Here is a 51,523-nt window from a genome sequence, read left to right on the forward strand (position 1 = left end):
CGTCGAACGCGACGACGATCCCGCGGCGCGGCGCGCCGTCGCGACGGCGGCCGCGCCACGCGAAGCGGGTTTCGCGCGGCGGCGTGCGCATGCTCATGCCGCAGGTGTCGCGGCGAGGGCTTCCGCGATGCTTGTCGTGCCGTCGTGGACGCGAGCGAGCGCGGCGTCGCGCAGACTGCGCACGCCTTCGGCTGCCGCGCATTGCGCGAGTTCGCCGACGCTCGCCCGTGCGACGATGCGTTCCGCCAGCCCGGGCGATACCGGCATCGTCTGATGCAGGCCGACACGGCCGCGATAGCCGATGCCGTGGCAGGCCGAACAGCCGCGCGCGACGAACGGCCGCCATCCGGCTGCCAGGGCAGCCGGGTCGCAGCCGGCTTCACGCAGGACGGGTACCGGTGCGCCAGAGTGCACGCGGCAGGCGGTGCACAGCCGCCGGACGAGACGCTGCGCGGTGACGAGGTGCAGCGCGGCCGCGAGGTTGTACGGTGCGACACCGATGTCGAGCAGCCGCGCGACGGCGGCCGGCGCGTCGTTCGTGTGCAGCGTCGACAGCACGAGATGGCCGGTCTGCGCGGCCTTGATCGCGACGTCGGCCGTCTCCGCATCGCGAATCTCGCCGACCATGATGATGTCCGGATCCTGCCGCAGCAGCGCGCGCAGTGCGGTCGCGAACGTGAGCCCCGCCTTTTCGGCGACACCGACCTGGCTGATGCCGTCGAGCTGGATCTCGGCGGGATCCTCGACCGTGCAGACGTTGTGGGCGTCGCGATCGAGCATCTGCAGCGCGCAGTAGAGCGACAGCGTCTTGCCGCTGCCGGTCGGGCCCGTGACGAGCACGAGGCCGTGCGGTGCGCGGATCGCAGCCTCCATCGCGGCCGCCTGCTGCGTGTCGAAGCCGAGGCGGGCGAGCGTGAGGTCGGGCGGCAGCGTTTCGAGGCGCCGCAGCACGAGCTTTTCACCGAACAACGTGGGCAGCGAGCTGACCCGGAAGTCGCCGCGCGTACCGCCGTCGATCGCGATGCGCAGCCTGCCGTCCTGCGGGAGCCGCCGCTCGGCGATGTCCATGCGCGCGAGCACCTTGATCCGCGTGACGAGCGCGTCGCGCAGGTGAAGGGGCGGCCGCGCATGTTCGTGCAGCACGCCGTCGATGCGCAGGCGGATGCGCCAGCCGGCTTCGAATGGCTCGACGTGGATGTCGGATGCGTCGCGCACGCGTGCCGTGTGAAGCGTGTCCGTCAGCAGCCGCACGGCCGGCGCATCGTCGAGCTGGGCTGCGTCGAGCGCGCGCGGTGCGGTGGCGGGCGACGCATCGGAGTGGGCGGGCGGCGGCTGCGTGCGCAGCGGCGCCCCGGGAGGAGGGAAATGCATGTGAGCCGGCTCGCTGGCCGCCTGTTGACCGTGACCAGCAGATGGTCGCGCGTCGCAGGCGGCGCCGGCAGTCAGCCGTTCGGCTAGCGCGCGGTGGCGCGTGCGGTGCGCGAGCCGCGCGGCTTGAAGAGCTTGACGGTGCGCACGGCCTGATCGTCGCTGCGCATTACCTCGAGCATCACGTCGCCGATTTTCAGGCACACGTCGTCTTCCGGAATTTCCTCGAGGATTTCGAGCACCAGTCCGTTCAGCGTCTTCGGCCCGTCGGTCGGCAGCTTCAGGTGCAGCCAGCGATTCAGTTCGCGCAGCGGCATGCTCGCCGAGACGATGCATTCGCCGTTCTCGTCCCAGCCGCCCGCGCGTTCGCTGCGCGGCATCGACGTCGTGAATTCGCCGATCAACTCCTCGATGATGTCTTCGGGCGTGACGAGCCCTTCGAGCTCGCCGTACTCGTTGACGACGAGCGCGGTCCGCTGCCGCGTTTCCTGGAAGAACTGGAGCTGCTGGACCACCGGCGTGCCGGACGGCACGTAGTACGGCTCGGCGAGCAGCGTGCGCAGCGTCTCGCGGTCGAACTCCTGGTTGTGCAGCGCGGTCAGCGTCTTGCGGACGTGCAGCACGCCGAGCACCTTGTCGATGTCGCCTTCGTAGACGACGAGCCGGTTGTGATAGCAGGTTTCGATCTGGTGCAGGACGTCGTCGAGCGGTGCGTAGAAGTTGAGCGATTCGATCTGGCGGCGCGGCACCATCACGTCGTCGACCGTGATGTTCTCGAGGTCGAACAGATTGAGCAGGATGCTGCGGTGCTTGGTCGGCATGAAACTGCTCGATTCGAGCACGATGGCCCGCAGCTCGTCGGCGGACATTCGCTGGTCGCGACCCTTCTTCGTATTGATGCGCAGCACCCACAGCACGCCGTTCGCGAGCGCGTTGACGAACCAGACGACCGGCTTGAACACGCGCATCAGCGGCGCGATCACGAGGCTCGCGGGCAGCGCGATGCGTTCGGGGAAGGTCGCGCCGACGATCTTCGGCGCGATTTCCGCGAACACGATGATCAGGAACGCGACGATGCCGGTCGCGATCGACAGCGCAAGGTTGTTGCGGCCGAACGTATGCAGCGCGAGCGACGTCGTCAGAACCGGGATGATCGTGTTGAACAGGTTGTTGCCGATCAGGATCACGCTGAGCAGCAGGTCAGTGCGCGCAAGCAGGCCCTGCGTGGTTTTCGCGCCGAGTGCGCCCTGGCTCGCGAGATGCTTCAGCCGATGGCGGTTGAGCGCCATCATCGCGGTCTCGGAAATGGAAAAGAAGCTGGAACAGAGGAGAAGCAGGAAGACGGCGCCGATTTGCGCCCATAAGGGAATTTGGTCCACGCGTTGGAAAGGGCAGTGAAGGACAGGGATGGAGGGAATATAGCAGAGGCCGGCGACCGCGACGTGTCGTGCGCGACACGAGGGGCCTGCGGCGGCCGGGCAAAAAAAACCGTGCACGGAGTGCACGGTTTTTTACAAATCTGGTCGGGGTGAGAGGATTCGAACCTCCGGCCTCTACGTCCCGAACGTAGCGCTCTACCAGGCTAAGCTACACCCCGATTTGGACTCTTCCGATTTCGCAGTCTTCTTCAAGACCGCTGCGTCGTCGAGCAAGAACATAACTATAACGACGTTTCTTCAAAAAGGGAAGGCCTTGGAGAAGAAATTTTTCGAGACAGGTAATTTGCCCGTGTCGAACGTGCGTCGTCGCAGCGTTGGCGGCGACGCACGGCATGCACTTACGACTGCCGCGACGTCGAGTACGAGCACAGCGCGAGCAGGCTCTCCTTGTAGATCGAATCGGGGAACGCTGCGATCGCCGCCGCTGCCGCCTGTGCTTCCTGCCGTGCGCATTCAAGCGTGTGATCCAGTGCGCCCGAGCGCGTGATCGCTTCGAAGATCGTGTCGAAGCGATCCGTGCCGCCCTGTTCGATCGCCTCGCGTGCCAGCGCCGACTGTTCGGGCGTGCCGCGTTCGATCAGATAGATGAGCGGCAGCGTCGGCTTGCCTTCGCGGAGGTCGTCGCCGGCATTCTTGCCCATTGCCTCGACGGTGCCCGCGTAGTCGAGCCAGTCGTCCATGATCTGGAACGCGGTACCGATCCGGCGGCCGTATTCGGCAGCGGCGGCTTCGGTCGGCGCATCGGCGCCCGCGAGCACGGCGCCCAGACGTGCCGATGCCTCGAACAGCTTGGCCGTCTTGTAGCGGATCACCTGCATGTAGCGCGTTTCGTCGACGTCCGCGTCGTGCATGTTGAGGAGCTGCAGCACCTCGCCTTCGGAAATGATCGTCGTCGCTTCGGACAGGATCTCCATCACGCGCATCTTGCCGACGCCGACCATCATCTCGAACGAGCGCGAATAGAGGTAGTCGCCTACCAGCACGCTCGCCGCGTTGCCGAACAGCGCATTGGCGGTCTGGCGGCCGCGGCGCAATTCGGATTCGTCGACGACGTCGTCATGCAGCAGCGTGGCCGTATGGATGAACTCGACGACGGCGGCCAGCACGTGCCGCTGATGCGACGTCTCGCCGAGTGCGCCGGCGACGAGCAGCAGCAATGCCGGGCGCAGCCGCTTGCCGCCCGCGCCGATGATGTACTCGGCGATCTGGTTGATCAGCAGCACGTCGGACGCGAGGCTTTGCCGGATAACGCGATTCACCTGCTCCATGTCACTGCTGATCGGAGCGAGCAGATGGGCGGCGCTGAGGGTGGGGGAGGCGGTGGACGACGACATGATGATGGAATTGGGTGATGCGGCGGATTATAAGTCGAATCCGAGATATCCCGGTCTGTCACACGTGCCGCAGCCATGAATTTGACCGTTCGGCCGAGGCCTGCGCGCGGCAATCGTCGATCGGTTTTGACTTCGGTGCTAAGCCCATGTATAATCACGTGTTTTCCGCGCGTGGTGTGCGGAAAAATTGGATCCAGAGTGAGGTTCTCAATGTACGCGGTCATAAAAACCGGCGGCAAGCAGTACAAGGTTGCCGTTGGCGAAAAACTCAAAGTAGAACAGATACCGGCTGACATTGACGCTGAAATCACGCTCGACCAGGTTCTCGCAGTGGGCGAAGGCGAATCGATTAAGTTCGGTACGCCGCTGGTCAGTGGGGCTTCCGTCAAGGCCACCGTTGTGTCGCACGGTCGTCATGCCAAGGTCACCATCTTCAAGATGCGTCGCCGGAAGCACTACCAAAAGCACGGCGGCCACCGCCAGAACTACACTGAGCTGCGCATCGACGCGATCAACGCGTAAGCGCCTCGGTAAAGGAGCAATCAGATGGCACACAAAAAGGCAGGCGGCTCTTCCCGGAACGGCCGCGACTCCGAGTCGAAACGTCTCGGCGTGAAAGTGTACGGCGGCCAGGCAATCAATGCCGGCGGCATCATCGTGCGTCAGCGCGGTACGCGCATGCACGCAGGCGAGAACGTCGGCATGGGCAAGGATCACACCCTGTTCGCGCTGGTCGACGGTCACGTCAAGTTCGCGACGAAGGGCGCGGACAAGAAGCATCTGGTCATCGTTGTCCCGGCGGCTGCCTAAGTTCAGGCACCCACGGGCTTCGTAGCCGAAAGGCCCCGCAGTCTTCGCGGGGCCTTTTTTTATTTGGCCGCCGGGCGCATGTGCGTTCCGGTGGCCCTCGCGCAACCGGCGTACGATCGGCCGAACGGCAGATTGTTCAAGCGCGCCGGCGCGCGGCACAATAGCGGAAATACTGGGCGGAGTGACGAATGAAGTTCATTGACGAAGCACGAATCGAAGTCATCGCCGGAGACGGAGGCGATGGCAGTGCGTCGATGCGCCGCGAGAAATTCGTCCCGTTCGGCGGGCCGGACGGCGGCGACGGCGGCCGGGGCGGTAGCGTCTACGCGATCGCCGACCGCAACATCAACACGCTGATCGACTACCGTTACGCGAAGAAGCACCTGGCGCGCAACGGCGAAAACGGGCGCGGCTCGGATTGCTACGGCAAAGGCGGTGACGACGTCACGCTGCGCATGCCGGTCGGCACGATCATCAGCGACATGGATACCGGCGAGCTGATCGCCGACCTGACCGAGCACGACCAGCAGGTGATGCTTGCGCAGGGCGGCGCTGGCGGGCTCGGCAACCTGCATTTCAAGTCGAGCACGAACCGTGCGCCGCGCCAGAAGACGGACGGCAAGCCCGGCGAGCGTCGCATGCTGAAGCTCGAACTGAAGGTGCTTGCCGACGTCGGCCTGCTCGGCATGCCGAACGCTGGCAAGTCGACGTTCATCTCGTCGGTGTCGAACGCAAGGCCGAAGATTGCCGACTACCCGTTCACGACGCTTGCGCCGAATCTCGGCGTGGTGCGCGTGGGCCCGAGCAAGAGCTTCGTGATCGCCGACATCCCGGGGCTGATCGAGGGCGCCGCCGAAGGCGCGGGCCTCGGCCATCAGTTCCTGCGCCACCTGCAGCGCACCGGCGTGCTGCTGCATCTCGTCGATCTCGCGCCGTTCGACGAAAGCGTCGATCCGGTTGCGGAAGCGATGGCGATCGTCGGCGAGCTGCGCAAATACGACGAGGCGCTCTACGAGAAGCCGCGCTGGCTCGTGCTCAACAAACTTGACATGGTGCCGGAAGACGAGCGCAAGGCGCGCGTCGCGGATTTCCTCGAGCGCTTCGAGTGGGATGGCCCCGTGTTCGAGATCTCGGCATTGACCGGCCAGGGTTGTGAAGCGCTGTGCTACGCGATCTACGACTACCTCTCCGAGCATTCGGACGCGCATCGCGCGGCGGAGGCCGAAGATCTCGCGGCGGACGTGCGCTTCCGCGATGCGCCGCCCGGGAAGAGCGATGCAGTGCCGGGCGACGACGCCTGAGTGATTCCGGAACGCGCCGGGCGGGCTGCCCGGCGTCGGCGTTCAATCGCGCCCGGCCGGGCAGGCATCAGATACAGGAGACAGTGCAGGATGCGTTCGATCATCGCGGATTCGAAGCGATTGGTGGTGAAGGTGGGCTCCAGCCTCGTGACCAACGACGGCAAGGGGCTCGATCATGCGGCAATCGGCCGGTGGGCGGCCCAGATCGCCGCGCTGCGCGCCCAGGGAAAGGAAGTCGTGCTCGTCAGTTCGGGCGCGATTGCCGAAGGGATGCAGCGACTCGGCTGGAGCAAGCGGCCGCGGGAAATCGACGAGTTGCAGGCCGCTGCCGCGGTCGGCCAGATGGGGCTCGCGCAGGTCTATGAGAGCCGCTTCACCGAGCACGACATTCGCACCGCACAGATCCTGCTGACACATGCCGACCTGGCGGACCGCGAGCGTTACCTGAATGCACGTTCGACGCTGCTGACGCTGTTGCGGCTGGGCGTCGTGCCGATCATCAACGAGAACGACACGGTCGTCACCGACGAAATCAAGTTCGGCGACAACGACACGCTCGGCGCGCTCGTCGCCAACCTGATCGAAGGCGATGCGCTGATTATCCTCACCGACCAACTGGGGCTGTTCACGGCCGATCCGCGTAAGGATCCGAACGCGACGCTCGTGGCGGAAGCCAGCGCGGGCGCGCCGGAACTCGAGGCGATGGCGGGCGGTGCGGGCTCGAGCCTCGGCCGCGGAGGGATGCTGACGAAGATCCTGGCGGCGAAGCGTGCGGCGCACAGCGGCGCGAATACCGTGATCGCGAGCGGCCGGGAGACCGACGTGCTCGTGCGTCTGGCGGCCGGCGAGGCGATCGGCACGCAACTGGTCGCGCGTACCGCGCGGATGGCGGCGCGCAAGCAGTGGATGGCCGACCATCTTCAGGTGCGTGGCCATGTCGTGATCGACGCGGGCGCGGTCGAGAAGCTGACGGCCGGCGGCAAGAGCCTGCTGCCGATCGGCGTGATCGACGTGCAGGGCGCGTTCGCACGCGGCGAAGTCATCGCGTGTGTCGGCCCAGACGGGCGCGAAGTGGCGCGCGGGCTCACGAACTACAGCAGTGCGGAAACGAAACTGATTCACCGCAAGCCGAGCGGCGAGATCGAATCCGTGCTCGGCTACATGCTGGAGCCCGAACTGATCCATCGCGACAACCTGGTGCTGGTGTGACCATGCGTGCCGGTTCCGGCCGTCAAAAGAAAAAGCCCGCGTGATGCGGGCTTTTTCATGCTGCGGACAGGGGGGCGCGGCGGGCGCCGCGCGCGGTCAGCGCAACTGGCTCATCGCGGTGCGGTGAAACCGGATGTTCTCCAGGATCTGCTGGGTCGAGCCCTGCGGCATCTTGTTCGCGCAGAAGTAGTCCTGATAGAGCGCCGAGTGGTAGGCATTCAGCTCGCCGTTCTCGATGCGCCGCCAGTCGTTCTCGACCGTGCGATCCCAGCCGTCGTGTTCCGAATTCAGGCCGGCATACTGGCGCCATTCGTAGGTGTCGCAGCGGATGCCTTCGTAGTTCACGTTGCGCGCACCGGCCGGGCTCGTGATGACGACTGCGTAGCGCACGACACCGTCGGTGCCGACCGCGAGCGACTTCGCATCGACGAAGAACTTGAGCGGCGTGTTCTGCGATACGTTGAACGGCAGCAGGTCGCCCGTTTGCGGCAGCGGCGGCAGCGAGTCGACCGCGTTTTCCTTCCACGTGCCCTGGCGATCCAGCAGATACACGAACTCGCTGTCATCCTTGTTGGTCGGTGTCTTCGAATTCGCGCAACCTGCCAGCGTGGCCACCGCGGCAATCGATGCGAGCGCGAGAGCAATCGCTTTCAATATGCATTCCTCGTAAAAAAAGGGCGCGACACCAAGGTCGCGCCCGGTCATGCAGTTCGATTCGTCATTTGCCGACGATCACGGGGGGCGGCATCTCGTCGAGCGTGCCCGCTTCCACTTCGATCTCCGAACAGACTACCGATGTGTCGACAATCGTCAGCGTCTGGACCTGCGCACCAATGACGCGCGGATAGCGCGACAAACGCGGCCCGCGCGGCTTTTCGGCTCGCTGCGCCGGGCGGCGCAGGAAGCGCGACAGTTCCGTCAGCGCCAACTGATAGACATCCCGCTTGAACTCGATCACAGCATCGAGCGGCACCCAGTACTCGTTCCAGCGCCACGCATCGAACTCCGGGTGGTCGGTCGCGCGCAAGCAAATGTCGCAATCGCGTCCAACCATCCGCAGCAGGAACCAGATCTGCTTCTGGCCGCGGTAATGACCGCGTACTTCGCGTTTGATGAACTTGTCAGGCACCTCATAACGCAACCAGTCGCGAGTGCGGCCGATTATCTTGACGTGCTCTGGATGCAGGCCCGTTTCCTCGTGCAGTTCCCGGTACATTGCCTGCATGGGGGTCTCGCCGTACTTGATCCCACCTTGAGGAAACTGCCAGGAATGCTCGCGGAGCCGCTTGCCCCAAAACACCTCGTTGCGCGCGTTCAAGAGGATGATGCCGACGTTCGGGCGAAAGCCTTCACGATCCAGCATACAACCACCTTCGAATCCTTTAAAATTGCTTTGATTATAAACAGATAACGGGCGCTGCGCACCGTGACGGAGCGAATCCGCGCGGGGCACACCGGCTGAATTGTCCCTGATTAGTCTGCTAAGTCATCTGCGCCATCGTCGTCCTTCGTTGTTCGCCGCGCGCAGCTTTTTCACCTTGAAACTTTTTCGGGCGCCCCGCCTGGGGGCGCCGTTTTTGGAACCGTCCGCATGAAAGCTTCCCGTTTCTTTATCGGCACCCTGAAAGAAGCACCCGCCGACGCAGAGATCGTCAGCCACAAGCTGATGGTGCGCGCCGGCATGATCCGTCGCGTCGCCGGCGGCATCTATAACTACCTGCCGGTCGGCCTGCGTTCGATTCGCAAGGTCGAGGCGATCGTGCGCGAGGAAATGAACCGGGCGGGCGCCATCGAGCTGCTGATGCCGGCCGTGCAACCAGCCGAGCTGTGGCAGGAATCGGGCCGCTGGGAGCAGTACGGCCCCGAGCTGCTGCGCTTCAAGGACCGCAAGGACAACGACTTCGTGATCGGGCCGACGCACGAGGAAGTCATCACCGACATCGCGCGCAACCAGATCAAGAGCTACCGGCAGATGCCGGTGAACTTCTACCAGATCCAGACGAAGTTCCGCGACGAGATCCGCCCGCGCTTCGGTGTGATGCGCGGCCGCGAATTCATCATGAAGGACGCATATTCGTTCGACAAGGACGCGGCCAGCCTGAACGAGTCGTATCGCAAGATGTACGACGCGTACGTGCGCATCTTCACGCGCCTCGGCCTCGAGTTCCGTGCGGTCGCGGCCGACAGCGGCTCGATCGGCGGCAACTTCTCGCACGAGTTCCACGTGATCGCCGACACCGGTGAAGACGCGATCGCGTACTGCCCGACGTCCGAGTTCGCGGCGAACATCGAGGCGGCCGAAGCGCTGCCGCTGACTGCCGAGCGCGCGGCGCCGGCCGAAGCGATGGAGAAGGTCGCGACGCCCGGCAAGGCGAAGTGCGAAGCCGTCGCCGAACTGCTGGCCATCCCGCTCGAGCGCACGATCAAGTCGATCGTGCTCGCGACCGACAACGAAGGCGCCGAGCCGACCATCTGGCTTGTGATGCTGCGCGGCGATCACGACCTGAACGAGATCAAGGTGTCGAAGCTGCCTGGCCTGAAGAACCACCGCTTCGCGACCGAGCAGGAAATCGTCGAGTGGTTCGGCACGCCGCCGGGCTATCTCGGCCCGGTCGGCACGAAGAAGCCCGTGAAGGTGATCGCGGACCGCACGGTCGCGAACATGAGCGATTTCGTCGTCGGCGCGAACGAGGTCGACTATCACATCGCTGGCGTGAACTGGGGCCGCGACCTGCCCGAGCCGGACGTCGCCGACGTGCGCAACGTGAAGAAGGGCGACCCGTCGCCGGACGGCAAGGGCGAGATCGACATCTGCCGCGGTATCGAGGTCGGCCACGTGTTCCAGCTCGGCACCAAGTATTCGGAAGCGATGGGCGCGACGTTCCTCGACGAGTCGGGCAAGCCGCAGCCGATGCTGATGGGCTGCTACGGCGTCGGCGTCACGCGCATTCTCGGCGCGGCGATCGAGCAGAACTTCGACGACAAGGGCATCATCTGGCCCGAGTCGATCGCGCCGTTCGAGGTCGTGCTGTGCCCGATGGGCTATGACCGCAGCGACATGGTGCGCGAGGCCGCCGACAAGCTGTACGCGGAACTCGTCGCAGCCGGCATCGACGTGATTCTCGATGACCGCGGCGAGCGCCCGGGCGTGATGTTCGCCGACTGGGAGCTGATCGGCGTGCCGCATCGCCTCGTGATCGGCGAGCGCGGCCTGAAGGAAGGCAAGATCGAGTATCAGGGCCGCCGCGACGCCGAAGCGACGCTGCTGCCGGCCGACGCGGCTGCGGCGACGGTCGCGGAGAAGATCCGCGCCGCGCTCGCGCGCTAAGCGCACCGACCGGGGAACGGGGTGGAATACACCTTCCTGTCGGCCACCGTGCTCCTGGTGCTGATCACCGATCCGCTCGGCAACATCCCGCTGTTCATTTCGGCGATGCGGGATGTGCCGCGCGAGCGGCGCGTGAAGCTGATCCTGCGGGAAGTGGGGATCGCGTTCGTGATCCTGCTGTTCTTCATGCTGGTCGGCGACCGTTTCCTGCGGATGATGAGCCTCACCGACCTGTCGCTGCGGCTCGGTGGCGGGATCGTGCTGTTCCTGATCGCGCTGCGGATGATTTTCCCGCATCCGGACGGCGCGCTCGGCAACGATCCGCGTGCGGGCGGCGAGCCGTTCATCGTGCCGCTCGCGATTCCGGCGCTTGCCGGGCCGTCCGCGCTCGCGACGGTGATGCTGCTGACGTCGCAGGGGCCGGGCAAGATGCTCGAGTGGGTCGGCGCGCTGACGGTCACGATGATCGTCTGCGCGGTGACGCTGGTGCTGGCCGAGCGGATCCAGCAATGGATCGGCGAGCGGACCGTCGCGGCGTTCGAGCGGCTGATGGGCCTCGTGCTCGTCGCGATTTCGGTCGAGATGATACTGGGCGGCGTCCGCGCGTTCGTGCACCAGCTGTAGGGTGGGGCGGCACGCACCCAAGGCGCCTGTAAAAAAAGCGGCGCTCCGGGAAACCGGAGCGCCGCTTTCTATTTATATAGTGCGGAGCGGGGCGCTCAGACGTTCGCGGTCAGCGCGCGGATCGTCGGCAGGTTGCGCCAGTAGCCCTTCGCATCCATCCCGCAGCCGAACACGTAGCGGTCCGGCACCGCGAAGCCGCAGAAGTCGGGGTGCAGCGGCTTCGCCTTCGCGAGCGTCTTCTCGCACAGCACGGCGGACATGAAGCGCTTCGCACCCATGTCGAGGATGCGGTCGCGGATCGCGGCCATCGTCTCGCCTTCGTCGAGGATGTCGTCGAGCACGAGCACGATCCGGTCCTTCACCGATTCGCGCGGCGCGACGCGCCAGTGCATCTCCGGGCTGCCCTGCGTCGTGTTGCGGTAGCGGGTCAGGTGGATGTAGTCGAATTCGAGCGGGAAATCGAGGTGCGGCAGCAGCATCCCGGTAAACACCGCGGCGCCGCCCATCACCGAGAGAACGAGCGGGAACGCGTCGCCGATCTCGGCGCGGATCGCGTCGGCCATCCGGGAGATCGACGCATTGACGGCGTCGGCCGAGACGATCTCTTCGGAGTGGTTGAAAATGTGGAGGGCTTCTTCGCGGTTCATGTGTTCTGGCGGGCAGTCGGTATACAAATAAGAATGAAGCAGAACGGCCGGCGCGCGCTACAGCAAAAACCCGCGCGCCGGCCGATGGGCGGAATCAGCGCATGCCGGGCATCATGCCCTTCAGGCCGCGCATCATTTTCTGCATGTTGCCGCCCTTCAGCTTCTTCATCATCGTACGCATCTGGTCGTACTGGTTCAGCATCCGGTTGACTTCCTGCACCGGCACGCCTGCGCCGGCTGCAATGCGGCGCTTGCGCGTCGCCTTGATGATCTCGGGTTTCGCACGCTCGGCGGGCGTCATCGAGCTGATGATGCCTTCCATCCGGCGGATCGACTTCTCGGCCTGGCCCATGTCGGCGCCGGCCGCCGCCTGCTGGAACTGCGCAGGCAGCTTGTCCATCAGCGACGACAGGCCGCCCATGTTCTTCATCTGCGAGATCTGCGCGCGGAAATCGTTCAGGTCGAAGTCGCCGCCTTTCTTGACCTTGTCGGCGAGCTTCTGCGCGGCCTGCACGTCGACGCCGCGCTGCGCCTCCTCGACGAGCGCGAGGATGTCGCCCATGCCGAGGATCCGGTTCGCCATCCGGTCGGGGTGGAACACCTCGAGACCATCGAGCTTCTCGGCCACGCCGACGAACTTGATCGGCTTGCCCGTGACGTGACGCACCGACAGCGCGGCGCCGCCGCGCGAATCGCCGTCGAGCTTGGTCAGCACGACGCCGGTGAGCGGCAGCGTGTCGTTGAACGCCTTCGCGGTGTTGACCGCGTCCTGGCCGAGCATCGCGTCGACGACGAACAGCGTTTCGGCCGGCTTCAGCGTGCCATGCAGCGCGGCGATTTCCTGCATCATCGCCTCGTCGATGCCGAGGCGGCCGGCCGTATCGACAATCAGCACGTCATGGTAGTGGCGCTTCGCCCAGTCGACGGCCGCGACCGCGATGTCGACGGGTTTCTGGTCCGGCGTGGACGGGAAGAAGTCGGCGCCGACCTGTTCGCTCACCGTTTTCAGCTGCATGATTGCGGCCGGGCGATACACGTCGCACGACACGGTCAGCACCTTCTTCTTGTACTTCTCGCGCAGCAGCTTCGCGAGCTTGCCGGCGGTCGTGGTCTTGCCCGCACCCTGCAGGCCGGCCATCAGGATCACCGCGGGCGGCGTGACCGCGAGGTTGAGTTCGGCGGCCTTGCCTTCGTAGTCGCCGCCGATCACGGCGGTCAGTTCCTTCTGGACCACGCCGACCAGCGCCTGACCCGGCGACAGGCTGCTGAGCACTTCTTCGCCGAGCGCCTTTTCCTTGACCTTGGCGATGAATTCGCGGACGACCGGCAGCGAGACGTCGGCCTCCAGCAGCGCGAGACGCACCTCGCGGAGCATCTCCTGCGTGTTCGCCTCAGTGAGCCGGGCCTCGCCGCGCAGCGTCTTGACGACGCGCGCCATCCGTTGAGTGAGATTGTCGAGCATGGGGAGCGATGGACAGTGGGGCCCGAAGGCGCGGCGGAACCGAACAAAGGGAGCCGTCGCGGGAAGGGGGCCTAGTGTAAACTTCGAACATGGATATTGTACTGTATGCCCTCACCGCATTCCTGTACGGCGGCCTCGCCGTCGCAGGCTGGCGCACGCATCGCCAGGGCGCGACGCCGCTCGTCGCGAGCGTGCCGGCCGTGCCGGTTCCCGCGTCCGCCGCGTCCGGGATGAGCGGGGCCGGCCGCGCGCTGCTGTTCGCCGCGCTCGTCGCGCACGGCGTGCTGCTCCACATGACGATTTTTCCGAACGACGCGATGGTGTTCGGCTTCGCGTTCGCGCTGTCCGCGATGTTCTGGCTCGGCGCCGGCATCTACTGGATCGAGAGCTTCTTCTTCCCGCTCGACAGCCTGCGCCTGCTGGTGCTGCCGCTCGCGTGCGGCGCGTCGCTGCTGCCGCTCGTGTTTGGCGGCGTGCGGGTGCTTCCTTATGCCGCAGCACCGCTGTTCAAGCTGCACTTCCTCATCGCGAACATCGCATACGGCCTGTTCGCGATCGCGGCGCTGCACGCGATCCTGATGTTGATGGTCGAGCGGCGCCTGCAGTCGCTGAGGAGCGGCGGGCGCGACGGCTCGACCGGCTGGATCGCGAGCTGGCTCGAGACGCTGCCGCCGCTGCTCACGCTCGAGAAGCTGCTGTTCCGCCTGATCGGTGCCGGCTTCGTGTTGCTCACGCTGACGCTCGCGTCGGGCATCCTGTTCAGCGAGCAGGTCGACGCGCGCGCGCTGCGGCTCGACCACAAGACCGTATTCGCGATCCTGTCGTGGCTGATGTTCGGCGGCCTGCTGGTCGCCCGCAAGACCTCGGGCTGGCGTGGTCGTGGCGCCGCGCGCTGGGTGCTCGTGTCGTTCGCCGCGCTGCTGCTCGCGTATGTCGGCAGCCGGTTCGTTTTCGAGGTGCTGCTGCACCGTTCCGTGGTTTGACCGCAGGTTTCCGATGCGACAGATTCTTCTTCTGATTCTTCTCTTCTTCGCGGGTTCGTGGATCGCGCGCAAGCTGCGCCAGGCCCAGGAGCACGCGCAGGCGCGCACCGGTCGCGGCGGCGGTTACGACGGTACCCCCGGCGCCGGCGGCGCTGGCGCGGCGCGCCCGAACGGCGACGCGCGGTCGCTGCCCGAGCCGATGGTGCGCTGCGCCGAATGCGGCGTGCATGCGCCGAAGGGCGACGCCGTCGCCGCGGGTGGCGAATACTTCTGCAGTGCCGACCACGCGAAGCGCCACGCCGCGCGTACGAGCGGTCACGACGCACGATGAGCGACGCGCCGCTGCTGTCGGTCGACGCGAACGGCTGGGTGCGCGAAGCGCGCCACGCGCCGTCGCCGAACTTCGAGGGGCGGCCCGCGGGTGCGGTGCCGACGCTCGTGGTCGTCCACAACATCAGCCTGCCACCCGGCGAATTCGGCGGTGACGCGATCGAGGCGCTGTTCCTGAATCGTCTCGACTGCGATGCGCACCCCTATTACCAGAGCCACCTGCGCGACGTGCGCGTGTCCGCGCACTTCCTGATCCGCCGCAGCGGCGAACTCGTGCAGTTCGTGTCGTGCGACGAGCGTGCATGGCACGCGGGCTCCTCCGAATTCTTCGGCCGGCCGCGCTGCAACGACTTCTCCATCGGCATCGAGCTCGAAGGCGCGGACGACGTGCCGTTCGACGACGCGCAGTATGCGATGCTCGCCGCGCTTACCCGCACGCTCGCGGCGCGCTACCCGGTCGACGCGTTCGCGGGGCACTCGGACGTCGCGCCGGGCCGCAAGACCGACCCGGGCCCGCATTTCGATTGGCAACGCTTCGCGAGCGATGCCGGTTTTTCCGCCGGATACTTTCCTTTCCGTCAGCACTGATCGCGGGGTTTTTTGACCGGAGAAAGTTTTTTCTCCGACCAATGCCTTGTCGTGTCTGCGCGTGAGCGATGTCAAGACCTCCATCGCAAATTATCCGTTTTGACGTCCTCCGAATGTCCACTATACTTGGTGCCAGTTGAGCAGTTCTGCACTAGATATAGTGTGTGTCGCAGGGGAAACCCGAGCGGCACCGGCCGGCGGGCAACGCCGGCGGACAGGGTTCTCAGGGCGGCGCGTCAGGCCGGGCGGTCCGGGCGTCGCGATCAGCGCAGCGAACTTCGACGGGGCAGGGTACACATGACGAAGCACACGACCGGATCGGTTGTCGCGCATCGACCGAACCGGCTTCCCCGGCGCATCGCTCGCCTCTTACCGCTCGCGCACCGCGTTGCGCAGCGTTCGTTTTAATCCGCGGTTCTCTCCGCACCATCCAACACCAGGAGCTTTGCACATGCAAACCACCGACAACGCGACGTCCCAGTACGAGAGCGCCTCGAGCCGTCCGCTCGGCGGGACCGAACAGGGCGCGAAGGCGCTCGCGCCGCAGGCCACGTTCGCCGACTACAAGGTGATCCGCCGCAACGGCAGCGTCGTGTCGTTTGAACCTTCGAAGATCGCGATCGCGGTGACCAAGGCTTTCCTGGCCGTCAATGGCGGGCAGGGCGCGGCATCGGCGCGCGTGCGCGAGCAGGTCGAGCAACTGACGCACAACGTCGTGCGCGCGCTCGTGCGCAGCCGCCCGAACGGCGGTACGTTCCATATCGAAGACATCCAGGACCAGGTCGAACTCGCGCTGATGCGCGGCGGCGAGCACAACGTCGCGCGTGCGTACGTGCTGTATCGCGAGAAGCGTCACCTCGAGCGCCAGCATGCGGGCGAGGAAGCAGCGGCAGCAGGCGGCGACGCGAGCACCGGCATCAACGTCGTCGACAACGGCGTCACGCGCCCGCTCGATCTGAACGCGCTGCGCGCGCTGATCGTGTCGGCATGCGACGGCCTCGGCGCTGCGGTTAACCCTGACCCGATCGTCGCCGAAACGGTGAAGAACCTGTACGACGGCGTGCCGATGAGCCAGGTCTACGACTCGGCGATCCTGGCTGCACGCACGATGATCGAGAAGGATCCGGCATACAGTCAGGTCACGGCTCGCATCCTGCTGCACACGATCCGCCGCGAGATCCTCGGCGAGGAAGTCGTCCAGGCCGAGATGTCGGCCCGTTACGCGGAATACTTCCCGCAGTTCCTGAAGCGCGGCGTCGACGCCGGCCTGCTCGACGACAAGCTGCTGCAGTTCGACCTGAAGCGCCTCGGCGAAGCGCTCGACGCGAACCGCGACCTGCAGTTCGGCTACCTCGGCCTGCAGACGCTGTACGACCGCTACTTCCTGCACGTCGAAGGCACCCGCATCGAAATGCCGCAGGCATTCTTCATGCGCGTCGCGATGGGCCTGTCGTTGAACGAGATCGACCGCGAAACGCGCGCGATCGAGTTCTACAACGTGCTGTCCAGCTTCGACTTCATGAGCTCGACACCGACGCTGTTCAACTCGGGCACGCACCGCTCGCAGCTGTCGTCGTGCTACCTGACGACGGTCGCGGACGATCTCGACGGCATCTATGAAGCGCTAAAGGAAAACGCGCTGCTGTCGAAGTTCGCCGGCGGCCTGGGCAACGACTGGACGCGCGTACGTGCACTCGGCTCGCATATCAAGGGCACGAACGGCAAGTCGCAAGGCGTGGTCCCGTTCCTGAAGGTCGTCAACGACACGGCCGTCGCGGTCAACCAGGGCGGCAAGCGCAAGGGCGCGGTCTGCGCGTACCTCGAATCGTGGCACCTCGACATCGAGGAGTTCCTGGAGCTGCGCAAGAACACGGGCGACGACCGCCGCCGTACGCACGACATGAACACGGCGAACTGGATTCCCGACCTGTTCATGAAGCGCGTGATGGAAGGCGGCGACTGGACGCTGTTCTCGCCGTCGACCTGCCCGGACCTGCACGACAAGTTCGGCGCGGAATTCGAGGCGGCTTACACGGCTTACGAAGACAAGGTCGCGCGCGGCGAGATCAAGCTGTTCAAGAAGATCCCGGCGGCGCAGCTGTGGCGCAAGATGCTCGGCATGCTGTTCGAGACGGGCCACCCGTGGATCACGTTCAAGGATCCGTGCAACATCCGCTCGCCGCAGCAGCACGTTGGCGTCGTCCACTCGTCGAACCTGTGCACGGAAATCACGCTGAACACGAGCGACACCGAAATCGCGGTGTGCAACCTCGGCTCGGTGAACCTCGTCGCCCACCTGGTGAAGCAGGCCGACGGCAGCTACGCGCTCGACCACGACAAGCTGAAGCGCACGATCAGCGTCGCGATGCGGATGCTCGACAACGTGATCGACATCAACTACTACGCGGTGGCGAAGGCGCGTAACTCGAACCTGAAGCACCGCCCGGTCGGCATGGGCATCATGGGTTTCCAGGACTGCCTGCACCTGCTGCGCACGCCGTACGCGTCGGAAGCGGCCGTCGAGTTCGCCGACCGTTCGATGGAAGCGGTCTGCTACTACGCGTACCACGCGTCGACCGAGCTGGCCGAGGAACGCGGCCGCTACTCGAGCTACCGCGGTTCGCTGTGGGATCGCGGCATCCTCCCGCAGGACACGCTGAAGCTGCTCGCCGAAGCGCGCGGGGGCTACGTCGAGGTCGACACATCCGAATCGCTCGACTGGACGTCGCTGCGTTCGCGGATCGCCACGCACGGCATGCGCAACTCGAACTGCGTCGCGATCGCGCCGACGGCGACGATCTCGAACATCATCGGCGTGTCGGCATGTATCGAGCCGACTTTCCAGAACCTGTACGTGAAGTCGAACCTGTCGGGCGAATTCACGGTGGTGAACGAGTTCCTCGTCCGCGACCTGAAGGAACGCGGCCTGTGGGACGAGGTGATGGTCTCCGACCTGAAGTACTTCGACGGCATGCTGTCGCGCATCGACCGCATCCCGGCCGACCTGCGCGCGATCTACGCGACCGCGTTCGAAGTCGACCCGACGTGGCTGGTCGAAGCGGCATCGCGTCGCCAGAAGTGGATCGACCAGGCGCAGTCGCTGAACATCTACATGGGCGGCGCGTCGGGCAAGAAGCTCGACGAGGTCTACAAGCTCGCATGGCTGCGCGGCCTGAAGACGACCTACTACCTCCGCACGATGGCGGCGACGCACGTCGAGAAGTCGACGGTCGCACACGGCGCGCTGAACGCAGTGCCGACGAGCGGCGGTTCGAGCAGCGGCGGCGCGCAAGGCGCAGCCGGCGGCTTCGGCGCGGCAGGCGGCGCAGCATCGTCGTCGGGCGCAGTCGACGCCGCACCGGCACTCGCGCCGGTCGAGGCAGATGGTCCGGTGTGCACGATGCGTCCGGGCGATCCCGGCTTCGACGAATGCGAAGCGTGCCAGTAACGCTGTGCGCCTGACCTGAGAAGAAGGTCAGCGCGGCGCACACGACGACCGATCGAGGTTGAAGTGTGCGCCGCTCTCAACTAAAAAAATGATAAGGAATCTGTAACGCGGCACCTGCGTTGCAGGCAGTGACAAGCGATCGAAACATCCCCGGCGACGTCGCGTTTCGATCAGCGTTCGATGCGTCGAGCGCACCTCGCGATACACGCGCGACACACGTCGCGCGCTGCATGAACGACGATGCGTTGCTCAAAGTGTTGTATCGAGGTCGCAACGCGAATCGAAAAAAGGATTTTTCGTGAGCGAACCCTTTTATCGCTCAGGAAAAGATGGTACAAACCGTTCTAAATTGATGGTGAGAATTTATGCTCAACTGGGATGACGAGAAGACTGCCGTAACTCCCGCGAGCGGAGCGCAGCAAAACGCGATGCGCACCTCCGCAGGAATGGCTGTCGGACTGCAGGCTGCAACGCCTGCCGCCCATCAGGTTCGTGACATTTTCGAAGGCGATCTTGCGGTGCCGCCGCAAGCATCGGCCGTTCCCGCCGGCGGTTCGGAAGCGCGGGTCAATGTCGCCGACAAGCGCATCATCAACGGCCAGACTGACGTCAATCAGCTGGTGCCGTTCAAGTACAAGTGGGCGTGGGAAAAGTATCTGGCCGGTTGCGCGAACCACTGGATGCCGCAGGAAATCAATATGTCCCGCGACATCGCTCTGTGGAAGGACCCGAACGGTCTGACCGAGGACGAGCGCCGCATCGTGAAGCGCAACCTCGGCTTCTTCGTGACGGCCGATTCGCTCGCGGCGAACAACATCGTGCTCGGCACGTACCGCCACATCACGGCGCCCGAGTGCCGGCAGTTCCTGCTGCGCCAGGCGTTCGAAGAGGCGATCCACACGCACGCGTACCAATACATTGTCGAATCGCTCGGTCTCGACGAAGGCGAGATCTTCAACGCGTACCACGAGGTCACGTCGATCCGGGCGAAGGACGAATTCCTGATCCCGTTCATCCACACGCTGACGGATCCGGCCTTCAAGACCGGCACGCTCGAAGCGGATCAGAAGCTGCTGAAGTCGCTGATCGTGTTCGCCTGCATCATGGAAGGCCTGTTCTTCTATGTCGGGTTCACGCAGATCCTCGCGCTCGGCCGCCAGAACAAGATGACGGGTGCTGCAGAGCAATATCAGTACATCCTGCGCGACGAGTCGATGCACTGCAACTTCGGCATCGACCTGATCAACCAGATCAAGCTCGAGAATCCGCATCTCTGGACCGCCGAATTCCGCGCCGAGATCCGCGAGCTGTTCAAGCAGGCTGTCGAACTCGAATACCGCTACGCCGAGGACACGATGCCGCGCGGCGTGCTGGGTTTGAACGCGTCGATGTTCAAGAGCTATCTGCGCTTCATCAGCAACCGCCGTTGCCAGCAGATCGGCCTCGATCCGCTGTACCCGAACGAGGAAAACCCGTTCCCGTGGATGAGCGAGATGATCGACCTGAAGAAGGAACGCAACTTCTTCGAGACGCGTGTGATCGAGTATCAGACGGGCGGCGCGCTGTCCTGGGAATAACCCGCAGCAGCGAACCCGTCACATGATGGAGCAGCCGGCGGCCTCTCGGCCCCGGCCCAAGGTTTAGGAGCAAGAACGCCTGATGCAAAGCATGCCCGGTGCCTTAACGGCCCAACGACACGACAGGCACTTTGCGAACCCTTCAGTGGGATGGGCAAACTTCCCTCCGGAAAAAGCGGACGGCCGTGTGGCGGTCCGCTTGATCAAGCGATTAGGGGTAGCGGCGCGAGGTGCGCCGGCTACCGACTTGATTTGGCGCGCGAGGCCGGGTGGTCACGCGCGCCATACCGTATTCATTAGCGTAAGCGCGTGGTATCCGCGTACGCCGATGAATAGCCCGCTTCGAAGCGCACGTCCTGAACAGCGTCCGCGGGAAGCGGGTTTTGACGAAGGGTGTAGTTTGAACTGACTCTCATCTGAACCTGAAGGAGAACAACATGGCTACCGCCAAGAAAAAACCGGCTGCTAAGAAGGTCGCTGCCAAGAAGACCGTTGCGAAGAAGGCTGCTGCTCCGGCGAAGAAGGCCGCTGCAGTGAAGAAGGTTGCTGCGAAGAAGGTCGCGGTGAAGAAGGTTGCCGCGAAGAAGGCAGCACCGGCTAAGAAGGCCGCAGCGAAGAAGGTTGCTGCAAAGAAGGTCGCAACGAAAAAGGTTGCAGCCAAGAAGGTCGCAGTGAAGAAGGTTGCTGCGAAGAAGGCCGCACCGGCGAAGAAGGCCGCAGCGAAGAAGGTTGCAGCCAAGAAAGTCGCAGTGAAGAAGGTTGCTGCGAAGAAGGCCGCACCGGCGAAGAAGGCTGCTGCGAAGAAGGCCGCGCCGGCTAAGAAGGCTGCTGCCAAGAAGGCTGCGCCTGCGAAGAAGGCTGCCGCGAAGAAGGCTGCGCCTGCTGCGAAGAAGGCTGCCCCTGCGAAGAAGGCCGCTGCGCCTGCTGCGAAGAAGGCTGCTGCTCCGGCCGCCAAGAAGGCTGCGGCTCCGAAGAAGGTTGCTGCTCCGAAGAAGGCCGTCGTGAAGAAGGCTGCACCGGCAACGACCGCGTCGACCGCATCGGTTGCGCCGGCATCGGGCGTGAAGACCGCGCTCAACCCGGCAGCGGCATGGCCGTTCCCGACCGGCAGCCGTCCGTAATCGAGGCTGACCTGCACTACCCGGACACTCACGTGGTGTCCGTGGGTTGAGTAGCGCTACTCAATCAGTCCCGCCATCTGGCTCAGGTGGTGGGATTTTTTTCGTCCGTCATTGCCGATGTGCCGGATGCCCGAGCGCCGGCCCCTGCGAGTACGGACGAAAAAAAACGCATGTGCAGCTTCGCACATGCGTTCGACTGCGGCTTGCGCCGCATGCTGAGGTACCTTGTTAGTGCGTGACGCGCGTGACGCCGCCGCTCGACAGCAGTCGTACCCGCTCGCCGGCGCGGAATGCTTCGCCGCTTGCTGCCTGCGTGATCGAGCGCAGATCGCCGTTGTCGAGGCGAACGGTGATTTCGACACCGTTCGCCGTGCTGAGGTTTTCGCCGACCGCGTTGCCCGCGACCGCGCCGACGAGACCGCCGGCGATCGCGGTCAGGATCGATCCCTTGCCGCCGCCGATCGCGCTGCCTGCCACCGCACCGAGTGCGCCGCCGCCGAGCGTGCCGATCGCGCTGCCGCCGCCGTCGGACTGGATGCGCACCGCACGGACGCTTTCGACCGTACCCATGCGGACCGTCTGTTCGCGCTGCGCCTGGCCGACGCTATAGACATCCGCCGAGCCAGGCGCGGTGAAGCAGCCGGTGAGCGTCAGCGAGGCCGTCAGCATGGCCGCGAGCGTGAGGGTCTTTTTCGTCAACATCTTTGCTCTCCCACAATATTCATTTGAGACTGTAACCGAATGCAGTCTCGAAGCGCGCGTCGATCTCGGCGCGCGTCAGTACGTAAGTCTGGGGCCCCTGATGGGCGATCTTGATCGAGCCCATCAGGCTCGCGAGGCGCCCCGTGGTTGCCCAGTCGAGGCCATGCTCGATGCCGTACAGCAGGCCGCCCCGGAAGGCATCGCCGCAGCCGGTCGGATCGGCGATATGCTCGGCCGGCACGACAGGAATCTGCTCCGTGCCCTGCTTGTGGCGGATGGTCGCGCCGTGCTCGCCACGCGTAATGACGAGCGCGTCGACCCGGCTGGCGATTTCATCTTCGGACCATCCCGTCTTGTCGCTCACCAGCTTGGCCTCGTAGTCGTTGACCGCTACATAGGTCGCAAGTTCAATGCTGCGGCGCAGCGTCGCACCGTCGAACAGCGGCAGGCCCTGGCCCGGATCGAACACGAACGGCACACCGGCCTTGGCGAGCTCTTCCACGTGCTGCACCATCCCGTCGAAGCCGTCCGGGCCGACGATCGCGAGCTTGATGCCCGGCGCGTCGCCCGCGTGGTTCAGGTGCGACTGCATCATCGCGCCCGGGTGGAACGCCGTGATCTGGTTGTTGTCGAGATCGGTCGTGATCATCGCCTGCGCCGTATACGTATCGGCCAGCACGCGAACGTGGTCACGGCGCAGGCCGAGCTGGTCGAGCCGGTCGAGATACGGCTGTGCGTCGAGCGCGCCCATCGTCCCCATGATGCGCGCATCGCCACCGAGCAGGTTCAGCGCGTACGCGATGTTGCCCGCGCAGCCGCCGAATTCGCGGCGCATCGTCGGCACGAGGAAGCTCAGGTTGATGAGGTGCACCTGGTCGGGCAGGATGTGCTCGCGGAACCGCCCTTCGAAGGTCATGATGGAATCGTAGGCGATCGAGCCGCAAATCAACGTAGCCAAGGTGTGCGTTCCTGTAGAAATGAGGGACCCTGCGCGACAACGCCGCGCGAAAGGCGCGGCGCGGCAGGGGAAAGCGAAAGAGAGCTTACTTCAGTGCGGCGAGCGCAGCATCGTAGTTCGGCTCGTCCTTGATTTCGCCGACGAGTTCCGCGTGGATCACCTTGTCCTGCGCGTCGAGCACGACGACCGCACGTGCGGTCAGGCCGTTCAGCGGGCCGCTCGTCACGTCGACGCCGTACGCGTTCGCGAACGCGCGGCCGGTGCGGAACGTCGAAGCCGTCACGACGTTCTCGAGGCCTTCGGTCGTGCAGAAGCGCGTCGCGGCGAACGGCAGGTCGGCGGACACGACGACGACGACCGTGTTGTCGAGCGACGATGCGGCTTGGTTGAACTTGCGGGTCGACGTCGCGCAGGTCGGCGTGTCGAGGCTCGGGACGATGTTCAGCACCTTGCGCTTGCCGGCGAAGCTGGCGAGCGAGAGGTCGGCGAGGTCCTTGCCGACCAGCTTGAAATCGGCACCCTGTGCGCCGACGGCCGGGAACGTGCCGGCGAGATCGATCGGGTTGCCACCCAGCGTAACTTTGCTCATGTTCGTGCTCCGAAATAGCGCGCCGCTCGGGCGCGCGGGTTGAGACGGGCGCGCACGTGCGCGCCGCGGCGCGTCACGGATAGAAGATCTGGACGCGGAAATTCGAGGCGGGCGTGCCGTTCGTTTCGAGGCGGACGACCATCGTCTGCGTCGTGCCGGGCGGCAGCCCGGCGTCGATCGGCGTGCCCGGGCGCACGTAATCGCGCGGCGCGAGTACGCGGCGCACGATGACGTGGTTGGTGTCGTCGAGCAGCGTCAGCTCGAGCGACGGGTACGCGAGTGCGACGCGGTAGCGGTTCGTCAGCGGCACCTTCAACTCGAGCTCGCGCGGGCCGTCGAGCTGGCGCAGGTCGGTCGCGTCGAGCCGCAGGCCGTCGATCGCGCGCGGCGGCGCGACCTTGCAGCCGAGCGGCGCGCAGGCCTGCCGGAACCAGCCCTGCGTGACGGGCCAGTAGATCATCAGCGATTCACGTTGCCACCACGCGAGTTGCGCGACGAGCAGTGCGACCAGCACGGCAGCGACGAGGCCGCCGAAAAAACCGCCGAGCATCCCGCGCGGCTGCTGTGCGCGCGTCTCGCGCGTGACGGCGAAGTGTGGACGATCGTCGTCGGTCGGCGCGGCGGGGAACGGTGCGGCCGGTGCGTTGGTGGTTGCGGCTGGTGTCTCGTCGTGTCGTGCGGTGCCGGTGTCGGGCTCGGAACCGGCTTCGGTGACGGCCGGCGCCGGTGCGAACGCAAAACGCGGTTCGCGCAGCGCGCGTTCGTCGTCCGGCACGGCGAAGTGCGCGGTGCTGACGGGTTCGGCGGCATCGCGCGCGGCATCGGCGTCCGACGGAAGGTGGGCGACGAAGCGGGGCTCACGCGGGTCGCGTTCGACGGGCGCGGCCAATGGTTCGGTATCCTGCGGCGTCTGCGCCTGCAGCGATTCGGCCGGTTGCGCGACGGCAGCGGCGGTGTCCAGCTCGGTCGGGGAGGGTGCGAACGGTGCGGGCGTACCCGACAGGTGGACGACGCCGGCTTCGGTGGACGGAAGGGCAAGCGGGATCAGCGGCTCGGTGCGCACGGTCTGCACGCTGTGCTGCAGCGATGGGTCGACGCCGGCATCGAGCCACGGCGCCCACATGTCCCAGCCTTCCGGCTTGTAATCGGTGTCTGAAGGCGACCCGGCCGGCGCTTCGGCGGTGAACAGCCGAGGCGGGGCCTGATGGTGTGCGTCGCCGTCGTCCGGCGCGGCAGCCGGTTCGGTCAGGGCCGGCTCGGGCTGCTGCGCGTGCTCGGGAACGAGCGACTCGGATGCGTTGAAGACTTCGTGGCAGTGCCCGCAGCGCACGAGCCCTTGATGCAGCGAGAGCTGTTCCTGCTGCAGCCGGAAGACGGTTTCGCAATGAGGGCAGCGCGTCGCAAGAAGCATGTCGAGCCGGGCGGCCTGCTGGCCAGAGTGAAGGACAGCGCTATTCTAATGGCTTTCGCGCCGGGTTCCGGCGAGGCATACCCAACCTTCGTGTTCGCGCCAGACCGAGATGTCGACATAGCGTGCGTAGACGGCCGCGACTTCGTCCGCCTGGCGCGCGAGCACGCCCGACAGCGCGATGCGTCCGCCCGGCTTGACCTTCGACGCGAGCATCGACGCCATCAGCTTCAGCGGATTCGACAGGATGTTCGCGACGACGATGTCGAATTCGCCGTCCGGGCATGCATCGGGCAGCCCGTACGTGACTTCCGCACGGTTGCGTTCGCTGTTCTGCCGCGCCGATTCGACTGCCTGCGGATCGATGTCGATGCCGATGACGGGGTTCGCCCCGCATTTCTTCGCGAGGATCGCGAGAATGCCCGAGCCGCAGCCGTAGTCGAGTACCGACTGGCCGGGCTTCACCGACTGCTCGAGCCATTCCATGCAGAGGCGCGTGGTCGGGTGGCTGCCGGTGCCGAATGCGAGGCCCGGATCGAGTTCGAGGATGAGCGCGTCGGGATCGGGCGCATCGTGCCACGACGGCACGACCCAGATCCGCTCGCCGATCGGGATCGGCTCGAACTGCGATTGCGTGAGCCGCACCCAGTCCTGTTCCTCGACTTCGCGGACGGTGAACGTCGGCATTTCGGCGATGCCGATCTCGTTCGCGGCCGCCGCGAGCAGCACGGCCGGCTCATGGTCGGCCGCGAGCAGCGCGACCACGCGCGAGTGCTGCCACGCGGTGCGGTCGGGCACGAGGCCCGGCTCGCCGAAGAGTGGCTGTTCGTCGGGCGTGTCGGCGTCGGCGTCTTCCACGGATACCGACAGCGCACCGAGGTCGAGCAACGCGTCGGACAGTGCCTCCGCATGCTCGCGGGCCAGTTCGACGACGAGTTCGCGATAACTCATGCTTACGCTTCTTCCGGTGCGACCTGCTGCTTCTGGGCGAGCCGGTTTTCGAGGTAGTGAATGCTGGTGCCGCCTTCGACGAACTTCGAATCGATCATCAGCTCGCGGTGCAGCGGGATGTTGGTCTGAATGCCTTCGACGACCATTTCCGACAGCGCGATGCGCATCCGGCTGATCGCCTGCTCGCGCGTCGCGCCGTAGGTGATCAGCTTGCCGATCATCGAATCATAGTTCGGCGGCACGAAATAGCCATTGTAGGCGTGCGAATCGACGCGCACGCCGGGGCCGCCCGGCGTATGCCACGACGTGATCCGGCCCGGCGACGGCGTGAACTTGAACGGATCTTCGGCGTTGATCCGGCATTCGATCGCATGTCCGCGGAACTGGATGTCGCGCTGGCGCAGCGTGAGCTTCTCGCCGGCCGCGATGCGGATCTGTTCCTGCACGATGTCGACGCCCGTGATCAGTTCCGATACCGGGTGCTCGACCTGCACGCGCGTGTTCATCTCGATGAAGTAGAACTCGCCGTTTTCGTACAGGAATTCGAACGTGCCCGCACCGAGGTAGCCCATCTTCTTGCAGGCGTCCGCGCAGCGGTCGCCGATGCGGTCGATCAGGCGGCGCGGAATGCCGGGCGCCGGCGCTTCCTCGATCACCTTCTGGTGGCGGCGCTGCATCGAGCAATCGCGCTCGCCGAGCCAGATCGCGTTCTTGTGCGCGTCGGACAGCACCTGGATTTCGATGTGGCGCGGGTTCTCGAGGAACTTCTCCATGTACACCTGCGGGTTGCCGAACGCACGGCCGGCTTCCTCGCGGGTCATGTTGACCGCGTTGACGAGCGCGGCCTCGGTGTGCACGACGCGCATCCCGCGCCCGCCACCGCCGCCAGCCGCCTTGATGATGACCGGATAGCCGATCGTGCGCGCAATCTTGACGATCTCCTTCGGATCGTCCGGCAACGCGCCTTCCGAACCCGGCACGCACGGCACGCCGGTCTTGATCATCGTCTGCTTCGCGGTGACCTTGTCACCCATCATGCGGATCGTTTCCGGGCGCGGGCCGATGAACGTGAAGCCCGACTGCTCGACGCGTTCCGCGAAATCGGCGTTCTCCGACAGGAAGCCGTAGCCGGGGTGGATCGCCTCGGCATCGGTGACTTCCGCGGCGCTGATCAGCGCCGGCATGTTCAGGTAGCTCAGGTTCGACGGGGCCGGGCCGATACAGACGGCTTCGTCCGCGAGGCGCACGTACTTGGCTTCCTTGTCGGCTTCCGAGTAGACGACCACCGTCTTGACGCCGAGCTCGCGGCACGCACGCTGGATGCGCAGCGCGATTTCACCGCGGTTGGCAATGAGGATTTTTTCAAACATAGCGAGTATTCGTCTCTTCGAGGGGCGCGCGAACGGCGCCTGGCGAGCATCGGCGGTGCGCGGCCCGCAGGCCGCGCGGCGGACTTAGCCGATCACGAAAAGCGGCTGGCCGTATTCGACGGCCTGGCCGTTCTCGACGAGGATTTCCTTGATCACGCCGGCCTTGTCCGACTCGATCTCGTTGAGCAGCTTCATCGCTTCGATGATGCAGATCGTCTGGCCTTCCTTGACCGTGTCGCCGACCTGGACGAACGGGTCCGCGCCCGGCGACGGCGCGCGATAGAACGTGCCGACCATCGGCGACGTCACGACGTGGCCCTGCGGGACAGCCGGTGCGGCTGCACCGCCTGCGGCCGGCGCAGCAGCGCCGTCGGTCGGCAGCGCGACCGCCGGAGCGGGCGCGCTGACTTGCGGGGCATACCCAGCCGTCGGCTGCACGTAGACCGGCGGCGCGTTCTTGACGATGCGCACCTTGCCTTCGCCTTCCGTCACTTCCAGCTCGGAGATGCCGGATTCGGAAACGAGGTCGATCAGAGTTTTCAGCTTACGAAGATCCATCGGGAATTCCCCTTTCAATACGTGAAAGCGCCGGTTAGGGGCCGGCGCTGAATCTAGATCGCGAAATCAGCCGCGCGACGTGCCTTGCAGCTTGTCCAGCGCGTACTCGAGCGCGTACAGATAACCTTTCCAGCCAAGCCCGCAGATCACGCCTTCGGCCTGGTCGGAAAAGTAGGAGTGGTGCCTGAACGCTTCGCGGCGATGCACGTTCGACAGGTGAACCTCGACGAACGGGATGCCAACGCCGGCGATCGCGTCCCGGATCGCGACGCTCGTGTGCGTATACGCGGCCGGATTGATCAGGATGAAATCGGTCTGTTCCTCCCGCGCGGCCTGGATACGGTCGACCAGCGCGCCTTCATGGTTGCTCTGGAACGACGACAGTTCGGCGCCGGCTTCCCGGGCGCGCGCGGCAAGCGCCTGATCGATCTGTGCAAGCGTGACGCGGCCGTACACCTCCGGTTCCCGGGTGCCGAGAAGGTTCAGGTTGGGGCCGTGCAGCACCAGCAATCGTGTCATGGTCGCTTCTATTTCTGCGGAATTGCGCGAACTTTAGCGCTATTTAGAGAAATTTGTCTAGTTTTGCCGAACGGTCGAGCGCGCGGGACCCGCAAGAATTACCGGTGCGCATGCAAAGTATCGGCGAATTCACGCGAAATTGCGGCGATCGACAGACAAATCGCCGCCAACGTGCGGGCTGCCGTTCGGGCAGGTTACAGCGCGTCGAGCGTCTTTTTCAGCGCGGCCGGTTGGATTTGTCCCAATTTTGTCTCGCGAATCTTGCCGGTTTCGTCGATGACGACCGTAAATGGCAACGCGCCGGCGGTATTTCCGAAATTACGGGCCAGATCGGCGCCCGCATATCCGCTGACGAAGACCGGATAATCGACCTTCACCTTCTGCAGAAAGTTCTTCACGTTCTGTTCGGAATCGACGCCGATCCCGATGAAACGGATGCCTTTCTGCTTGTACTGGTGCGACAGCGCGACCAGCTCCGGCATCTCCTCGACGCACGGGCCGCACCATGACGCCCAGAAATTGACGACGACCTTCTGGCCCTTGAAGGCGGACAGCGTGGCCGGCTTGCCGTCGGTGCCCGTCAGCGATGCCGCCCACAATTGTTCGACCGGGCTGCCCTGGGCGGTGGTCGCGGCGACGGCGACACCGTCGTCGGACGGGCCGCGGAACCAATGGCCGGCGGCGAGCCCGCCGGCCACGGCGGCGGCCGCGACGACCGCGAGCGCCAACATGCGTTTCATCATCATCGTTGAATCATTCCGGTTCGGAAGGGGCCTTGCCTGCTTCGACGAGCGCGCGCAGCGCGGCGGCATCCGCACGGGCGACCCGGCCGCGCGCGTCGGCCTTGACCGCGCCGCGCAGGTCGTCGCTCGCATAGAGCGCGAGGTGGATGCCGATCGCGTCCACGTCGCGCTGCGGGCGCCACAGGAAACTGAGCGTCTCGACGTCGGCGCGGCCCGCGAAGTGCCGTGTCTCGGAGACGTCGTACTGGACGTTCTGGTTCAGCAGGTAGATCGCGACGTCCTTCGGGTTGTCGGTGAATGCCTGCAGATGGATATCCGAATGCGCGTTCGCGGTGCCGTTCAGCACGGCACCCGTCACATAAGGATGGAACTCGGCGAGCCGGCGCATCCAGTCGAGCGCGACTTCGCGCAGGCGGCGCAGTTCGTCCGGCTGCGTGTCGCTCTGGAACAGGGCGAGGTACTCGCGCAGTTCTTCCTCGATCTGGTCGTTATCCGGCAGCCATTCGCCGGCAACGCGCGAATCGCCCAGCAACTGGCGCGCGGCCTTGCGTTTCGCGCCGGCGTAGTCCAGGCCGTCTTCCGCGATCAGGCGGGCGGCGGACTGGGCGATTTCCTCGCGGACGCGCCGCGGGTCGAGAAGGGTTTTGCGAGACATGATCCGGCAATCATACTCGATCGCCGCGGCGCCCGAGCGCGGGTGCGACGGCCTGCCGTCCGGCGTGCCGGCACCGTTCGCGCGCAGCGTTCGGGCCGCCGGGCACGGCAGGCCGTCAGTTACAATAGTGCTCTTTGTGTCGCGGCAAAAGCCGTTGGCCGGGCGCCGGCCGCACGGCCCATCCGGCGCGCCGCACACGCACCCTTTCCGAATCGACGGCGCCCGGCGGCGCGAAAGCATTCATCTATGCACATCCACATTCTTGGCATCTGCGGCACCTTCATGGGCGGTCTCGCCGTACTCGCGCGCGAGGCGGGCCACACGGTGACGGGTTGCGACGCGGGCGTCTATCCGCCGATGAGCACGCAGCTCGAGGCGCAGGGCATCACGCTGATCGAGGGCTACGGCGCAGAGCAGATCGACCTGAAACCGGACCTGTTCGTGATCGGCAACGTCGTCACGCGCGGCAATCCGCTGATGGAGGCGATCCTGGATCGCGGCCTGCCGTACGTGTCGGGCCCGCAATGGCTCGGCGAGCACGTGCTCGCCGGCAAGTGGGTGCTCGCGGTCGCGGGCACGCACGGCAAGACGACCACGTCGTCGATGCTCGCGTGGCTGCTGGAGGACTCGGGCCTGAATCCGGGCTTCCTGATCGGCGGCGTGCCGCTGAACTTCGGCGTGTCGGCGCGGCTCACCGATTCGAGCTTCTTCGTGATCGAGGCCGACGAATACGATACGGCGTTCTTCGACAAGCGCTCGAAGTTCGTCCACTACCGGCCGCGCACCGCGGTGCTGAACAATCTTGAATTCGATCATGCCGACATCTTCCCGGATCTCGCTGCGATCGAAACGCAATTCCACCATCTCGTGCGTACCGTGCCCGGTGTCGGCCGGATCGTCACGAACGGCCGCTCGGACGCGCTCGAGCGCGTGCTGGCGCGCGGCTGCTGGAGCGAGGTCGAGCGCTTCGGCGTCGACGGTGGCTGGCAGGTGCTGCCGGCCGAGGACGGCGAGCCGGTCGACGAGCGCTTCGCGGTGTATTCGCATGCGGAACGCGTCGGCGAAGTCGCGTGGCAGGTGCAGGGCGATCACAACCGCATGAATGCGCTCGCGGCGATCGCGGCTGCGCGCCACGTCGGCGTGCCGCCCGCGCAGGCCGCCGCGTCGCTTGCGTCGTTCCGCAACGTGAAGCGCCGCATGGAAGTGCGCGGCAGCGTGGACGGCGTGACCGTCTACGACGACTTCGCGCACCATCCGACCGCGATCGAAACCACGATCGCCGGCCTTCGTGCGCGCATCGGCAGCCAGAATGCCCGCATCCTCGCCGTGCTCGAGCCGCGCTCGAACACGATGAAGCTCGGCGTGATGAAGGCGCAATTGCCGGCGAGCCTCGCCGACGCCGATCTCGTGTTCGGTTACGGCGCGCCGACCGGGCGCGACGCGCTCGGCTGGAATCTGGCCGAGGCGCTGACGCCGCTCGGCGCGAAGGCGCACGCATTCGACGACCTTCACCTGCTGGTGAAGTCCGTCGTCGCAGCCGCCCGCCCGGGCGACCACGTGCTCGTGATGAGCAACGGCGGCTTCGGCGGTGTGCATCAGAAGCTGCTCGATGCGCTCGGGAGCCGCACGTGATCCTGTATCTGCACGGCTTCCGGTCGTCGCCGGAATCGCAGAAGTCGCGCCAGCTCGCCGCGCGCATGGCCGAGCTCGGCCGCACCGACGAGTGGCGGTGCCCGTCGCTGTCGGTGTCGCCGCTCGAAGCGATCGCGGTCGCGGAAGCCGAGGTGGCCGGCGCGCGCGACGTGACCGTCGTCGGCAGCTCGCTCGGCGGCTATTACGCGACGTGGCTGGCCGAAAAGCACGGCTGGAAGGCCGTGCTGCTGAATCCGGCCATCGTGCCGCAGCGCGATCTCGAACAGCATCTGGGCGAACAGCCGCTTTATCACGGCGGCGGTACGATCGTCGTCGAGCGCCGTCACCTGCATGAACTCGATGCGCTGCGCGTGCCGGCGATCACGCGTGCCGAACGCTACTATCTGTTCGCGGCGACCGGTGACGAAGTGCTCGATTACCGCGAGATGCTTGCGCATTACCCCGGCGCGAAGACGCGGGTGATCGAAGGCAGCGATCACGGGATCAGCGAATTTGCCGACTATGTCGACGACGTTCTCGCCTTTTGCGACGGAAAGACGTCTTAAAGCGGCCCTGTGCCGATCGAATTCCCATCATCATGCGGCGCCGCCGACGCGGCGCCCGGCAGTCTGAACGAGAGTACTGAGTGAACGTTTTCTTCGAGGAATCGGGCAGTTTCAAGGCGGGCAGCGTGCTGTCGCGCCAGGGCGACGCATTTCAGGTCGAGTTGCCCGGCGGGCGGCGTGCGAAGGTGCGCGCGAAAGACGTGCTGATCGAATTCGACAAGCCGGCCGCTGGCGAACTGATGCAGGAGGCCGACACGGCCGCGCAGCAGATCGATCTGGATTTCCTGTGGGAATGCGCGCCGACCGACGAATTCGCGTATACGGCGCTCGCCGCGGAATACTTCGGTGCGACGTACGGCCCGGTCGAGCGCGCAGCGCTGGTGTTGCGACTGCACGGCTCGCCCGTCTACTTCCGCCGCAAGGGGCGCGGCCAGTACCAGCGTGCGCCGGAAGAGCAGCTCAAGATGGCGCTCGCGTCGCTCGAGCGCAAGCGCCAGCAGGCGCTCGTCCAGGCGCAGTATGAAGAGGAACTGAAGGCCGGCAAGCTGCCGGACGCGTTCGCGGGCAAGGTGCTCGGGCTGCTGACACGGCCGGACAAGAACGCGATCGAATACAAGGCGATGGAAGCGGCGGCCGGTGCGCGCGGCGTGTCGCCGGCGCGGCTGATGCTCGACTGCGGCGGCATTGCGTCGCCGCGTGCGCTGCACGAAGCGCGTTTCCTCGCGGAGTTCTTCCCGCATGGCACGGGCTTTCCGGCCGTCGCGGTCGGCGCGCTGCCGGACGACCTGCCGCGCGCGGACGTCGAGGCGTTCTCGATCGACGACATCACGACGACCGAAATCGACGATGCGTTCTCGGTCGAGCACCTGTCCGACGGCCGGGTGCGGATCGGCGTGCACATCGCGGCGCCGGCGCTCGGCATCGTGCGCGGCGACGCGGTCGATGCGATCGCGCGCACGCGCCTGTCGACCGTCTACATGCCGGGCGACAAGATCACGATGCTGCCGGACGACGTCGTCGACGTGTTCACGCTGAAGGAAGGCGATTACCGCCCGGCGCTGTCGCTGTACATCATCGTCAACCGCGAAACGCAGGAGATCGTCGCGAACGAAACGCGCGCCGAGCTCGTGTTCGTGAAGAACAACCTGCGCCACAACCACCTCGACGAACTGGTCAACGAAGAGACGCTCGCGGCCGGCACCGGCGACTATCCGCACAAGGACGACATCGCCGTGCTGTGGCCGCTCGCGCAGGCGCTGTTCGAGAAGCGCCAGGTCGCGCGCGCGGGCTACGGCCTGAAGCGCGAGGTGCAGCGCAACACCGACTACAACTTCTACGTCGAAGGCGAGCACGTGACGATCACGCCGCGCCGCCGCGGGTCGCCGCTCGACCTGATCGTGTCGGAGCTCGCGATCCTTGCGAACTCGACCTGGGGCGCATTCCTGCACGACCACACGGTGCCGGGCATCTACCGCTCGCAGCGCGGCTTCGGCGCGCCGGGCCCGAAGCGCACGCGGATGCAGACGACGGCCGCGCCGCACGAAGGCCTCGGCGTGGCGCAATACGCGTGGAGCACGTCGCCGCTGCGACGCTACGTCGACCTCGTGAACCAGTGGCAACTGCTCGCGTGCGTGCAGCATGGCGTCACCGCGAAGCTCGCCGCACCGTTCAAGCCGAAGGACGCCGACCTGTACGCGGTCGTGCAGGGCTTCGACGACACCTACACGGCCTACGCCGACTACCAGCGCCGGATGGAGTATTTCTGGTGCCTGCGCTGGCTCGCGCAGGAGCAGAAGAAGCAGGTCGTCGCGAGTGTCGTGAAGGGCGATCTCGTGCGCCTCGAGGAAATTCCGCTGCTGCTGCACGTGCCGGGGCTTGGCGTGCATGCGCGCGGCACGCGCGTGCTGCTCGACGTGATGTCGCTCGACGAACTGACGATCGAGGCGTCGGTGCGGTTGCTGAACGTGCTCGACGCGCCGACCGTGACGAGCGGCGATGCGGCCGAGGAAGAGGATGACGCCGAAGGCGGCGACGACACGCTGATCGACGCCGAAGACGCAACGGCCGAAACCGAAGCCGAAGCGCTGGCGGAAGCGGACGGCGCAGTGGACGGTGAAGGCGGCGAAGCCGCGAGCGGCAACGCCGGCGAAGAGGGGCGCGCATCATGACCGCGGTTGCGTCGACGAGCGGCGCCGACCGCTATGTCGTGTTCGGCAACCCGGTGGCGCACAGCAAGTCGCCGTTCATCCACGCGCAGTTCGCCGCGCAGACCGGCGAGCCGGTCGAATACACGCACCGGCTCGCACCGGTCGACGGTTTCGAGGCGGCCGTGCGGGCATTCGTCGCGGAAGGCGGTCGCGGCGCGAACGTGACGGTGCCGTTCAAGCTCGAAGCGCATGCGCTTGCCGACACGCTGTCGCCGCGCGCGGCGGCGGCGGGCGCGGTGAATACGCTGCGCATCGACGCCGATGGCCGCATCCATGGCGACAACACCGACGGCGTCGGCCTCGTGCGCGACATCGAGGCGAATCTCGGCGTGTCGCTGGCGGGTGCGCGCATCCTGCTGCTCGGCGCGGGCGGCGCGGCGCGCGGTGTCGTGCTGCCGCTGCTCGACCGCGCGCCGCTGTCGATCACGATCGTGAACCGTACCGCGAGCAAGGCCGAGGCGCTCGTCGGCCAGTTCATGCAGGCCGCGCACGATGCGGGCTGTACGCTCGCGGGCGGCGGCCCCGACGTGGTGCGCGCGGAGCCGTACGACGTGGTGATCAACGCGACGGCCGGCAGCCTCGATGCCGCGCTGCCGGAGTGCGATGCGGCTGCATTCGGCGCGGGCACGCTCGCGTACGACATGATGTACGGCGCGCAGCCGACGGTGTTCATGCAGCATGCGGCGTCGCTCGGCGCGCGCACGGCCGACGGGCTCGGGATGCTCGTCGAGCAGGCGGCCGAATCGTTTTTCATCTGGCGCGGCGTGCGGCCGGACGGCGCGCCGGTGCTGGCCGCGCTGCGCCAGGCGCTCGCGGCAAGCTGAACGGAGCGCGGCACGTGGTGGCGGTGAGCGGCACGCAGCGCACGCGGACGGTGAGCCCGGCCCGCTGGATCGTCTATGCGGGATCGGTGTTCGCGGGCGCGTGGGTCGCGACGCAGCTGTTCTATCTCGCGCAGATCGCGTTGTGGTCGTTCATCAATCCCGGCTCGACGGCGTTCATGCGCACCGACGCGTGGTGGCTGTCGCGCGACAAGCCGCCCGCGCAGATCCAGCACCAGTGGGTGCCGTACGACCAGATCTCGCGCAACCTGAAGCGCGCAATGATCGCGTCGGAAGACTCGACCTTCGCGACCAACAGCGGCTACGACGTCGATGCGATCCTGCAGGCGTGGGAGAAGAACAAGGCGCGCGGCCGGATCGTCGCGGGCGGCTCGACGATCACGCAGCAGCTCGCGCGCAACCTGTTCCTGTCGCGCGAGAAGAGCTACATCCGCAAGGGGCAGGAGCTCATCATCACGTGGATGCTCGAAACGGTGCTCGACAAGGAGCGGATCTTCGAGATCTACCTGAATTCCGTCGAATGGGGACGCGGCGTGTACGGTGCCGAAGCGGCCGCACGCTATTACTACAGGATTCCCGCAAGCCGGCTCGGCGCGTGGCAGTCGGCGCGTCTCGCGGTGATGCTGCCGAAGCCGCGCTGGTTCGACGCGCATCGCGGCTCGGCCTACCAGGCGCAGCGCGCAGCAGTCATTGCCCGCCGGATGGGTGCGGCCGAGCTGCCGCAATCGGAGTGAACGGCGCGCTCGCGCCGTCGCATTGTCCGTTTCACCGCCCATGCGTCGTTTGTGCGCTGCAGCGCATTCGTGTCGAGCGCATTTCGGGCCACATCCTTTAGACGAATTCGTCTATTTCGTTTTACTGAGCAATACCGGGCGCCATGCGATTTTGTTAGTCGATATGGCGCGAAATTCATGGATTTTTAGTTTCCTCGGGTAAACGCGAAAGTCCGTGAAAGGCACGTGAAATGCAACGTTTCGCGAATCGAAGCATTCCTGAAAGGTGTGCGCTGCACCGGTCGCCGGCCAAATATTTCAAAATTTTTCAAAGCTGAAGGGCTCGCGTATATTGGCCAGCGCCTCGGCTTATCGGCCGCAATCGAGGCGGGGGGGCGGCTTATCCGGCTGCTCGACACAAAAAACATCCGAGAGAAGGAACGCAACGATGCCAGCGAGCAAAGCGAAGCTGTTGTTGGGAGTGGTGTTTTCTTCGCTGATTCTGACGGCCTGCAACGACGACGTGACATCGTCCACTACTGCCAGCGCCAACAGCTCAGCCGATCCCGCCAGCCAGGTGGACAGGGCGTACAACGATCCGAACAGTTACTCGTCGAGCGCGAACGCGTCGCTCGACGCCTCCGCCGCGGTCGAGAAGGCCGCTGTCACGCATCACCAGATCACCCTCAACGGCAAGACGATCCGCTACACGGCCACGGCCGGCCACCTCGTCGCGCGCAATCCGCAGACCGGCGCGCCCGAAGCATCGTTCTTCTATATCGCCTATACGGCTGACAACCAGCCCGCGGCGAAGCGGCCCGTCACGTTCCTGTACAACGGCGGCCCCGGCTCGGCATCGGTGTGGCTGCACCTCGGCTCGTTCGGCCCGCGACGGATCCAGACGGGCGACCCGAACGCGAACACGTCGACGTTCCCGTTCGTCGACAACCAGGAAAGCCTGCTCGACACGACCGACCTCGTGTTCGTCGATGCGATCGGCACCGGCTTCTCCGAAGCGGTCGCGCCGAACACGAACCAGACGTTCTGGGGCGTCGACCAGGACGGCGCCGCGTTCCGCGATTTCGTGACGCGCTACCTGACCGTGAACCAGCGCAACGATTCGCCGAAATACCTGTTCGGCGAATCGTACGGCACGCCGCGTACCGACGTGCTCGCGAACCTGCTCGAGACGGCCGGCGTGAAACTCGCCGGCATCGTGCTGCAGTCGTCGATCCTGAACTACAACACGAACTGCGACATGGCGAGCGACTACATCGGCAACTCGAACAACGGGGCGAGCCCGGTGAGTTGCGCGGGCTTCGTGCCGTCCTATGGCACCGTCGGCGCGTACTACCAGCTCGATAATCCGAACCCGTCGAGCCTGCCGCAGTATGCGGACCAGATGCGCCTGCTGACGGCCGGCAGCTACGCGCCTGCCGTGAACGCGTACCTGGCGAGCCATACGCCGCCGCCGCCGACCCTCGTCACGACGATGGTGAATTCGACCGGCGTCAAGCAGTCGCTGTGGAATGCGGACTTCAACGTGGTCCCGACCTTCTTCGACAACAGCTTCCAGCTGTCGCTGATTCCGGGCACGCTGATCGGCCGCTACGACGCGCGCGTGAACGTGCCGCTGTCGAGCCCGCTCGCGGCGGACGGCGATCCGTCGAGCTCGTTCATCACGAAGCCGTTCACCGACACGATCGGCAGCTATTTGCCGAACGAGCTGAAGTACACCGCGCAGTCGGCGTATTCGTTGAGCAGCAATGCGATCAACACGTGGGACTGGACGCACGACGGTCTCGCGATGCCTGACACGATCCCCGATCTGGCCGCGGCGCTGTCGCTGAATCCGCAGCTGAAGGTGCTGTCGCTGAACGGGTATCACGACATCGCGACGCCGTTCTACCAGACCGAGCTCGACCTCGCGCGGCTCGGGACGCAACCGAACCTGACGATCAAGGACTATCAGGGTGGACACATGGTCTACCTCGACGATACGTCGCGTCCGCAGGAGAAAGCCGACCTCGTGACCTTCTACAACGCGGCCGCGCACTGATGCTGCGCCAGGCCGGCGACGCGCGCCCGCGGTGGCGCCTCGCCGGCCGTCGACGACCTCATTCCAGACTGGAGCCTGATATGAAGAATCGTTTCATCGTCGTTGCCGCGGCGCTCGCCTGTGTCGGCGCCGCCGCATCCGTATCCGCGTTCGCGCAGGCGAGCGACGCCGCCGCACCGGCGCGTGCGCGCCAGGCGCAGCTCGGAGATCCGTACGTGCCGCCGGCCGCGCGCAAGCCGACCGCCGGCACGCAGACGACCGGCGCCGCGCTGCATGCGCAGGTGGTGCGCAAGCTCGCGCAGCAGTTCAGCGCGGCCGATACGCAGAACACGGGGGCGATCACCGAGTCGCAGGCACGCGCGGCCGGCCTCGGCTATGTCGCGAACCACTTCCGGCAGATCGATTCGGGCGGCAACGGCCGTGTGTCGTTCGCGGACGTACAGCGCTACATGCAGGCACGCAGCACGAGCCAGCAGTAAGCGCGGCGCGCGGTGAGCAAACGGGGGGCGGAACCTGCGAGACGGCGGGTTCCGCCCCCGTGCACATGGCGACGCCGTGATGTCGCGCCCGCGGCGGATTCCCGTCGAATTCTCATTATCTGGACAACGCATTCAAATATTGGAGACGAGTGCGTGCGCTCCTACAATCCGAAGCACATCGACAGCTTCGGACCCACGCATCGCGCGGCGCCCGACGCACACGGAGACACCTTCCATGAAGTTCGCCGGGCGCTTTACACGGTGCATCGACCGCCGCCTTGTCGCGACGCCGGACGCAGTTCCGGCGCCGCGCGAACGGCTTCACCGGTTCCGTTGAAGAAGCCCGCTCCATGACCAAGATGCCCGACTCCCTTGCCCTCGACGCCCGGCGCGCGACGCCGGTCGAAGCGTCGCTGACCGACAGCATCGGCGCGACCAGCACGCCGCTCGATCTCGCTGCGCAGCAGGCCGGTACGCAGACGCTGCTGCGCGGTCTTGCGATCCTCGAGGCGATCGCGAACGGCGCGCGCGACATGCGCGCGATCGGCGCCGCGCTCGGCACGACGCGCAGCACCACGCACCGCCTCGTCAGCAGCCTCGTGCAGGCGCGCTACCTGCGCCAGGTGCAGGGCGGCTACCTGCTCGGCCCGAAGCTGATCGAACTCGGCACGATCGCGCTCGAGCAGATGCCGCTCACCGCGGTGGCGCGCCCGCACCTCGAAGCGCTCGCGGAAGCGACGCTCGACACGATCCACCTCGGCGTGCGCGACGGCGACGACGTGCTGTACATCGACAAGATTCCCGGCACGCGCGGCCTCGAGATGCGCTCGCGCGTCGGCCACCGGATGCCGCTCGCGTCGACCGGCATTGGCAAGGCGATGATGCTCGACACCGATCCCGACACGTGGCGCTCGCTGTTCGAGGCCGCCCGGCGTGCGCTCGCCGGCGTCAATTTCAAGCCGGACAACCGGCCCGAGACGAGCGCGTTCCTGCAGCGCATGGCACATTACGCCGCCGGCGGCTATACGTTCGATCTCGAGGAGAACGAGGCGTCGATCCGCTGCGTGGCCGCGCCGATCCGCGACGCGTCGGGCGCGATCGTCGCGGCCGTGTCGGTCGCGAGCACGATTCCGTACATGCCGCACGACCGGATGGACGAACTGATTCCGCTCGTGCAGCGCGAAGCGCGAGCCATTTCCGCGGAACTGGGCTGGAGCCCGCCGCAGGGTACCCGCAGGATCAAACGATGACGACTTCGACCCGGCCCGTTCCGGATGCCAGCTCTGCCCCCCCGTCGCTGATCGCGCTCGACTGGGGCACGACGTCGCTGCGCGCGTATCTGTACGACGCGCACGGCGCGCTCATCGACACGCGCAGCCGCCCGGCGGGCGTGATGCATGTGCCGGGCGGCGGCGCACGCGCGTTCGACGCGGTGTTCGAGGAAGCGTGCGGCGACTGGCTCGACCGCACGCCGGGCTTGCCGGTGCTCGCCGCCGGGATGGTCGGCAGCGCGCAGGGCTGGCGCGAGGCGCCGTACGTCGCGGTGCCGGCCGGCGCCGACGCGCTCGTCGCGGGCCTCATCACGGTGACGACGTCGCGCGGCACGACGATCTCGATCGTGCCCGGCGTCATCGCCACGGGTGAATTGCCCGACGTGATGCGCGGCGAAGAAACGCAGATAGTCGGTGCACTCGCGAGCGATCCCATGCTTGGCGCCGATCGTTCAGGGGTACTGATCGGCCTGCCGGGCACCCATGCGAAATGGGCGTGGGTGAAGGACGGGCTGATCGAGCGCTTCCAGACCTTCATGACGGGCGAGCTGTTCGCGGTGCTGCGCGACCACACGATTCTCGGCCGCACGATGCGTGCCGGCGCGTTGCCCGATCGCGCGGCGTTCTTGCGCGGCGTCTCGGTGGCGCGCGGTGCGCAGCGCACGGGGCTGCTCGCGACGATCTTCAGCACGCGCACGCTCGGCCTGACCGACCGGCTCGCACCCGATGCGCAGGGCGACTACCTGTCGGGCCTGCTGATCGGCCATGAGCTCAACGCGCTCGACGCGATGCTCGCGGAGCGCGGCATCGCGCTCGCGGACCAGCCGCTGCTGCTGATCGGCGACGACGGCCTGTGCGCGCGCTACGCCGATGCGCTCCGGGAATTCGGCCATCCGCACGCGCGCGTCGTCGCGCATGCGACCGAGCGCGGCCTGTGGCGGATCGCGTCGCGCGCCGGGCTCGTGCGCGCGGACGGCGAGCCCGTCTGCGTCGATCAATGAACTGCTTGCAGAGGAATCTTCGATGCCGTCCGACCTGACCTTGCCCGCGCCGTACACGCCTCACGCCGCGCTGATGCGCGCGTTCGACGCGTGCCCGCTGATCGCGATCATGCGCGGGATCACGCCCGCCGAAGCGGCCGACCACGGCCATGCACTGTACGAAGCCGGTTTCCGGATCGTCGAGGTGCCGCTCAACTCGCCGGATCCGTTCGACAGCATCGCGGCGCTGCGGCGTGCGCTGCCCGACGATGCGATCGTCGGTGCGGGCACCGTGTTGCGCGCCGAGTATGTCGACCGCGTGCAGGACGCGGGCGGCGCGCTGATCGTGATGCCGCACAGCGACGGCGCAGTGATTCGTCGCGCGCGCGAACTCGGCCTCGCGAGCGCGCCCGGCGTCGCGACGCCGACCGAAGCGTTCGCGGCGCTCGCGAACGGCGCCGACGTGCTGAAGATGTTCCCGGCCGAGCAGCTCGGCGTGCCGGTCGTGAAGGCGTGGCGCGCGGTGATCGACCGCGCGGTGCCGCTGATCCCGGTCGGCGGCGTCTCGCCCGACAACATGCAGCCGTTCCTCGACGCCGGCGCGAACGGTTTCGGGCTCGGCTCGGCGCTGTACCGCCCCGGCCAGTCGGCTGACGCGACCGCGGCGAATGCGCGCGCGTTCCAGGCCGGCTTGCGCGTCGCGCGCGGCGGAGCCGCATGATGGGCCGCCTCGCGGACAAGGTCGCGATGGTGACGGGCGCGGGCCGTGGCATCGGCGCCGCGATCGCCCGCGCATTCGTTCGCGAAGGCGCGGCCGTCGCACTCGTCGATCTCGACTTCCCGCAGGCGCAGCGCACGGCTGCCGAGATTGCGCACGACATCGCCGGCGCGCGCGTGCTGCCGCTGCGGGCGGACGTCGCGCGGCAGGACGCGGTGCGCGATGCGCTTGCGCAGACCGAGGCGGCATTCGGCCCGCTCGACGTGCTCGTGAACAACGCGGGCATCAACGTGTTCGCCGATCCGCTGACGATGACCGACGACGACTGGCGCCGCTGCTTCGCGGTCGACCTCGACGGCGTGTGGCACGGCTGCCGCGCGGCGCTGGAGGGGATGGTCGAACGCGGTCGCGGCAGCATCGTGAACATCGCGTCGACGCACGCGTTCAGGATCATCCCGGGCTGCTTTCCGTACCCGGTCGCGAAGCATGGCGTGCTGGGCCTCACGCGCGCGCTCGGCATCGAATACGCGGCGCGCAACGTGCGCGTGAACGCGATCGCACCGGGCTACATCGAGACGCAGCTCACGCGCGACTGGTGGGACGCGCAGCCCGACCCGGCCGCCGCCCGCGCCGAAACGCTCGCGCTGCAGCCGATGAAGCGGATCGGCCGGCCCGAGGAGGTCGCGATGACGGCCGTGTTCCTGGCGTCCGACGAGGCGCCGTTCATCAATGCCGCGTGCATCACCGTCGATGGCGGGCGCGCGGCGCTGTATCACGACTGACGCAACGATTCGAAAGACCGCACGTGCGACGGCCGCGCGCACGCTGCGTCGAAACCAACAAGCGGCTGCATCCTGTTCGATGAAGACAAGGAGACACTGGAGATGAAACGCAGAACGTTCGTAACGCTGGCCGCCGCGGCGGCGGTGGTGATCGGGAGCCCCGTCGTGCACGCGGCCGATCCGGTCAAGATCGGCTTCCTCGTGAAGCAGCCGGAAGAGCCGTGGTTCCAGGACGAGTGGAAGTTCGCCGAGATGGCGGCGAAGCAAAAGGGTTTCACGCTCGTGAAGATCGGTGCGCCGTCTGGTGAAAAGGTGATGAGCGCGATCGACAACCTGTCCGCGCAGAAGGCGCAGGGCTTCATCATCTGCACGCCGGACGTGAAGCTCGGGCCGGGCATCGTCGCGAAGGCGAAGTCGCACAACCTGAAGATGATGACGGTCGACGACCGCCTCGTCGACGGCGCGGGCAAGCCGATCGAGTCGGTGCCGCACATGGGGATCTCCGCGTACAACATCGGCAAGCAGGTCGGCGACGGCATTGCGGCCGAGATCAAGAAGCGCGGCTGGGACATGAAGGACGTCGGCGCGATCGACATCACCTACGAGCAGTTGCCGACCGCGCACGACCGCACGAGCGGCGCGACCGACGCGCTGGTGGCCGCCGGCTTCCCGAAGGCGAACGTGATCGCGGCGCCGCAGGCGAAGACCGACACGGAAAACGCGTTCAACGCGGCGAACATCGCGCTCACGAAGAACCCGCAGTTCAAGCACTGGGTGGCGTACGGCCTGAACGACGAGGCCGTGCTCGGCGCGGTGCGCGCGGCCGAAGGGCGCGGCTTCAAGGCCGACAACATGATCGGCATCGGCATCGGCGGCTCCGACTCGGCGCTGAACGAGTTCAAGAAGCCGCAGCCGACGGGCTTCTACGGCACCGTGATCATCAGCCCGAAGCGCCACGGCGAAGAAACCTCGGACCTGATGTACGCGTGGATCACGCAGGGCAAGGCACCGCCGGCACTGACGCTGACGACCGGCATGCTCGCGACGCGCGACAACGTGTCGAAGGTGCGCGACGAGATGGGGCTCGCGTCGAAGTAAGCAGCCCGCCGGCTGCCGCGGCGATGCGGCGGCCGGCGGTCGATCGATCGGAAGTGGGGAGACGACGTGTCAGCGGCACTGCGTTTTGACAATATCGGCAAGGTATTTCCCGGCGTGCGCGCACTCGACGGCATCTCGTTCGACGTGCATGCGGGCGAGGTGCATGGCCTGATGGGCGAGAACGGCGCGGGCAAGTCGACGCTGCTGAAGATTCTCGGCGGCGAATACCAGCCCGATGCGGGCAGCGTGCTGGTCGACGGCCAGCCCGTGCGGTTCGCGAGTGCGGCGGCGTCGATCGCGGCCGGCATCGCGGTGATTCACCAGGAGCTGCAGTACGTGCCCGACCTGACGGTCGCGGAAAACCTGCTGCTCGGCCGCCTGCCGAATGCGTTCGGCTGGGTGAGGAAGCGCGAGGCGAAGCGCTATGTGCGCGAGCGGCTCGCTGCGATGGGCGTCGATCTCGATCCCGACGCGAAGCTTGGGCGGCTGTCGATCGCACAGCGGCAGATGGTCGAGATCTGCAAGGCGCTGATGCGCAATGCGCGCGTGATCGCGCTCGACGAACCGACGAGCTCGCTGTCGCATCGCGAGACCGAGGTGCTGTTCAAGCTCGTCGACGACCTGCGCGCGCAGGGCCGCGCGCTGATCTACATCTCGCACCGGATGGACGAGATCTACCGGCTGTGCAATGCCTGCACGATCTTCCGCGACGGGCGCAAGATCGCATCGCACGAATCGCTCGCCGACGTGCCGCGCGAGCGGCTCGTCGCCGAGATGGTCGGGCGCGAGATTTCGGATATCTACCATTACGCGCCGCGCGCGCTCGGCGACGTGCGGTTCGCCGCCGAAGGCATCGACGGCCCGGCGCTGCGCGAACCCGCGAGCTTCTCGGTGCGCGCGGGCGAGATCGTCGGCTTCTTCGGGCTCGTCGGCGCGGGCCGCAGCGAGCTGATGCGGCTCGTGTACGGCGCGGATCACCGGCGCGCGGGCGCGCTGACGCTCGACGGCGCGCGCATCGACGTGAAGCGCACCGGCGACGCGATCCGCCACGGCATCGTGCTGTGCCCGGAGGACCGCAAGGAAGAAGGGATCATCGCGATCGCGTCGGTCGCGGAGAACATCAACATCAGCTGCCGCCGCCATTCGCTGCGCGCGGGGCTCTTCATCAACCGCAAGGCGGAAAACGAAACGGCCGACCGCTTCATTCAGCGGCTCAAGATCAAGACGCCGAACCGGCGGCAGAAGATCCGCTTCCTGTCGGGCGGCAACCAGCAGAAGGCGATCCTGTCGCGCTGGCTTGCGGAGCCCGACCTGAAGGTCGTGATCCTCGACGAGCCGACGCGCGGGATCGACGTCGGTGCGAAGCACGAGATCTACGACGTGATCTACCGGCTCGCGGAGCGCGGCTGCGCGATCGTGATGGTGTCGTCGGAGCTGCCGGAAGTGCTCGGCGTGTCCGACCGCATCGTCGTGATGCGCGAAGGCCGGATCGCGGGCGAACTGCCGCGGGAGCAGGCGAACGAGCACGCGGTGCTGAGCCTCGCGCTGCCGCAGACGAGCGCCGCCGCGGCGGCCTGACGCGGCACACGACATTCGAATCGAACACGCGCGGCGCGGGCCGCGCGATGCAGGAGCAGGAGACACCATCATGCAAGTCAACGAAAACCTTGCCAGCGCCGCCGTGAAGACGACGGCCGACGCGCTGGTTCCGCAGCAGAGCGACCGCCAGAAGTGGTGGCAGCATCTGACCGAATACAGCCTGATCGCGATCTTCGCGGTGATGTTCATCACGATGTCGCTCACCGTCGATCACTTCTTCTCGATCGACAACATGCTCGGCCTCGCGCTGTCGATCTCGCAGATCGGCATGGTCGCGTGCACGATGATGTTCTGTCTCGCGTCGCGCGATTTCGACCTGTCGATCGGCTCGACGGTCGCGTTCTCCGGCGTGCTGTGCGCGATGGTGCTGAACGCGACCGACAACACGTTCGTCGCGATCGTCGCGGCGGTCGCGGCCGGCGCCGCGATCGGCTTCGTGAACGGCGCGGTGATCGCATACCTGCGCATCAACGCGCTGATCACGACGCTCGCGACGATGGAGATCGTGCGCGGGCTCGGCTTCATCGTGTCGAAGGGGCAGGCGGTGGGCGTGTCGTCGGATACCTTCATCGCGCTCGGCGGGCTGTCGCTGTTCGGCGTGTCGCTGCCGATCTGGGTCACGCTGCTGTGCTTCATCGCGTTCGGCGTGCTGCTGAACCAGACGGTGTACGGCCGCAACACGCTCGCGATCGGCGGCAACCCCGAGGCGTCGCGGCTCGCGGGGATCAACGTCGAACGCACGCGCGTGGTCATCTTCCTGATCCAGGGCGCGGTGACGGCGCTCGCGGGCGTGATCCTCGCATCGCGCATCACGTCGGGTCAGCCGAACGCCGCGCAGGGCTTCGAGCTGAACGTGATCTCCGCGTGCGTGCTCGGCGGCGTGTCGCTGATGGGCGGTCGCGCGACGATCTCCGGCGTCGTGATCGGCGTGCTGATCATGGGCACCGTCGAGAACGTGATGAACCTGCTGAACATCGACGCGTTCTACCAGTATCTCGTGCGCGGCGCGATCCTGCTTGCGGCCGTGCTGCTCGACCAGCTGAAGAACCGCGGCGTCCGCGACTGACCCGATCTGCTCTTACGGAGACGAACCGCATGACCATCGACACTTCCGCGCGCGGCCCGCACACCGCGAGCCACGCGCGCTATGCACGCTACCCGAGCCTCGAGGATCGCGCGGTGCTGATCACAGGCGGCGCGACCGGCATCGGCGCAGCGTTCGTCGAACACTTCGCCGTGCAGGGCGCGCGCGTCGCGTTCGTGGACCTCGACGCGGCGGCCGGTACCGCGCTGGCGGAAAGCCTCGCGCACGTGCCGAACGTGCGTCACGCGCCGCTGTTCCTCCAGTGCGACCTGACCGACATCGGCGCGCTGCGCCATGCGATCGACGCGATCCGCGCGCGCATCGGCGCGATCGCGGTGCTCGTGAACAACGCGGCGAACGACGCACGCCACGCGATCGGCGACGTGACGCCCGAATCGTTCGACGCGGGCATCGCGGTGAACGTGCGTCACCAGTTCTTCGCCGCGCAGGCGGTGATCGACGACATGAAGCAGCAGGGCGGCGGCGCGATCATCAACCTCGGCTCGATCAGCTGGATGCTGAAGAACGGCGGCTATCCCGTCTACGTGATGGCGAAGGCGGCCGTGCAGGGGCTGACGCGCGGTCTCGCACGCGACCTCGGCCCGTTCGGCATCCGCGTGAATTCGCTGGTGCCCGGCTGGGTGATGACCGACAAGCAGCGCCGGCTATGGCTCGACGACGCGGGCCGCGCGGCGATCAAGGCCGGACAGTGCCTCGATGCCGAACTGCTGCCCGCCGATCTCGCGCGGATGGCGCTGTTCCTCGCGGCCGACGACAGCCGGATGATCACCGCGCAGGACGTGATCGTCGACGGCGGCTGGGCCTGACCGTTCGCACGACCCGCATCGTTTCTTCGACGAAGGAAAGGAGTTCACCATGACCGCCACGTCCTCGCGCGCATCGTCGTCCACCAGCCAGTCGCGCCGCGCGCGGCTGGCCGCCGCCGCGCAGCCGGTCAGCCCCGGCCCGCAGACGGCTGCCTTCGCGCAGGGCGTCGGCGCCGCGCATGCGGCGGCCGTCACGCTGTCGAACGCGTCGCTGCGGCTCGACGTGCTGCCGCATCTCGGCGGCGGCATCGCACGCTTCGACTGGCGCGGCGACAACGGTGCGCTGATGCCGGTGTTCCGCCGCTGCGAGCACCCGGAGACGGCGACGGACCCGAACGAGCTCGCGTGCTATCCGCTGCTGCCTTACTCGAACCGGATCGGCGACGGGCGGTTCGAGTGCGACGGGCGCCGCGTCGCGGTGCCGCGCAACCGCCGCGACGAGCCGCTGCCGATCCACGGCGACGGCTGGCTCGCGCCGTGGCAGGTGGACGATGCAACCGGCACGTCGCTGCACCTGTCGCTCGATCGCACCGCCGGCGCGCCGTATGCGTTCCGCGCGATCCAGTCGTTCGAACTCGACGACGCGACGCTGTCGATCGCGCTGACGATCGAGAACGCGGGGCGCGCGCGGCTGCCGTTCGGGCTCGGCGTGCATCCGTTCGTCGTGCGCGATACCGCGACCGAGCTGGCCGCGGCGGCCGGCGGGCTGTGGCTGTCGGGCGCCGATTTCCTGCCGGTGCGGCACGTGAGCGTGCCGCCGGCCTGGCAGTTCGGCGTCGCGTATCCGCTGCCGGCCGCGCTCGTCAACCATGCGTTCACCGGCTGGGGTGGCCATGCGACGGTGAGCTGGCCGCGTCGCGGGCTGTCGCTGACGGTGGCGGCCGACGCCGACGCGTACGTGCTCTATACGCCGCCCGGCGAGGACTTCTTCTGCTTCGAGCCGGTCGATCATCCGATCAATGCGGTGAACCTGCCGGGCGGCGCGGCCGCGCACGGGATGACGCTGCTCGCGCCCGGCGAGCGGCTCACGCGGCGTTTCGCGTTCACCGTCGAACGCGCCGATGCGCGCGGCAATGCCGCGACACGCGAGGCGCGCCGGCGACGCGGGTAAAATACGCGGTCTACCAACGGTTTGCCGCGAGTACCCGCCATGTCTTCCCCGCTTACTTTCATCGAATCGCTGCGCGCCGCGTGGCAGCGCACCCACTCGCTGCTGTGCGTCGGCCTCGATCCCGAGCCGTCGCGCTTTCCCGTGCAGTTCGACGGCCAGCCCGACGCGATCTTCGAATTCTGCCGGCAGATCGTCGACGCGACCGCGCAATACGCGAGCGCGTTCAAGCCACAGATCGCCTACTTCGCCGCGCATCGCGCGGAAGATCAGCTCGAGCGGCTGATCGCGCACATCCACCTCCAGCACCCGGGCCTGCCCGTGATCCTCGACGCGAAGCGCGGCGACATCGGCAGCACGGCCGAGCAGTACGCGCGCGAAGCGTTCGAGCGCTACCGCGCGGACGCCGTCACGGTGAACCCGTACATGGGCTACGACTCGGTCGAGCCGTACTTCGAGCACGAAGGCAAGGGCGTGATCGTGCTGTGCCGCACGTCGAACCCGGGCGGTTCCGACTTGCAGTTCCTCGACACGAACGGCCGGCCGCTGTACCAGGTCGTCGCCGACCTCGCGGCGAACAAGTGGAACGCGAAGAACGGCCAGCTCGGCCTCGTGGTCGGTGCGACGTTCCCGAAGGAAATCGAGATCGTGCGCGGGATCGTCGGCGACATGCCGCTCTTGATTCCCGGCATCGGCGCGCAGGGCGGCGACGTGCAGGCGACCGTCAACGCGGGCCGCACGGCCGACGGCACCGGCATGATGATCAACTCGTCGCGCGCGATCCTGTACGCGAGCAAGGGCGAGGATTTCGCCGAAGCCGCGGCGCTCGCCGCGCAGAAGACCCGCGACACGATCAACGCGCATCGCTGATCGGTTGCAACGGCGATCCGGGCCGGCGCCTGCCCGGACCGCCGGTTCCGGCCGGCTCGCACGCGCGGGCCCGGGCCGTTTCCTTCCATTGTTCCCGCGCCTCCGCCCGCCCGGCCCGCACTGGCGCACGCGGACAACTTCCCGTCGCTTCCGCACCGCCTCCCCGCACGCCAATCGCGCGATGCTGCCGCTTGTCATCGATCCGTAACGAAAATGTCAAGAAAGGGAGTGACGCCATGCCCAAGCTGTCCCGACGCATTCTGAGCGCGCTTGCCGCATCGCTGTGCATGACGTTCGCCCATGCGGCGGATCTCTCGCACTGGCCGGCCGACAGCGCGAAGGCGCTGAACGCGATGATCGCCGCGCATGCGCACCGCGGCGACTATGCGGTGTTCGACGCCGACAACACGACCTACCGCTACGACCTCGAGGAATCGCTGCTGCCGTACCTCGAGAACCGCGGCGTGCTGACGCGCGACACGCTCGACCCGTCGCTGAAGCTGATCCCGTTCAAGGATTCCGCCGGCTACAAGGAATCGCTGACGAGCTATTACTACCGGCTGTGCGAGATCGACGACCTGGTCTGCTACCCGTGGATCGCGCAGGCGTTCGCCGGGCAGTCGCTGGCCGACCTGAAGCGCCACGTCGACGCGATGCTCGCCGACGGCAAGCCGATCCCGATCCGCTACTGGCAGGGCGACAAGGTGGTCGACGGCACGGTGAACCCGCCGCGCTTCTTCCGCGGGATGCAGGAGCTGTACAACGCGCTGCGCGAGAACGGGATCGAGGTCTACGTGATGACGGCCGCGCACGAGGAGCTCGCGCGGCTCGTGCTGTCCGACCCGAAGTACGGCTACAACGTGAAGCCGCAGAACGTGATCGGCGTGACGACGCTGCTTCGCAACCCGGCGACTGGCGCGCTGACGACGTCCCGGCTGCAGATCAAGGCCGGCAAGTACGACGAGGCCGCGAACCGCGGCCTGGTGATCACGCCGTTCCTGATGAACCCGATGACGTGGTACGAAGGCAAGCTCGGCTCGATCGTCGGCTGGATCGACCAGTGGAAGAAGCCGGTGCTCGTCGCGGGCGACACGCCGACGTCCGACGGCTACATGCTGCTGAACGCGACCGACGTCGCGCGCGGCGGCGTGCGCGTGTGGGTGAACAAGAAGGACAAGCAGATGACGCAGATCCGCGCGTGGTCGGATGAATCGGCCGCGCAGCAGAAGTCGCTCGGCCTGCCGGTGACGGCGGACAAGAACTGGATCGTCGTGAAGCCCGACGCGATCCAGTAAGCGGGCAAGCGGGGGCGCGGCGCGCCCCCGGCTCGCTCAGCCCTCGTGCTCGTCGAGCAGCTTCAGCAGCCCGCGCAGCGCATGCGCGGCCGCCTGCGTGCGGATCTGTTCGCGGTCGCCCTTGAACACGCGCGTCTCGACGTCGGTATGCAGCCGGTTGCTCCAGCCGAACGACACGGTGCCGACCGGCTTCTTCTCGCTGCCGCCGGCGGGGCCCGCGATGCCGGTGACGGACAATGCGACCTGCGCGCGGCTGTTGCGCAGCGCGCCTTCGGCCATCGCGCGCGCGACGGGCTCGCTGACGGCGCCGTGTTTGTCGATCAGGTCGGGCGGCACGCCGATCATCTCGATCTTGGCCTGGTTCGAGTACGTGACGAAGCCGCGCTCGAACCACTGGCTGCTGCCGGAGATGTCGGTGATCGCCGCGGCGATCATGCCGCCGGTGCAGGATTCGGCGGTGGCGAGCGTCAGGTGCTCGTCACGCAGCTTGTTGCCTGCGCGGATCGCAAGCTGATGGACGACGGAATCGGTTGGCATGCGCGTCGGGAAACGGGAGTCGGGAAATCGGTCAGCCGACGACGACGGAGCGCCACAGGGCGATCACGAGCAGCGTCATGAACGCGGCGACCAGGTCGTCGACCATGATGCCGAGCCCGCCTTTCAGGCGGCGGTCGAAATAGCGGATCGGCGGCGGCTTGAGCATGTCGAAGAAGCGGAACGCGACGAACGCCCACAGCTGGCCGACGAAGGTCGCGGGCGTGACGAACAGCATCACGAGCCAGATCGCGACGATCTCGTCCCAGACGACGGCGCCCGGATCGGCCGTGCCCATCTTCCTCGCGGTGAAACCGGTGAGCCACGTGCCCGCCGCGAAGCCGACCGCGATCAGCGCCCACCATTCGGGCACCGTCAGGTAGCGGTTGAGCACGACGAACGTGAGCCAGCCGAACAGCGAGCCGAACGTGCCGGGCATGATCGGCGCGAGCCCGCTGCCGAAGCCGAGCGACACGAGGTGCGCCGGGTGCGACAGCATGAAGCGCGCGGTCGCGCGCCGCGGTGCGTTGCCGCCAGGTGTGGCGCCGGGCTCGGCCGCGTCGTGCGCGGGCGTCGGGTCAGTCTGCATGGAAGTGGTCGAAGCCGTGCAACGTGAGGGCGAGGGGCGCGCCGGCGGCATCGCGCCACGCGATCGCGGGCTGCGCCGACGGGGCGGACAACGCGCGTATTGTACCGATTCGCGTGACCGCCACGCCGGCCGTCACGCCGGCCGCTTCGACCGCCGCGCGGGCCGCCGCCGGCGCGGTGAAGCACAGTTCGTAGTCGTCGCCGCCGGCCAGCGTGCAGCGGCGCTGCACGTCGGTCGGCAGCGTTGCG

50 protein-coding genes, 1 tRNA gene and 1 pseudogene are annotated in these 51,523 nt (G+C 66.6%); 31 read left to right on the plus strand and 21 right to left on the minus strand.

Features of this window, described 5'->3' with window-relative positions; all coding sequences use genetic code 11:
* Positions 1–93 precede the first annotated feature (93 nt).
* From G3N64_RS18440 to G3N64_RS18455, 4 genes are all read right to left on the minus strand, one after another.
* Complete coding sequence (locus G3N64_RS18440) at positions 94–1,371, minus strand: ATPase, T2SS/T4P/T4SS family (protein ID WP_205785222.1); 1,278 nt, start codon at positions 1,369–1,371, stop codon at positions 94–96.
* Between the two features lie 83 nt (positions 1,372–1,454).
* On the minus strand, positions 1,455–2,747 hold the full coding sequence (locus tag G3N64_RS18445) for an HlyC/CorC family transporter (protein ID WP_205785223.1): 1,293 nt from the start codon (positions 2,745–2,747) through the stop codon (positions 1,455–1,457).
* Between the two features lie 141 nt (positions 2,748–2,888).
* Positions 2,889–2,965 (minus strand) — tRNA-Pro (locus tag G3N64_RS18450).
* A gap of 180 nt (positions 2,966–3,145) precedes the next feature.
* Entirely contained in the window at positions 3,146–4,141 is a 996-nt protein-coding gene (locus G3N64_RS18455) for a polyprenyl synthetase family protein (protein ID WP_174972131.1), read from the minus strand.
* 210 nt (positions 4,142–4,351) lie between these two features.
* Here G3N64_RS18455 and rplU point away from each other — a divergent pair, with 210 nt between their 5' ends.
* The 4 genes from rplU (at position 4,352) to proB (ending at position 7,461) form a co-directional block, all read left to right on the plus strand.
* Positions 4,352–4,663, plus strand: coding sequence for a 50S ribosomal protein L21 (rplU, locus tag G3N64_RS18460; protein ID WP_006025184.1), 312 nt, complete (start codon positions 4,352–4,354; stop codon positions 4,661–4,663).
* Positions 4,664–4,687: 24 nt separating this feature from the next.
* Complete coding sequence (rpmA, locus tag G3N64_RS18465; protein ID WP_006476999.1) at positions 4,688–4,951, plus strand: 50S ribosomal protein L27; 264 nt, start codon at positions 4,688–4,690, stop codon at positions 4,949–4,951.
* Between the two features lie 188 nt (positions 4,952–5,139).
* On the plus strand, positions 5,140–6,252 hold the full coding sequence (obgE, locus tag G3N64_RS18470; RefSeq protein WP_205785224.1) for a GTPase ObgE: 1,113 nt from the start codon (positions 5,140–5,142) through the stop codon (positions 6,250–6,252).
* Positions 6,253–6,342: 90 nt separating this feature from the next.
* On the plus strand, positions 6,343–7,461 hold the full coding sequence (gene proB, locus G3N64_RS18475; protein ID WP_205785225.1) for a glutamate 5-kinase: 1,119 nt from the start codon (positions 6,343–6,345) through the stop codon (positions 7,459–7,461).
* Between the two features lie 96 nt (positions 7,462–7,557).
* Here proB and G3N64_RS18480 read toward each other — a convergent pair whose 3' ends face one another.
* Positions 7,558–8,166, minus strand: a complete 609-nt coding sequence (locus tag G3N64_RS18480; RefSeq protein ID WP_205785226.1) for a CNP1-like family protein — start codon at positions 8,164–8,166, stop codon at positions 7,558–7,560.
* Positions 8,167–8,179: 13 nt separating this feature from the next.
* Positions 8,180–8,824 (minus strand): RNA pyrophosphohydrolase, encoded by a 645-nt coding sequence (locus G3N64_RS18485; RefSeq protein ID WP_205785227.1) that lies wholly within the window; start codon positions 8,822–8,824, stop codon positions 8,180–8,182.
* Positions 8,825–9,052: 228 nt separating this feature from the next.
* Here G3N64_RS18485 and G3N64_RS18490 point away from each other — a divergent pair, with 228 nt between their 5' ends.
* Together G3N64_RS18490 and G3N64_RS18495 are read left to right on the plus strand one after the other, a co-directional pair.
* Positions 9,053–10,789 (plus strand): proline--tRNA ligase, encoded by a 1,737-nt coding sequence (locus G3N64_RS18490; protein ID WP_205785228.1) that lies wholly within the window; start codon positions 9,053–9,055, stop codon positions 10,787–10,789.
* Positions 10,790–10,810: 21 nt separating this feature from the next.
* The gene (locus G3N64_RS18495; RefSeq protein ID WP_174972123.1) at positions 10,811–11,413 is read left to right on the plus strand and encodes a MarC family protein; all 603 of its coding nucleotides are present in this window, start codon (positions 10,811–10,813) and stop codon (positions 11,411–11,413) included.
* Positions 11,414–11,508: 95 nt separating this feature from the next.
* Here G3N64_RS18495 and G3N64_RS18500 read toward each other — a convergent pair whose 3' ends face one another.
* Both G3N64_RS18500 and ffh read right to left on the minus strand, forming a co-directional pair.
* Entirely contained in the window at positions 11,509–12,060 is a 552-nt protein-coding gene (locus G3N64_RS18500; protein ID WP_205785229.1) for a hypoxanthine-guanine phosphoribosyltransferase, read from the minus strand.
* 94 nt (positions 12,061–12,154) lie between these two features.
* Positions 12,155–13,522 carry a signal recognition particle protein gene (ffh, locus tag G3N64_RS18505; protein ID WP_205785230.1) on the minus strand — a complete coding sequence of 456 codons (1,368 nt, stop codon included), beginning with the start codon at positions 13,520–13,522 and terminating at the stop codon, positions 12,155–12,157.
* An 89-nt stretch (positions 13,523–13,611) separates the two neighbouring features.
* On the opposite strand from ffh, the gene ccsA reads away from it, so the two are divergent.
* The 7 genes from ccsA (at position 13,612) to G3N64_RS18540 (ending at position 21,569) form a co-directional block, all read left to right on the plus strand.
* On the plus strand, positions 13,612–14,505 hold the full coding sequence (ccsA, locus tag G3N64_RS18510; protein ID WP_085042265.1) for a cytochrome c biogenesis protein CcsA: 894 nt from the start codon (positions 13,612–13,614) through the stop codon (positions 14,503–14,505).
* Between the two features lie 13 nt (positions 14,506–14,518).
* Positions 14,519–14,836, plus strand: a complete 318-nt coding sequence (locus tag G3N64_RS18515) for a PP0621 family protein (protein ID WP_205785231.1) — start codon at positions 14,519–14,521, stop codon at positions 14,834–14,836.
* Complete coding sequence (gene ampD / locus G3N64_RS18520) at positions 14,833–15,423, plus strand: 1,6-anhydro-N-acetylmuramyl-L-alanine amidase AmpD (RefSeq protein ID WP_205785232.1); 591 nt, start codon at positions 14,833–14,835, stop codon at positions 15,421–15,423. The genes G3N64_RS18515 and ampD overlap by 4 nt, the downstream gene beginning before the upstream one ends.
* Positions 15,424–15,874: 451 nt before the next feature.
* Complete coding sequence (locus G3N64_RS18525) at positions 15,875–18,871, plus strand: ribonucleoside-diphosphate reductase subunit alpha (protein WP_205785233.1); 2,997 nt, start codon at positions 15,875–15,877, stop codon at positions 18,869–18,871.
* Between the two features lie 365 nt (positions 18,872–19,236).
* A complete protein-coding gene (locus G3N64_RS18530) occupies positions 19,237–20,448 on the plus strand; it encodes a ribonucleotide-diphosphate reductase subunit beta (RefSeq protein ID WP_205785234.1) in 1,212 nt (403 codons plus the stop codon).
* 82 nt (positions 20,449–20,530) lie between these two features.
* Positions 20,531–20,857: a hypothetical protein gene (locus G3N64_RS18535; RefSeq protein ID WP_080982133.1), complete on the plus strand. Its 327-nt coding sequence runs from the start codon at positions 20,531–20,533 to the stop codon at positions 20,855–20,857.
* 28 nt (positions 20,858–20,885) lie between these two features.
* A complete protein-coding gene (locus tag G3N64_RS18540; protein WP_205785235.1) occupies positions 20,886–21,569 on the plus strand; it encodes a histone H1-like DNA-binding protein in 684 nt (227 codons plus the stop codon).
* Positions 21,570–21,797: 228 nt separating this feature from the next.
* Here the strand turns inward: G3N64_RS18540 and G3N64_RS18545 are convergent, their stop codons facing one another.
* The 10 genes from G3N64_RS18545 to G3N64_RS18590 all read right to left on the minus strand — a co-directional run bounded on the left by G3N64_RS18545 (position 21,798) and on the right by G3N64_RS18590 (position 30,022).
* On the minus strand, positions 21,798–22,271 hold the full coding sequence (locus G3N64_RS18545; RefSeq protein ID WP_021161893.1) for a glycine zipper 2TM domain-containing protein: 474 nt from the start codon (positions 22,269–22,271) through the stop codon (positions 21,798–21,800).
* A 19-nt stretch (positions 22,272–22,290) separates the two neighbouring features.
* The gene (locus G3N64_RS18550) at positions 22,291–23,229 is read right to left on the minus strand and encodes a carbohydrate kinase family protein (protein ID WP_205785236.1); all 939 of its coding nucleotides are present in this window, start codon (positions 23,227–23,229) and stop codon (positions 22,291–22,293) included.
* A gap of 85 nt (positions 23,230–23,314) precedes the next feature.
* Positions 23,315–23,818 carry a thiol peroxidase gene (gene tpx / locus G3N64_RS18555; protein WP_089494059.1) on the minus strand — a complete coding sequence of 168 codons (504 nt, stop codon included), beginning with the start codon at positions 23,816–23,818 and terminating at the stop codon, positions 23,315–23,317.
* A 73-nt stretch (positions 23,819–23,891) separates the two neighbouring features.
* Entirely contained in the window at positions 23,892–25,229 is a 1,338-nt protein-coding gene (locus G3N64_RS18560; protein WP_205785237.1) for a DUF3426 domain-containing protein, read from the minus strand.
* A gap of 45 nt (positions 25,230–25,274) precedes the next feature.
* Positions 25,275–26,177, minus strand: a complete 903-nt coding sequence (prmA, locus tag G3N64_RS18565) for a 50S ribosomal protein L11 methyltransferase (protein WP_205785238.1) — start codon at positions 26,175–26,177, stop codon at positions 25,275–25,277.
* Positions 26,178–26,179: 2 nt separating this feature from the next.
* Positions 26,180–27,547, minus strand: a complete 1,368-nt coding sequence (gene accC / locus G3N64_RS18570) for an acetyl-CoA carboxylase biotin carboxylase subunit (RefSeq protein ID WP_205785239.1) — start codon at positions 27,545–27,547, stop codon at positions 26,180–26,182.
* A gap of 84 nt (positions 27,548–27,631) precedes the next feature.
* A complete protein-coding gene (gene accB / locus G3N64_RS18575) occupies positions 27,632–28,105 on the minus strand; it encodes an acetyl-CoA carboxylase biotin carboxyl carrier protein (RefSeq protein ID WP_205785240.1) in 474 nt (157 codons plus the stop codon).
* Positions 28,106–28,171: 66 nt separating this feature from the next.
* Positions 28,172–28,624, minus strand: a complete 453-nt coding sequence (gene aroQ, locus G3N64_RS18580; RefSeq protein ID WP_011350880.1) for a type II 3-dehydroquinate dehydratase — start codon at positions 28,622–28,624, stop codon at positions 28,172–28,174.
* A 194-nt stretch (positions 28,625–28,818) separates the two neighbouring features.
* A complete protein-coding gene (locus tag G3N64_RS18585; RefSeq protein WP_205785241.1) occupies positions 28,819–29,370 on the minus strand; it encodes a TlpA disulfide reductase family protein in 552 nt (183 codons plus the stop codon).
* A 7-nt stretch (positions 29,371–29,377) separates the two neighbouring features.
* Positions 29,378–30,022, minus strand: coding sequence for a UDP-N-acetylmuramate--alanine ligase (locus G3N64_RS18590; RefSeq protein ID WP_205785242.1), 645 nt, complete (start codon positions 30,020–30,022; stop codon positions 29,378–29,380).
* A 246-nt stretch (positions 30,023–30,268) separates the two neighbouring features.
* On the opposite strand from G3N64_RS18590, the gene mpl reads away from it, so the two are divergent.
* The 18 genes from mpl (at position 30,269) to G3N64_RS18680 (ending at position 50,152) form a co-directional block, all read left to right on the plus strand.
* Entirely contained in the window at positions 30,269–31,654 is a 1,386-nt protein-coding gene (mpl, locus tag G3N64_RS18595) for a UDP-N-acetylmuramate:L-alanyl-gamma-D-glutamyl-meso-diaminopimelate ligase (protein WP_205785243.1), read from the plus strand.
* Positions 31,651–32,220 (plus strand): YqiA/YcfP family alpha/beta fold hydrolase, encoded by a 570-nt coding sequence (locus tag G3N64_RS18600; protein WP_043191364.1) that lies wholly within the window; start codon positions 31,651–31,653, stop codon positions 32,218–32,220. Before mpl ends, G3N64_RS18600 begins: the two co-directional genes overlap by 4 nt.
* A gap of 80 nt (positions 32,221–32,300) precedes the next feature.
* The gene (locus G3N64_RS18605; protein WP_205785244.1) at positions 32,301–34,388 is read left to right on the plus strand and encodes an RNB domain-containing ribonuclease; all 2,088 of its coding nucleotides are present in this window, start codon (positions 32,301–32,303) and stop codon (positions 34,386–34,388) included.
* Positions 34,385–35,251 carry a shikimate dehydrogenase gene (aroE, locus tag G3N64_RS18610; RefSeq protein WP_205785245.1) on the plus strand — a complete coding sequence of 289 codons (867 nt, stop codon included), beginning with the start codon at positions 34,385–34,387 and terminating at the stop codon, positions 35,249–35,251. The genes G3N64_RS18605 and aroE overlap by 4 nt, the downstream gene beginning before the upstream one ends.
* A gap of 14 nt (positions 35,252–35,265) precedes the next feature.
* Positions 35,266–36,003 (plus strand): monofunctional biosynthetic peptidoglycan transglycosylase, encoded by a 738-nt coding sequence (mtgA, locus tag G3N64_RS18615; protein WP_205785246.1) that lies wholly within the window; start codon positions 35,266–35,268, stop codon positions 36,001–36,003.
* Positions 36,004–36,430: 427 nt separating this feature from the next.
* Complete coding sequence (locus G3N64_RS18620; RefSeq protein WP_205785247.1) at positions 36,431–38,041, plus strand: peptidase S10; 1,611 nt, start codon at positions 36,431–36,433, stop codon at positions 38,039–38,041.
* Between the two features lie 80 nt (positions 38,042–38,121).
* Complete coding sequence (locus G3N64_RS18625) at positions 38,122–38,520, plus strand: EF-hand domain-containing protein (RefSeq protein ID WP_205785248.1); 399 nt, start codon at positions 38,122–38,124, stop codon at positions 38,518–38,520.
* Positions 38,521–38,870: 350 nt separating this feature from the next.
* Positions 38,871–39,770 (plus strand): IclR family transcriptional regulator, encoded by a 900-nt coding sequence (locus G3N64_RS18630; RefSeq protein ID WP_205785249.1) that lies wholly within the window; start codon positions 38,871–38,873, stop codon positions 39,768–39,770.
* Positions 39,767–40,792 (plus strand): 2-dehydro-3-deoxygalactonokinase, encoded by a 1,026-nt coding sequence (locus G3N64_RS18635; protein ID WP_205785250.1) that lies wholly within the window; start codon positions 39,767–39,769, stop codon positions 40,790–40,792. The genes G3N64_RS18630 and G3N64_RS18635 overlap by 4 nt, the downstream gene beginning before the upstream one ends.
* Before the next feature lie 22 nt (positions 40,793–40,814).
* On the plus strand, positions 40,815–41,492 hold the full coding sequence (locus G3N64_RS18640) for a 2-dehydro-3-deoxy-6-phosphogalactonate aldolase (RefSeq protein WP_205785251.1): 678 nt from the start codon (positions 40,815–40,817) through the stop codon (positions 41,490–41,492).
* Positions 41,492–42,271, plus strand: coding sequence for an SDR family oxidoreductase (locus tag G3N64_RS18645; protein ID WP_205785261.1), 780 nt, complete (start codon positions 41,492–41,494; stop codon positions 42,269–42,271). Before G3N64_RS18640 ends, G3N64_RS18645 begins: the two co-directional genes overlap by 1 nt.
* 102 nt (positions 42,272–42,373) lie before the next feature.
* Entirely contained in the window at positions 42,374–43,369 is a 996-nt protein-coding gene (locus G3N64_RS18650; RefSeq protein ID WP_205785252.1) for an arabinose ABC transporter substrate-binding protein, read from the plus strand.
* 66 nt (positions 43,370–43,435) lie between these two features.
* Positions 43,436–44,947 (plus strand): L-arabinose ABC transporter ATP-binding protein AraG, encoded by a 1,512-nt coding sequence (gene araG / locus G3N64_RS18655; RefSeq protein WP_205785253.1) that lies wholly within the window; start codon positions 43,436–43,438, stop codon positions 44,945–44,947.
* 70 nt (positions 44,948–45,017) lie between these two features.
* Positions 45,018–46,034 (plus strand): L-arabinose ABC transporter permease AraH, encoded by a 1,017-nt coding sequence (gene araH, locus G3N64_RS18660; RefSeq protein ID WP_205785254.1) that lies wholly within the window; start codon positions 45,018–45,020, stop codon positions 46,032–46,034.
* 29 nt (positions 46,035–46,063) lie between these two features.
* Entirely contained in the window at positions 46,064–46,879 is an 816-nt protein-coding gene (locus tag G3N64_RS18665; protein ID WP_205785255.1) for an SDR family oxidoreductase, read from the plus strand.
* Positions 46,880–46,928: 49 nt separating this feature from the next.
* Complete coding sequence (locus G3N64_RS18670; protein ID WP_205785256.1) at positions 46,929–47,990, plus strand: aldose 1-epimerase; 1,062 nt, start codon at positions 46,929–46,931, stop codon at positions 47,988–47,990.
* Between the two features lie 39 nt (positions 47,991–48,029).
* Positions 48,030–48,857 carry an orotidine-5'-phosphate decarboxylase gene (pyrF, locus tag G3N64_RS18675; protein ID WP_205785257.1) on the plus strand — a complete coding sequence of 276 codons (828 nt, stop codon included), beginning with the start codon at positions 48,030–48,032 and terminating at the stop codon, positions 48,855–48,857.
* 236 nt (positions 48,858–49,093) lie between these two features.
* Positions 49,094–50,152, plus strand: a complete 1,059-nt coding sequence (locus G3N64_RS18680; protein WP_205785258.1) for a haloacid dehalogenase-like hydrolase — start codon at positions 49,094–49,096, stop codon at positions 50,150–50,152.
* A 36-nt stretch (positions 50,153–50,188) separates the two neighbouring features.
* Here G3N64_RS18680 and G3N64_RS18685 read toward each other — a convergent pair whose 3' ends face one another.
* The 3 genes and pseudogenes from G3N64_RS18685 to G3N64_RS18695 form a co-directional block, all read right to left on the minus strand.
* Entirely contained in the window at positions 50,189–50,689 is a 501-nt protein-coding gene (locus G3N64_RS18685) for a CinA family protein (RefSeq protein WP_205785259.1), read from the minus strand.
* A gap of 31 nt (positions 50,690–50,720) precedes the next feature.
* Positions 50,721–51,275 (minus strand): phosphatidylglycerophosphatase A, encoded by a 555-nt coding sequence (locus G3N64_RS18690; protein ID WP_205785260.1) that lies wholly within the window; start codon positions 51,273–51,275, stop codon positions 50,721–50,723.
* Positions 51,265–51,523 (minus strand): annotated as a pseudogene (locus G3N64_RS18695) (thiamine-phosphate kinase); the annotation flags it as partial. The pseudogene G3N64_RS18695 and the gene G3N64_RS18690, both read right to left, overlap by 11 nt.

This window comes from Burkholderia sp. Ac-20344, from assembly GCF_017104975.1.
Classification (GTDB): Bacteria; Pseudomonadota; Gammaproteobacteria; order Burkholderiales; family Burkholderiaceae; genus Burkholderia.

Excerpts from the sequence above, each read along its gene's own strand:
- G3N64_RS18440 (WP_205785222.1), bottom strand. The coding sequence starts at position 1,371 with ATGCATTTCCCTCCTCCCGGGGCGCCGCTGCGCACGCAGCCGCCGCCC.
- G3N64_RS18455 (WP_174972131.1), bottom strand. The coding sequence starts at position 4,141 with ATGTCGTCGTCCACCGCCTCCCCCACCCTCAGCGCCGCCCATCTGCTC.
- rplU (WP_006025184.1), top strand. The coding sequence starts at position 4,352 with ATGTACGCGGTCATAAAAACCGGCGGCAAGCAGTACAAGGTTGCCGTT.
- rpmA (WP_006476999.1), top strand. The coding sequence starts at position 4,688 with ATGGCACACAAAAAGGCAGGCGGCTCTTCCCGGAACGGCCGCGACTCC.
- obgE (WP_205785224.1), top strand. The coding sequence starts at position 5,140 with ATGAAGTTCATTGACGAAGCACGAATCGAAGTCATCGCCGGAGACGGA.
- proB (WP_205785225.1), top strand. The coding sequence starts at position 6,343 with ATGCGTTCGATCATCGCGGATTCGAAGCGATTGGTGGTGAAGGTGGGC.
- G3N64_RS18480 (WP_205785226.1), bottom strand. The coding sequence starts at position 8,166 with ATGACCGGGCGCGACCTTGGTGTCGCGCCCTTTTTTTACGAGGAATGC.
- G3N64_RS18485 (WP_205785227.1), bottom strand. The coding sequence starts at position 8,824 with ATGCTGGATCGTGAAGGCTTTCGCCCGAACGTCGGCATCATCCTCTTG.
- G3N64_RS18490 (WP_205785228.1), top strand. The coding sequence starts at position 9,053 with ATGAAAGCTTCCCGTTTCTTTATCGGCACCCTGAAAGAAGCACCCGCC.
- G3N64_RS18500 (WP_205785229.1), bottom strand. The coding sequence starts at position 12,060 with ATGAACCGCGAAGAAGCCCTCCACATTTTCAACCACTCCGAAGAGATC.
- ffh (WP_205785230.1), bottom strand. The coding sequence starts at position 13,522 with ATGCTCGACAATCTCACTCAACGGATGGCGCGCGTCGTCAAGACGCTG.
- ccsA (WP_085042265.1), top strand. The coding sequence starts at position 13,612 with ATGGATATTGTACTGTATGCCCTCACCGCATTCCTGTACGGCGGCCTC.
- G3N64_RS18515 (WP_205785231.1), top strand. The coding sequence starts at position 14,519 with ATGCGACAGATTCTTCTTCTGATTCTTCTCTTCTTCGCGGGTTCGTGG.
- ampD (WP_205785232.1), top strand. The coding sequence starts at position 14,833 with ATGAGCGACGCGCCGCTGCTGTCGGTCGACGCGAACGGCTGGGTGCGC.
- G3N64_RS18525 (WP_205785233.1), top strand. The coding sequence starts at position 15,875 with ATGCAAACCACCGACAACGCGACGTCCCAGTACGAGAGCGCCTCGAGC.
- G3N64_RS18530 (WP_205785234.1), top strand. The coding sequence starts at position 19,237 with ATGCTCAACTGGGATGACGAGAAGACTGCCGTAACTCCCGCGAGCGGA.
- G3N64_RS18535 (WP_080982133.1), top strand. The coding sequence starts at position 20,531 with ATGCAAAGCATGCCCGGTGCCTTAACGGCCCAACGACACGACAGGCAC.
- G3N64_RS18540 (WP_205785235.1), top strand. The coding sequence starts at position 20,886 with ATGGCTACCGCCAAGAAAAAACCGGCTGCTAAGAAGGTCGCTGCCAAG.
- G3N64_RS18545 (WP_021161893.1), bottom strand. The coding sequence starts at position 22,271 with ATGTTGACGAAAAAGACCCTCACGCTCGCGGCCATGCTGACGGCCTCG.
- tpx (WP_089494059.1), bottom strand. The coding sequence starts at position 23,818 with ATGAGCAAAGTTACGCTGGGTGGCAACCCGATCGATCTCGCCGGCACG.
- G3N64_RS18560 (WP_205785237.1), bottom strand. The coding sequence starts at position 25,229 with ATGCTTCTTGCGACGCGCTGCCCTCATTGCGAAACCGTCTTCCGGCTG.
- prmA (WP_205785238.1), bottom strand. The coding sequence starts at position 26,177 with ATGAGTTATCGCGAACTCGTCGTCGAACTGGCCCGCGAGCATGCGGAG.
- accC (WP_205785239.1), bottom strand. The coding sequence starts at position 27,547 with ATGTTTGAAAAAATCCTCATTGCCAACCGCGGTGAAATCGCGCTGCGC.
- accB (WP_205785240.1), bottom strand. The coding sequence starts at position 28,105 with ATGGATCTTCGTAAGCTGAAAACTCTGATCGACCTCGTTTCCGAATCC.
- aroQ (WP_011350880.1), bottom strand. The coding sequence starts at position 28,624 with ATGACACGATTGCTGGTGCTGCACGGCCCCAACCTGAACCTTCTCGGC.
- G3N64_RS18585 (WP_205785241.1), bottom strand. The coding sequence starts at position 29,370 with ATGATGATGAAACGCATGTTGGCGCTCGCGGTCGTCGCGGCCGCCGCC.
- G3N64_RS18590 (WP_205785242.1), bottom strand. The coding sequence starts at position 30,022 with ATGTCTCGCAAAACCCTTCTCGACCCGCGGCGCGTCCGCGAGGAAATC.
- mpl (WP_205785243.1), top strand. The coding sequence starts at position 30,269 with ATGCACATCCACATTCTTGGCATCTGCGGCACCTTCATGGGCGGTCTC.
- aroE (WP_205785245.1), top strand. The coding sequence starts at position 34,385 with ATGACCGCGGTTGCGTCGACGAGCGGCGCCGACCGCTATGTCGTGTTC.
- G3N64_RS18620 (WP_205785247.1), top strand. The coding sequence starts at position 36,431 with ATGCCAGCGAGCAAAGCGAAGCTGTTGTTGGGAGTGGTGTTTTCTTCG.
- G3N64_RS18625 (WP_205785248.1), top strand. The coding sequence starts at position 38,122 with ATGAAGAATCGTTTCATCGTCGTTGCCGCGGCGCTCGCCTGTGTCGGC.
- G3N64_RS18630 (WP_205785249.1), top strand. The coding sequence starts at position 38,871 with ATGACCAAGATGCCCGACTCCCTTGCCCTCGACGCCCGGCGCGCGACG.
- G3N64_RS18635 (WP_205785250.1), top strand. The coding sequence starts at position 39,767 with ATGACGACTTCGACCCGGCCCGTTCCGGATGCCAGCTCTGCCCCCCCG.
- G3N64_RS18640 (WP_205785251.1), top strand. The coding sequence starts at position 40,815 with ATGCCGTCCGACCTGACCTTGCCCGCGCCGTACACGCCTCACGCCGCG.
- G3N64_RS18645 (WP_205785261.1), top strand. The coding sequence starts at position 41,492 with ATGGGCCGCCTCGCGGACAAGGTCGCGATGGTGACGGGCGCGGGCCGT.
- G3N64_RS18650 (WP_205785252.1), top strand. The coding sequence starts at position 42,374 with ATGAAACGCAGAACGTTCGTAACGCTGGCCGCCGCGGCGGCGGTGGTG.
- araH (WP_205785254.1), top strand. The coding sequence starts at position 45,018 with ATGCAAGTCAACGAAAACCTTGCCAGCGCCGCCGTGAAGACGACGGCC.
- G3N64_RS18665 (WP_205785255.1), top strand. The coding sequence starts at position 46,064 with ATGACCATCGACACTTCCGCGCGCGGCCCGCACACCGCGAGCCACGCG.
- G3N64_RS18670 (WP_205785256.1), top strand. The coding sequence starts at position 46,929 with ATGACCGCCACGTCCTCGCGCGCATCGTCGTCCACCAGCCAGTCGCGC.
- pyrF (WP_205785257.1), top strand. The coding sequence starts at position 48,030 with ATGTCTTCCCCGCTTACTTTCATCGAATCGCTGCGCGCCGCGTGGCAG.
- G3N64_RS18680 (WP_205785258.1), top strand. The coding sequence starts at position 49,094 with ATGCCCAAGCTGTCCCGACGCATTCTGAGCGCGCTTGCCGCATCGCTG.
- G3N64_RS18685 (WP_205785259.1), bottom strand. The coding sequence starts at position 50,689 with ATGCCAACCGATTCCGTCGTCCATCAGCTTGCGATCCGCGCAGGCAAC.
- G3N64_RS18690 (WP_205785260.1), bottom strand. The coding sequence starts at position 51,275 with ATGCAGACTGACCCGACGCCCGCGCACGACGCGGCCGAGCCCGGCGCC.